Here is a 57,671-nt window from a genome sequence, read left to right on the forward strand (position 1 = left end):
AGATCCATGCACGTGTAGCAGTCCTTAACAGATTTACGGAATTAGGTCGCCCACTTACCCAAGTTACGCCTTAAATTTGGATCAATTAGGGGCGCTTTGCATTTCAAATCTTTGTGCAACAAAGCCCATTTAAATTAATTACATACTTTCCAGAACTATCAAAGAATTTTGCTATTATTGTATTTAATTCAGCCATTTAAAAATCCTCACTTGTATATACATTATTATCATCAAACTCAAGTAAAGCCTCTTCTAATAATTCATCTTTATTATCACCATCTAATCGTTTTTGTTTCAGCGAAACATATGAAGAATCGAAACCTAACGCAATAAAATCATCCGCTTTTGGTGTATAAAATCGTAAAGAACTTATTTTATTTTCATTATCTAATAAATCTTTTTTAGCTTTTAATAAGACATTCTGCTTTTCATTTAAAATAATAATTTCTTTTTCTATTGTGGAATTTTCATTCCAAATGTAATCAACCTGATTACTATAAATTGCTTCTAGCTTTGGCAAACTTACTTTAGGTGTTATTGCAGTTCCGCCTCCCACAAAACTATGCTGCCCCGCCTTACTCTCAAACTTGCCGCCTGTTGTTGTAAATATTCCACTGCTATTAATTTTCAGCTGTGAACCGCCTGCGGTCAGCACGATTTCTTTAGGACTTGTAATTTCAATTTTATCTTCCGTTGAAATGAGCTTAATCACCTTTCGTGCAATTGCTTCAATAGCATCATCTTGGGCTTGTAATTCAACTTTCCCTTTTGCGGCGTAAGCACTCAGGCCCTTTTGAGCCGCAAACAGACTGATTTTGTTTTGTGCATGACTGACAATATTCTTTTGAGCACTGAAATTAATCGAACCTTGCGCACTTTCTGCAATATCCTGCGAGGCTTGTAAAACAATATCTTCCGGTGTAGTGAGTGCAATACCATGAGGTGATGCAAGCAACATCAACGCTTGGCGGAATAATTTGCCTTGTTCTTGTTTTGCCGCTGTATTGGATTTTTCTAAACCTTGCGCATAGCCTTCCATAAAGCCTTGTACTTTTTCTAATGCTTTTATGGGTGTCATCGCTGGTGGCAAACCAAAACCAGCATTATTCAACAAATCATCGGGGTTAAATTTGATGTCTTCGATCAATTTACCCACATCTTTTAATGCTTTTAATGGATCTTCTTTTAGGTTGCTTTTCAGACTTGCGATCCGCCCTTGAATCACATCTTTACCATTTTCTTCAATATGATCTATGACAGACTTTAAGTTATCGAAGGCATCTTCAGCATCATTAAAAAATGCTTTAAATTCTTTTACTGTACTTTTGACATCATGTGCGATTGAGCCCATTTCTTTGACAAAACTTTTGCAGTTTTTTAACGCTGCCAATGGGTCTCGACTTAAATCCTCCTTGAACAAATTTAAAGTCGCTTTGACACCTTCGGCAGTACTTTTGATTTCTAAAGAGTTTATTAACTTCGGCAAACGATTAATCACATTTAATGCATCGGTCTGCTGCTTTACGGCTAAATCGCTCAGCATATTCATGCTCTGATGCCCTTGATTTAAAAGAGACTGAGCTTCAGCAGCAGCAAGATGATCGGCAACGGCTTTATCCTGCGCATAGGTACTAATAAGTAAACCTTTACCTGCACGCATTGCCCCCCAAGCATCCGTTCGCAGCTCAAAACCCTCTCCTCGACCATGGCTACTGTCTTGTTCTTTAGGATGGCTGAGATTACCTAAATTCAGCTGTGTCGCTGCATGACTACTTTGTAATTGGGTACTGATCTGCCCCGTCGTGTCATCAAAGCGCAGTTGGTTAAAGCCTGCTCCCGCAACTTCTTGCGAGCGGATACCACTGAGTTTTTTGGTTTCAGGAAGCTGACCTTTGAGGTCAAACATGGTCTGAGATCGTTCAGCTTCATGTATTCGTCCTACTACAAAGGGACGATCGACATCTCCCTCAAAAAAGTCGATAACCACAATCTCGCCAATACGAGGATGAAAACGTGCGCCATAACCTTCACCTGCCCATGGGGTCAGCACATCAACCCAAGCCGAGTCACTGTCATTATCATTACTCCCTGCTCCACCATCATGACTATGGTCATCGCTGCGGGTGAACGTAAACCGAACTTTGATACGCCCCCAAGCATCGACATATATACTTTCACCTTCTGGACCGACCACTTTAGCCCGCTGTGGAAACGCAGGTGGCCGGTGTAATAAAGGATCATATTCAGGCACCACAGAAATTTGCCGACGGACCACATACAGCTCGTTGGCCTGCCTTTCATCCCCTAAAGATAGCCAACGGCTCGCGGCAAGTAACTTTTCTAATTGAACCAAAATATCTTTGGGTAAATTATTCTGGTTATAAAATGCTTTGCCCAATATGAGAAATTCACGATCTGTCGTTTGATGTTGATCGATTTCAGGATGATTTTCTAATTCAAACCAATACCCAACTTGTGCATCCCTTACGCTACTGCTGGCGGTAAAATATTTGGCTTGTAATTCCTGATATTGATTGAGTTGCCGATTCAACTGATCCAATTGCTGTGTATTTGAAGTGGTCGCCTGATCTGCACCTTTAAGGTCGGTTGTCCAAGCCGAACTCATGGTCCACGCCTGCTCTAAACTTAAGGTTTCATTGTGCTGTTGTTCACTCTGTGCATGGGCGCTTAAGAGTGGATTACTTTGGTCTTGTGCCAATTGTTGAGCTTGCCAACGCTGCGTTTGAATCGTGGTCGATTGTAAAAAACGTTCTGCCACAAAACTGGTGATCGTGTCCAAGCGTTCCGTGGCATGACTCCGATGAAAGCGAATTTTTTTCCGTTCCAAAGCACTATAAGCTTGATTGGTATCAATTAAACGCAGCTGCTGTGCTTGCATTGGTGCAGCCGAAAATGCAACAAATAACTCAGCTTCATCAATTAACCAATTGATCCCTTCACTACGCCACAGTCGAGTCAGAAATTCGTAGTCACTCTCATTGGCTTGCATAGTAAATGGACGCACATCATAAGTACGTGCCAACCCCTCTAAGTTCAGACTTAAACTTGCAGCAAACAAAGCACTTTTTTTCTGCCATTCACTAAAAATAATCTCGGTCATCTCCCCAACCGATTTATTCATAAAGACACGGCTGTTACGACGCTTATGCCAGAGTGCTGTGGCATCCTCAATCACCAGCTTATAAACGGTCAATGCACCATCACTTTGACCTTGGCTTGCCCCGGTAATCACCCCAGTCAGGCGACTGAGTTGTCCCAAATCTGTCACTTGATCGACAGCCACTCGGCCACCGATAAACTGCTTTAAAGCAAGATGAGCATTGGTCGAGAGACAAATAATTTCCGCACGAAAGCCTTGATTGATACGGTGTTGACCTTCAATCCGTTGAATAAAAACTTCAGAATTTAGGTGTTCATTTGAGAAATGAATGTGTAGCGCACGTTTCTGTACGCTAAAGCCAAAGTTTTCCACCATGGCGTGAATATTTTTAAGCATTGTTATTATGTATTTAATTTTTTTAATGACGGCATTTTAGGAAATGATTATTTTTTCGTCTACCCCATTTTGCAAATAATTTGTTGAATTCTTCTTTTTGGCTTTTGCAACACTTTAGTATTCAAGTGAATAGGATCATCAATGCAGGATCAATTTTACGGATCTAACTTTTCGCAGTCGCTGAGATGCTGCTACACTCAAAATGCAACCTATTAAAAATTTTTAAGCTCCATGATCACAATTGAATCCAAACTGCCTGCACAAGGTGTGACTATTTTTAGCGTCATGAGCTCAATGGCGCAGCGTCTAAATGCACTGAATTTATCTCAAGGTTTTCCTGATTTCCCTGCACCTCCTGCACTGTTAAATGCGCTAAGTGATGCGACGCAACAAGGTTTTAACCAATATGCACCCGGCGATGGACTGATACATTTGCGTGAACAATTGGTCCAACTGTTTGCTCATCGAGACCAATTAAATATTGACCCTCACACCGAAGTCACCATTACCCCGGGTGCAACCATTGGTATTTTTAGTGCCATTCAAGCCGTGGTTCATGCGGATGATGAAGTGATTATTTTTGATCCGAGCTACGACAGTTATGCGCCCAGTGTAAAATTGGTTGGGGCTCATCCCATTCATATTGCCTTAGAGACGCCCCATTTTACTGTGGATTGGAATCGTGTTGCCGCTGCGATTAACGACAAAACCCGGATGATTATTGTCAATACACCGCATAATCCAACAGGTGCTATTTGGGATCGTGAGGACTGGCTCAACTTGATCGAACTGATTCAAGATAAAAATATTATTGTGCTATCAGATGAGGTCTATGAGCATTTAATTTTTGATGGTCGTCAGCATCTATCTGCTTTGGCATTTCCTGAGCTGCGTGAACGTAGTTTTGTCGTGGGTTCATTTGGTAAAACTTTTCACGTCACAGGGTGGAAAACTGGTTATTGCATTGCAGCGCCAGCCTTGATGCAAGTGTTTCGCCAAATCTATCAATTTGCCAATTTCTGCGGTGTTACGCCTGTACAAATGGCATTGGCTAACTTTATGGCAGAACATCCTGAGCACATTGCTGAATTGGCCGATTTTTACCAAGCCAAGCGTGACCGTTTCAATGCCGGCTTAAGCCACTCTAGATTTGAGTTGATTCCATCGGCAGGTACCTATTTCCAAAACCTTGATTACAGTGCCATACGCCCAGATTTAAGCGATGTGGAGATGTGTCAGTTGTTGGCAGAGCAACATAAAATCGTGGCGATTCCTGTCTCGGTATTCTATCAAAAACCGCCGGAAAATTTACGATTATTACGTTTCTGTTTTGCCAAACAAGATGCCACCTTAGATCGAGCTGCAGAGATTCTCTCCGCGGTTTAAAGCCGTATCTGCCCAAACGTTTTTTTAAAACAGACATGTAGAAATAATGAAGCCTTGGTTACTCAAAAACTAAGGCTTTTTTGAATGCCAACATGATAGTGTTATCAGTAACTTAAAATCATAAAAAGCCGCGTCTAGGACCTGAGCATGTCAAAACAACAGTCCCTCGTTACTCAGCAAAATTTATGGAAAACGTTTTTAGTTTTTCTGGTGCCTTTGATCGCCACCAATATTTTGCAGAATTTATCTGGGACCATTAACACCGTTTTTGTCGGTCAGATGCTTGGGGTGCATGCCATTGCAGCGGTTGCGGTATTTTTCCCAATCTTGTTCTGTTTAATGGCTTTTGTGATCGGGCTCTCGGCAGGTGCAACCGTGTTGGTGGGGCAAGCTTGGGGCGCGCAAAACCTTGACAAAGTTCGTACCGTCGTGGGTTCAACGCTGTTTATGACCTTGATTGGTGGCAGCATCATTGCCTTTTTAGGGGTGATATTTGCCAAGCCCATTTTATTGGCCTTAGGCACAGCCCCTGACGTGATGCATTTATCTTTGCCATATGTGCAATGGATGCTTGCCGGTAGTCCATTACTCTTTATTTATATTATTTACACCTCGATTTTGCGTGGGGTCGGTGACAGTACAACACCGCTGATTGCATCGGGTATGACCATTGGTTCAGGGCTGATTATTACACCCGTGCTGATTGCCGGAAAATTTGGATTTCCAACATTAGGCATTATTGCCCCTGCCATTGCCAGTCATATCGGCTTTTTAATTGCCTTGGTGTTTTTATATTTCTACTTAAAAAAGAAAGATCATCCGCTCAAACTCGACTTCGAGTTGATTCGTCATATTCGCCATCAACATGATCTCAGCAAAATTATCTTAAAACTAGGCATTCCTACGGGTATACAGATGGTCACGACCTCTGTGGCCGGTCTCGTGATTGTCGGTTTAGTTAACCGCCATGGTGCTGATGCCACTGCTGCATATGGCGCGGTCAATCAGGTTTTGAACTATATCCAATTCCCGGCCTTGTCCATCGCGATTGCAGCTTCTATTTTTGCCGCGCAAGCCATCGGTTCGGGTCAATCTGAACTAATTAATCGCGTGAAACGTACGGCCATCGGGATGAATTTCATTATTACTGGTATTTTGGTGGCATTGGGCTATTTGTTCTCTAAATATTTAATGGCGCTATTTATTACAGATCCTGAAGTTGTGGTTCTCGGTCAAGAATTGCTGTTCATTGTGCTTTGGTCGATTTTATTTTTTGGTGCCAGTGCGATTTTTGCTTCCATTATGCGGGCTAGCGGAACGGTGACCGTGCCGATGATTATTAATATTATGGCGATTATTTGCATTGAAGTGCCGTGTGCCTACCTATTCAGTGAATGGTGGGGCTTAAAAGGCATTTGGTATGCCTATGCCTTGGCCTTTGTCAGCTTATGTATTTTACAAGGGCTGTATTACCAACTGGTATGGAGACGAAAAGCCATCAAAGTATTGCTATAAGGCTCGCTAATAGCGTTCAATGCCAATCCGCAGCTTTGCATCTCAATATGGAAAATCTTGTACGGATCCATGCATAAAGTTTGCCGTTAAACTGCTGTTTATTTTTCAACATTTGGTTTTATATCCTGTTGATTTATCTACACCTAGAACCAATTAAAATTAAAAATTGCATATTTTCAAACAATTACGGTTTGGCATAGATTTTGTTCTTATCCCTTTTATCTTTTAAGAATAATTGGGATGAGAAATTTTTTATGTCTAAACGTCAAATAAAGCTTGGGGCTTTTATTCCAACCACCTCACAGCATGTCGCGGGTTGGCGTCATCCTGAATCTCGCCCACAAGATCATCTCAATATTGATTATGCAATTGAACTGGCAAAAACCGCAGAACGTGGTTTATTCGATGCCTACTTTCTTGCCGATGGTCTGTCTGTCCGTTGGAGTTCTGCTGTCGAAGGTGAGAAAGGTTTGGGCGATAAAGGCGTCGGCTTTGAACCCGTCACATTGTTTGCAGCCCTGTCTGCTGTGACGCAAAATATTGGCTTTATTGCCACAGCGTCCACGACTTATGAAGACCCCTACATTTTGGCGCGAAAATTCGCTTCTTTAGATCATATTTCTAAAGGTCGTGCTGCGTGGAATGTAGTAACGACAGCCTCTGCCGATGCCGCAAAAAACTTTAACATTCAGCAGCACCCTGAACCCAAAGAGCGTTACGAACGTGCCGATGAATTTATTGAGGTGACTCAAAAACTTTGGGACTCATGGGAGGATGATACCTTCCATTACAACAAAGAAACTGGGCAATTTTTTGATGCCCGAAAACAACATCAGCCCAATCATCAGGGCCAATACTATCAGGTACTGGGTGCTCTCAACGTCTCTCGGCCACCGCAAGGCTATCCGGTGATTGTTCAAGCTGGGCAATCTGAAGATGGTCGTGAACTAGCCGGTAAATATGCCGAAGTGATTTTTACAGCACAGCAGAACTTAGCAGATGCGCAAGCCTTTTATCGTGATGTCAAAAACCGCTTAGTGAAATATGGCCGCCATGCAGATGACCTGAAAATTATGCCGGGGGTTTCGATTTTTGTTGCCAAGACAGCACAAGAAGCCCAAGAAAAATATGACTTTTTAAATAGTTTAATTCACCCAGAAGTGGGTTTAAGTTTATTGTCTGCTTTGGCAGGTGGCATTAATCTGGCCAAATTTGATCTAGATGCCCCTTTCCCGAAAATAGAAGATGCAGACATTAATTTCTCAAGTCGTCAGCAGATGATGATTGATATTGCCCGGAAGCACAATTTTAGTATTCGTCAGCTCTATCAATATATCGCTTCAGCCCGTGGACATTGGACCTTGATCGGCACGCCTGAACAAGTCGTAGACCAACTGCAGGAATGGTTTGAGAATGACGCTGCCGATGGTTTTAATGTACTGCCGCCAACAACACCTGCGGGGTTAAATGACTTTGTCGATCTCATCGTTCCTGAACTACAACGTCGCGGTCTATTCCGAACGGCATACGAAGGCACGACTTTACGTGAAAACTTAGGTCTAAAACGCCCTGAAAACCAATATGTTTTAGAAAAAAGACATACCTCCCAAGCCTCATAAACCAACGTTTAATAAAACTGAAAAACAAATGCCCCAACTGGGGCATTTTTATGGACTGATATTAATCCAACTTAAGCGATGATCATACTGACCTATATTTGATAAGCCTAAAAAAAGCCCTGAATTCAGGGCTTTTACATTGTCTAGGTGATGGTCAATTCAGACTTACCATGCAAATTTATAATCGGCAAATCGGTGAGATAAAGGTTCAAGCAACTGATCTTTTACTGGATCACTAAAGTCAGTCAAAATGTCATTTTTAATATTGGTCAGACGGACATCTTCGCGTTTACGCGGATGGGCTAAATGAATATCTACAATACGTTTAATTCGTCCCGGATGCGGCTGCATGACCACTACCCGATCGCCCAAAAATACCGCTTCTTCGACATCATGGGTGACAATAATCATGGTGATTTTTTCACTTTGCCAGATTCGCTGTAATTCATCCTGTAAATTTTGCCGCGTCAATGCATCGAGTGCGCCAAAGGGTTCATCGAGTAATAAAATCTGTGGTCGATTCACCAAACTCCGGGCAATCGCCACACGTTGATTCATCCCACCAGACAACTGCGAAGGATAAGCATCTTTAAATTGGGTTAATTTGACCAACTCTAAATGTTCATCAATCAATACGTCTTCTTCTGCACGGCTAAACTGGCTTTTATGCAGTGCAATCCGTACATTTTCCCGTACCGTCAACCATGGAAACAGGCGATGATCTTGAAACACGATGCCGCGTTCCAAACTCGTGCCCTGTATAGGCTGACCATCAACCAAAATCTGGCCCTGAAACTGACGCTCTAGACCAACCAACAACCGTAATAATGTGGATTTTCCGCAGCCACTACTTCCCACAATACTAATGAACTCACCCGGCTGAATATTCAGGTTAATGTCCTTAAGTACGGTTAAGTCTTCTTGCTTTTGTGTGGGATAATGTTTCGTTAGCTGCTGAATAGAAACCGAACCAGCTTGTTCTACGCTCATATCATTATTCTCTATTTGTGCTGACAAACTTTGCTGGACTAAACCTTAGAGTTTAGCCAGTGACACTTCCGTCGATTTAATTAACACCACCACCTCTGAACCTACTTTTAAATCTAAATCCTTCACTGAACGCGTCGTGATCACGGACGTAAAAAAGCCCGCTTTGGTTTCCACATCAATTTCTGAAACCACAGGACCTTCTACGATTTCATTAATCACGCCTTTGAATTGGTTTCGCACATTTACTGAAGTAATCGCCATTTTAATTATGCCTTTTGTTATTTATAGAGCTTTACTATAAAACAGTTCAATCACTTGCTATATCTTGATTTATCCTTTAGTTATCCCGATTTTATTTATCTTAAAATCAGATAAATAATCCACGCATGAATTTATCGGTGAAACTGATATTTAAATATCGAATTATTATTTATCTTTTATTTTTAAATCTTTCATCATGATCTGCATTTTCAACAACTATAAGAAACGATATGTCTATTTTGACCCACCCTGCAGTGCCCTCTGCACTGAAACATAAACGGGCAACAGCAACGGTCTTTGCAGATCCGTTATCGCAAGCGTTGTTGTCTCGAATTGAACAAATTGCACCAAGTGAGGCCAATGCACTCATCATTGGTGATACAGGCACAGGTAAAGAATTGGTTGCACGCCAAATCCACCAATTGAGCCATCGTGCCAAAGGTCCATTTATCGCAGTGAACTGTGGTGCCTTTACCGAATCATTAGTCGAAAGCGAATTATTTGGACATGAAAAAGGAGCCTTTACAGGGGCAATTAATAGCCGTGTCGGTTGGTTTGAAGCAGCCCATAATGGCACCTTATTTTTAGATGAAATTGGTGACCTGTCCTTGCCTATGCAAGTCAAATTACTCCGTGTTTTACAAGAAAGAGAGATCGTTCGAGTCGGCTCACTCAAATCCATTCCAATTAATGTCCGAATCATAGCCGCAACCAATGTCGATTTAGAGCATGCCGTACAGGACGGGCGTTTCAGGGAAGATTTATTCTACCGCTTACATGTGGCGTTACTACGCATTCCACGTCTCTCAGAGCGTCGTGGTGACATTTTGCCTTTGGTTAAACACTTCATTCAGGTCTATCAAACCAACCCACATGACACACCATTACGCCTCAGCCCATTGGCGCTCAAGAAACTCCATTTACATAGCTGGCCGGGAAATATTCGCGAATTAGAAAATACCATTCAACATGCGATTTTAGTCAGTGAAAAAGGTGTGATTGAACCAGAAGATATTAGTTTTTCGAGTATTCAAAGTGCATCGTCGTTTTCGCGTGCAGAACCTTTTAACTTACAAAATGCCACCTCTGCTGTAGCCAACATCAAAGATATTCAAGATGCTGGACAGTTACTTGAGCAGACCTTTTTACAAATTTTTCAAGCCGCAAATCAACTTAAGCATGACAATATTAATGATCTGATTGAAGAAAAATTTATCCGAAGTGCGTATCAGCACTGTCAATACAATCAAGTGCATACGGCTCGTTTGCTTGGAGTGACAAGGAACGTGATTCGCACTCGCCTAATTAAATATGGCTTATTATAAATAAGTCATATTTTTATTTACTCCACATTAAAATAATAATCCCAAAAACTGATACATAAATATTCATCTACATTATTCTTTATTCATTGCATTATTTTAAATATAAAAAATCAGTAATAAAAAACCTCGGTATAAAGCGAGGTTTTTTATTTATTTTTCTATTTCATTTAGATTATTCCACAGGGTTGCGTTTCCACGCTGTGAAGTATTTTTCTAGTCCAATCAAGAAATAGTTAAAGGATAAACCTACGAGGGTAATGACTAATATGCCTACAAACATTTGTGAAATTTCAAAGCTAAATTGCGAATAAATAATCAGATATCCCAGACCTGCTTTGGCACCAAACATTTCTACTGCAACTAAGGCCAAAATAGAAATTGCCCCTGCTAGACGGATACCGACAAAAATCGTCGGAACCGACGCAGGCAGAATCACTTTTCGGAACAATTGATAGGGTTTTAGGCCCATGGTTCGTGCCGATTTAATCAGTAAAGGATCGACCGTTTGTACGCCTGTAATAGTGTTCAATAAAATCGGCCATGTGCACGCGTAGACCAACAGACTGATTTTTGAGGTTTCACCAATGCCTAAAAATAAGATAAACAGCGGCATTAACGCCAATGCTGTGGTATTTCGAAACAATTCTAACAATGGATTTAAGGTTTCAGCCACGAGCTTGTACCAACCAATGATGAGACCCAAAGGAATTGCGATCGCTAGGGCCAAAATGAAACCAATAATGGAACGCTTTATACTGGCAAAGAAATGGATGCCTAATTGACCGCTTTGATATAGCTGCCATGTGGTTTCCAATACTACAGATAACGGCGGTAAGAAAGCCGGATTGACCACACCACTCCGCGGCAGAATCTCCCACAGCAAGAAAAAAGCCACAATGGCAATGGTGCGTTTAAAGACCGTGTTTAACCAAGTGAATTGTAGTCTGGGTTTAATGTCGTTATACGATTGCGTATAACTGATGGCTTGTTTAGTCGATGACATAAATAAATCCTCTGAATATTTTAGTTATGTGCAAGCTGTTTATGTTTTTCGAGGGCTTGCGCTTTAATCACTTCTTCACTGAGCAATGACCAAATTTTATGGCGAATTCGGCCATATTCAGGCAATGAACGGACATCTTCACTGGAGCTGCGCAGGCTTTGAGGAATTTCAATCACTTCCTTAATCCGACCCGGTCTCGAGGTCATAATCGCCACACGCTGACTCAGATAAATTGCTTCATCAATACTGTGAGTAATAAAAACAATGGTTTTTTTCGAACTTTTCCAGATATTGATCAGCTCGGCTTGTAAGGTTTCTCGGGTTTGCGCATCTAGGGCAGCAAAGGGCTCATCCATTAATAAAATTTCTGGTTCATAAGCCAAACTTCGGGCAATCGCAACCCGCTGTTTCATCCCGCCGGAAAGCTCATTCGGATAATGCTTTTCAAAGCCACTGAGACCCACAAGCTGCAAATAGTATTCGGCTTTTTCACGGCGTTCTTTTTTTGCTACGCCTTTGGCTTCTAGACCAAATTCGATATTTTCCAGTGCGGTTAACCATGGATAGAGCGCATATTGCTGAAACACAATGCCACGGTCTAAACCCGGTTGAGTAATCTGCTTGCCACTCAGTAAAATCTGCCCTGCCGACGGTTTGGTTAAACCCGCAATTAAGTCTAATAATGTAGATTTTCCGCAGCCACTTGGCCCCACGATTGAAACAAATTCACCCGGCTGAATATCCAAAGTAACATTTTCTACAGCAACAAATTCAGGCTTATAGTTTTTACTGCCTACATGGTTCTGTGCAGGAAAAACCTTACGCACGTGATCTAAATGTAATGCACTGGTCATTGTTATGTTCCTTTTGATTTTTGGTCTTTCGCATAGGGATTAAATTCATTGCTATAGATGCGACTGACCTCAATTTGATTCGGTTTTAATTTGTGTTCTTTTTCTAAGGCACTCACCCATGGGGCAAAATCCTGATCTTTTTGCACACCACCCACTTCGTGGACACCTGTGCCTGTGTAATATGGAATCAGTGCTGTATTTTCATTGCGTTGACGTTTTTCGATAATACTTTCCATACGGGCAATGATTTGCTCTTTCGGCGTGTTGTGTAGCCATTCTTGAGCTTTGGCCACGCCACTGACAAAAGTGCGAGCCAACTCGGGATGCGATTGAATAAACTCACCGCGCATCGAAAAACTGCCTGCGGTAAAGGGCCCGTATAAATCAATATCTTTAAAGATGCTACGTACACCACCATGTTTTAAGGCCCGTTTTTCCAAAATGCCTGAGAACACCGCAATATCAATTTGCCCATTCCGTAAAGCTTGTTCTGAGCTCATCGGTGGCAACATAATCAGTTCGACCTGACGGATTTCATCCTCGGTTAATCCATGGCGAGCCAAATAATCTTTCACCACAAAGTCATAATGCGCCCCGTAGGCATTCACTGCGACTTTCTTGCCAATAAAGTCTCGTGGGCCACGAATAGGACTATTTTCTAGCACATAAAAACCCACGTTTTGTTCAGCATCACTGCCATAAGAAGCCACTACGGGAACGACATCTAGACCCGCAGCGATGACTTTCACCACAGCACCATTAAAGGCGCCAGCAAAATCAACATCACCGGCCACCAAAGTGAGTAAATCTTGTGGCCCACCTTGTACCGTGCCGACATAACTGAGTTTAACGTCGCCTAAATAGCCCAAGTCTTGTGCCAATTCAGGTAATGACACCAGTCCCGGATAGCTTTGATAGCGTAGTTCTTTTAAAGCCACTTGCTGAGGTTCATCCACTCGCTGTGTGCTGCAACCAACCAAGGCTGTGCCACCGACCAATGCTGCAAGGAACATATTGCGCCAGAGTTGAGGAATGTTATGGATTGTCATTTTTTTCATTGTTATGTTCTCCTATCCAACCTGCTGCCAAGCTAAAACTTTACGCTCAACCCAAGTCAGTACCGTATTGAGCAACACGCCCACAATGCCTATCAGCAACATGCCAAAAATAATCAGTTCGACATCAAAAGCCTGACGCCCTTGAATCACGATATTGCCTAGACCATTGCCATAGTTCGCCACTAAAAATTCAGAGCCGATGGTGGCAAGCCATGCGAAAATCAGCCCAAGTTGTAAACCGACAAAAATCTGCGCAGAAGCACCGGGTAATATCAATTTACGAAACGCGTATGTCTTGGGAAATTGGTAGACTTCGGCCACTTCACGATATTTATGCGAAATACTGCTCACGCCTTCAAAGGTATGTAGCGCCACGGGGTAAAACACCGACAAAGTAATAAACAGCACTTTGGCGCCATGTCCCTCACCTAAAAAAGTCGAAATGAGTGGCAACCATGCAAACAGTGAAATTTGACGCAATACATGAAAGCTCGGTGCAAATAACCAATTCGAAAGGCGTGAACTCGCGATTAAGATGCCAAATAACACACCTGCTATCGCACCTATGCCATAGCCGATAAAATTTCGCGCCAAACTTTCGCCAAAGCCTGTCAAAAAGCTCGGTTGTTGGAGCACGGTTACTGCTTTTTGCAGCACGAGCCATGGACTAGGAATCAACTTTGGATCAACCCAATTTTGCTGTGAGGCTACTGCCCACAGTGCGATAAATGCCACAGGTAGAACGAGTGCTTTTGCTGCTTTAACTAAGACTTGGCGCGCTGCCCCGTGTAATGAAAGAATGCTCATGAGTTCCCTCCTACTCGGGTTGCGTGAAAGCGCGCAGTTTTTTCTAACCAAGCCAGCAAGGTATCTAAGACATAGCCCGTAATACCAATCAGAATGATCGCCATGAAGATCAAGTCCATCTGCATTAGCTGACGTCCCCACACCATGAGATAACCAATTCCTTCACTACTTGCTAATAACTCGACAAAAACCAATGCCAACCACGCCTGCATAATGCCTTGACGTAAACCACTGATCACACTGGGTAGTGCAGCTGGGAAAATCACTTCTTTGAGTTTCTGCCAATTGCTGTATTGGTAAACCTCTGCCACTTCCATCAAACTATTCGGCACATGAGTAATGCCCTTATAGGTTGCAATCAACAGCGGTGGTAACACAGCCAATGAAATAGCGGCAATCTTCAAAGCCTCATCGATGCCTAAGAAAATCATCAATAATGGAATCCAGCCAACAATCGGAAATTGAGCAACAAGATTCACCGTCGGAAAAATAAAGTCCCGACTACGCTTTGCTAATCCCAACACAGTACCAAGCAAAATCCCGACACTGGCACCAAGCAAGACACTCCATAAAATACGTTTGGCACTGATGGCAAAATGAAAACTCAATTCACCGCTTTGCCATAATTCAACTGTGCTTTGCCACACCAAACTCGGTGCAGGTAAAATTTGCTCTGGCAACCAATGTTTGAGTGTTGCCACATACCACAAACCGAACAATAAAACTGGCATCAGGAGTCCACACGCCACTTGCAAAGTTAGTTTTAAATAGGTCTTAAAAAAATCCAACGCACTTCGGTCACTTTGCAAGGGAACCGAATGTGCAGATACATCCGTAAGGCTCATAATTCTTGTCCTTTTACGCTCTGTTCTGAGACATCAGGTTTTAAAAATTGAATAAATTCCTGATCTTTGCTGATCAAAATAATCAGACCAATAAACACCAGCCCGATTGGTAAAAATAAATTTTGTAGTCCAACCTGTGCGCCAAATACGGCACCTATCAAGCCACCCAACAGTCCACCCGAAGGTCCGACGAGGGCTAAAATTGGAGAAATCTTAGCCATCGCGGTTTGCTCACCCACTCGGGCGAAAGACATAAAATTGGCGATATGCAACATACCGAGTCCAAGTCCAAACATGACCGAAGCAGGCCACATCAACAGCGTGATCTTGGTTAGAGCTAAGATCAGTAATGCCGTTGCCATCAGGCTTAGGCCAATCAAATAAAATTTTTGATAACCCATCAGCTCAGCCAAACCGCCCATGCTAAATAGCGATCCCACAAACACAATGCCTTGTACGGTCAGCAGCATCACCGCCATTGGCTCTGAAAGTGCAAAACTTTGGATAGCAATCACCACAATGAAAAAGCCAAAGTAGTTATTTGCCAAGCTGCTCAAAAATTCCAATATGCAAACAATCCGTAATGAGGCATGGGTTTTGATGAGTGCCAAAGGCGCCACAATATCTCGCCATTGAAAATGCGGGCGATTCGTCACTTGCGGAGTGCTACGTTGAAAGCACCACGGAGCCAACAGCAAGGTACCTAAAAAAAGCAAAGACACCACATAAAAACTTCCGCCATAGCCGAAATGCTTAATCAACAACACGCTCAATGCAGGCGCAATCAGGAAATATCCCATCATGTGCGAACCGCGAAACCAACCCGCACGGGCTGGACCTAAACGTTTTAAGTTGCTCAAAAAAACGGTATTGATCGAAACAAAGCGCATGGGTAAGACAAAACTTACTAAGGCTGTGACTGCAAAGAGATACCATGCACCGGCTTTGAGTGGCGTTAAGCTATACACCACGGCGCCCAACACACTGCCGATGCAAAATATTTTTAAAGATCCAAAGCGCTGTACCAACACACCAATCGGCAATGCCATGATCAAAATGCCAAAATTTTGCGCTGCAGAAATTAGCCCCAATTGCAATTCGGTGGCTTCTAAATGCACGGCATACAAGGAAATTAATACCCGTGCGACACCCACACCCAGTCCAGCCAAAATCGTGAGCAGCACAAAACTGCTCATAAATTTGGTGGTTAATGGACTGGCAATTACATTGCTTTCAATCGGACGACTCATGGCTGCGACTTACTTCGGTTGACCTTGAGCATTAAATTGGCGCCAGTAACCCTCTAACTTCAGCTCTTTCAAGGCATTATTTAGATACTTCGGCTCATACCATGTTTTGGTATCCACATCACGACGGATTAAACGAGCGTCTTTGGCAATTTTTAAAGCACTGTCAATTTGTGAACGATGGAATTCATCGAGTAATGGTGTAGTACGGTCTTTTAAATTCCAGCCATCCCACGTTTTTTGATAATCCACCAACGGAATGCCACTTTGTGCCCAAAGTTTATATTGCGCACTACGATTAGCTTCTTGAGAACTCCACTGCGCTTGTTTAATCAGTGTCGTCACGACACGTTGCACCACCTCTGGATATTGTTTTTCAAAGCTTTCGGTCACCCAAAAGTGCGCAATCGGTGATACTTTCGGATCTTTAATTTCAACTAAAGTTTTCGCCACACCACGTGCTTGCAAACTAAATGGCGAAGTAATCGTGGCATCAATATCTCCCGTCGCTAACGCCGTACGTGCCGAATAGGCATCTTGCGAAATCACTCGTAAATCACGCTCTGTTAAATTGTATTTCGCTAACACACGGTTAAAGACGATCTGACCATTGGTGCCTTTAAAGACGGAGAATTTTTTGCCTTTAAGATCTGCAAAGGATTTGGCATTAGAGCCGGCAGGCACCACCACATAAGTTGGGCCAAAACGCCCTGTCGAGAACAACACTTTGGTTTTTAATCCTGTTGAACGTCCAACCAATGAGGGCAAATCGCCATGCAATGCAAAGTCAACTTTGCCATTAGCTAAAGCTTCGTTAGTTGCAGGTCCAGCCCCGGGGAAGAACAGCCAATTCACCTTAATGCCATCTTTTTTAAATTCTTGTTCAAGCACACCTCTTAAATGTGCTGTAGCTACAAAACTACCGCCCACTTTGGGTTTACCCCCCTCACCCGCGCCTGATACAGAAATACGAATTTCTTTGGGATTGGCAGCATGCAATTGAACACTTAAACCAAGTGCTGAAAGTGCCAAGAATGTAGCTGCGATTTTTTTAGAGATAATTTTCATTTTAAATGTTCCTTAATGGTTTAAATATTTGAATTAAAAGGTGTACTGAACCTGAGCTTGCAGCTCATTGGTGTCTTTTTGATTTGCCGTTTCGACATCAAACAGGTAGTGATTCAGCTGTAATTGGAATTTTGTGGTTTGCGCAAAAAACAGATTTAAGCCCAAAGAGTGAATGTCATATTCACCAATACGACCGCTCGCGGTGTCGAGATAGCTTGCGTTGTTTTTATTCGGGTTATAGCGGTCAAAACGGTAATAGCCTTGGACTGACTTTGGCCAGAAATCATCAAATTTGGCATTGGATTTAATACTGTTGTAGAACTGATCGCCCAAGGTGTAGAAAGCGGTAAAAGTATGCCCTTCCGCTTTGGCTTCTTTGATGTCTTGGGCTACAGTGTCGACATAATCGGTCTTGCCTTGCAGATATTCATAAGTCACGCCAAATGGGGCGTGGTTATAATAAATATCGAAACCCAAACGATCGCGTTTTGCAGCATTATCAGTGATTCCGCCGGCTGAAATTTTCGATTCGCCTTTGATATAAGAGGCCCCAAACTTCAACTCACGTAAAATGCTGGCGTAGTCCACTGGCAAGGTAAAAGCCACACGACCGATATAATCTTTGCCGTTGTTGTCATCCGCCTTATTACTGGCATTCCCATTGGTTACCCCTAAGGCATACTCAAACAGCGGCGCACGGTAGTTCGATGCAAAGTCGACAAAAGGTTTGGCATCACCACGGACGATAAATCCATTTTGACGGTTAAACAGTCCTAAAAAGGTCGAAGCTGCAGCGGTACTAATGGTTGGACGCAAATCTTCAGGAGACTGCACATCTAGACCAAAGGGCAATAACTGCTGACCGAGCGTAAAGTTGAGTTTGGCTGTTTCGGGGCCCGCATTGGTGGCAAAAGCGTTATAGCGAACAAAGGCATCTAGTAAGTTAAAGTTACTGTTATTGGTGCCATCATTGCGTTTGCCATAACCAAAGGACAATTGATAATCGAGGTTTTTGCCTTCGTTATAATCCCGGAATAAATTCCCGCGCACACCAATTAGCGCAGTCCCAATATCAAATGTCGATTTGGTTGCACCCAACACACCCGTTTCATCGAGCGCACTGGCACGTAGTTGAACCGTGCCATACAGGGTTGTGTCACGGGTCGATTTGGTGGTTTGACGTTCATATTGACGTGACTGATCGTACTTATAGTTTTCAATATCTGCACGTAAGCCGTCGATATCTTCGGATGTTGCTGTGGTTACTTCTGCAACCTGCGTTTCACCTTCAACATCAGCGGCGTTGGTCGTATCGTCTGTCGTCACAGCGGCGGTTTCGACGACTTGGCTTTTCGTTGCACCAGATTCCACGGCATTTAAGCGTTTTTGCAAACTCTCAATTTGTTGTTTTAAGCTGCTCAGTTCTTGCTGAAGTGCTTCATCCGATGCAAAACTCAGCTGACTGGTTGCGGATAAAATCAGTCCGACCGCAACGGTTAATGTGGTTTTTTTCATGATTTGGTTTCACTAACATTTTTCCCAAAGCGCAAAATCCCCCAACCCCATGCAAGGTGCATGAAGTGAATGTACTGCGTGGGTTTTTTAAAAATTAATCTGAGTGGTCGTAGGTTTTATTCAACTTATGCACGACCGAAACTCGAAGACAGCTTTTAGAATTTAAGCGCGCATCATCGCGAGTGTCATAGCACAACAACATGCCTGTTGTAGGACACGAAAAGCAGAAAGATATCGATGCGTAAAAGTACTCATAAATGTTCCATACAGTGGTGAGTTTTGTTCACTCTAATATGGCAACAACTGTGCCAACATTTTAAGTATTTATTTTTTAAAGTTTTATTATTTAAACCTGATAAATTCTGTTGGTTTTAACGCCAAAAAACTGTTGGTTATGCAACAGTTGCTTATTTCAAATCATCAGATATCTCCATTTTTATATCTCATTTTATGAAATAAGAAATATGCCTTGGGCTTTCCTTCGGGCATAAAAAAACCCACTGACGTGGGTTCTTTTCAATCGATTGTATGTACCGCTTATTGACCAAATTTAGTCGCCATCGCTGTTAATTTTTGATAACCCGTTGGTAGTAAACGTTGAATTAAATCAATCGCTTTTGCATCATTACCAATCAATAAACGACGCTTATCTTTTTGTACTGCTTCAATGATTTGACGAGCCGCTTCTTCAGGTGGACAACGCAAGAATTTATTAAATGACTGTGCCGATTTTTGCGGGTTCATGCCTAAGCTTTTCAAGCTGTCATTCATTTTTGCGGCATTGGCAATATTGGTACGAATACCGCCCGGATGTACACATAGCGCACTCACGCCACAGTTTTCAATATCCAATTCTTGGCGTAAAGATTCGGTAAAACCACGTACTGCAAATTTAGTGGCATTATATGCCGACTGTGTTGGCTGTGCTGTTAAGCCAAACAAGCTGGAAATATTGATGATATGACCTTCACCACTTTGCTTGATATACGGTAAAAATTCTTTGGTGCCATAAACCACGCCCCAAAAGTTAATATTGACAATCCACTCCAGTTCTTCATAGCTTGCCCCTTCAACGGTCGTACCCAATGCCACCCCCGCATTGTTAAAAATCATATTCACGGAACCATGATCTTTAACGGTCTGTGCTGCCCATGCTTTCATTGCTGCAAGGTCTGACACATCGAGTTTTTGCGTCGTTACACGTACATTGCTGGCTTTAACCAATTCAGCGGTTGCCGCTAGACCCTGTTCATTCACATCGCTTAAAGACAGATGACACCCTTGTTTCGCCAAAAGCACAGCCAATTGCTGACCAATACCTGAACCTGCACCTGTAATGGCAGCCACTTTATTTTTGAAGTTTTTCATTGTGATTCCTTATTCCTTTATGCTGCCGCTTGGCTTTATCACAGCGTGATCTCATTTGCCAATGTGTGCAGTTCGTCAACTTAATATAGTTTTGACAATACATATTGTCAATGTCATCTTAGGACGTGCTAAGCTGTTGAAATCGCCAATGCTTAAACATAGGTTTAAACTGAAATTATTGCTAAAATAAGACAAAATTCTGCTTTAGTTCAGCGTATATTTTCATGACAGATGCAACAAATCACACAGAACAACAACAGGCAAAAAATGTGAAGGAACGTCAATTTAAAGGGCTTTCTCTCAGTGAACGTAAGCAAGCGCGACGTGAAAAACTGATTGAAGCCGGTATAGAAGCCTATGGAACACATGGCTTTTTTTCAGTGACTGTGAAAGATATTTGTTTGGAAGCCAAGCTGACCGAACGCTATTTTTATGAATCATTTAAGAAAAGTGAGCAACTGTTCCAGACCATCTTTTTAAAATTAATCGATGAACTGCAACAAAATGTGATGCAAGCCATCATGCAAGCATCTACCGATTCTAAAAAAATGATTGAAGCGGGTTTAACCGCCCTATTGTTAACTTTAAAAAATAATCCCCGTATGGCGCGCATCATTTACATCGATGCCATGTTGGTACAAGAGCTACATAACCAAGCCACAATTCATGAAACTATGATGCGGTTTGACCGTATGATTCATGCCTTTGTCATGCTGATGATGCCGAATATTGATCGTTCAGAACGCGAAATTTCAATGGTCGCAACAGGTCTCAATGGTTATGTCACCCAAATCGCGATTCGCTGGGTCATGAGTGATTATAAACAACCGATGGACGAAGTTTTATCGTCATGTAGCGTGGTCTTTTTGGCCTTGTTGGATGCTTTTTCTGAAAAACCCAGGAAATAAATTCTGAGCTCAACACTGATCTTTACAATTTTTTGAATGATTTTTTGTGACAACAGCATGATGCAAAGCCCATGTTGTTGAATATTTCAGGATTTAAATTGTCACAATTTCTTTCTAAACCCCAATGAAAGATCATTTTTGCAATGATACTGTCATAATTAATCTTTGTAATAAGCCTGTCATAAATATAAAACGGTCTACCGTTTACATAAAATAGGGTATTGCGCTGTGAAAGATGACTATATTTTAATCGTCGACGACGAACTCCCGATTCGGGAAATGATCCATACTTCACTGGATATGGCTGGTTTTCAATGTCAGCAAGCTGAAGATGCCAAACAAGCGCACCAAATGATTGTGGATCAGCGTCCTGCACTGATTTTATTAGATTGGATGATGCCTGGTGGCGTGAGTGGTGTAGACCTGTGTCGTCGTTTAAAACGCGATGAAAATTTGTCAGAGATTCCAGTCATCATGCTCACTGCACGCGGTGAAGAAGACCATAAAGTCCAAGGTCTAGACGCGGGCGCAGATGACTACATGACCAAACCTTTTTCCACCCGTGAGTTGGTGTCACGGATTAAAGCGGTGCTGCGTCGCTCAAATGCATTGGGTGGTGAAAAAACCATTGATGCCAATGGTTTAATCCTCGATCCAGTCAGCCAACGTGTCAGCTTTGGTAACACCATTTTAGATATGGGACCGACTGAATATCGTCTACTGGCCTTCTTCATGACTCATCCTGAACGTGCCTATACCCGTGCTCAATTATTAGATCAGGTTTGGGGTGGAAACGTGTATATTGAGGACCGTACCATTGACGTGCATATTCGTCGTTTGCGTAAAGTTCTTGAACCTTTCCAAGCCGATCGTTATGTGCAAACTGTTCGTGGTACAGGTTACCGTTTCTCTACCCGTGCAGACGCTGTGATGGGTTAGTCATTTTAGGTCTTTAATTTTCTATGTACGAACCGTATCCCGTCCCTGAACTTGCCAGTGAACATAAAAAATTCCGTTACAGCAGTTTATGGACTTTTGCCAAGCAGGATTTGAGACTGCTGGCATTTTTCCTACTCATTGCTGCACTCATCGGCTTTGGTATCGGGTACTTATGGATCTGCATCTTAATCGCCTTTGCAGTGTTCTTTGCATTGCAAATGCGTTCGCTGTACTTAGTCAACGAATGGATTTCAAACCGGCCCTATGATGTCCCGCCAAATTTAGACGGTATTTGGGGGGCTTTACTCTTTAATGTATACCGTGCGCAGCGTCAAGAACGCATCGTACAAGCTGAAATGGTTGGTCTGATCGACCGCGCTCAATCTTCCTTGGTGGCACTTGCTGAAGCTGTGGTATTGATTGATGAATTACACCAAATCGAATGGTGGAACCCTGCCGCAGAAAAGCTTTTGGGGATTCAACAGCTCGATCAAGGGCGCAATATTTTAAGTATTTTAAGACAGCCTAGTTTTATCGAATACTTTACCAATATCGATTTAGCCCCCGATGGTTTAAAAATGAAATCATCGGTACTTGAAGACCATTATGTGCAAGTCAAATTAACCCGTTTTGGTCGCGAAAGTCGTTTATTGGTGGCTTATGACGTCACGCGCATGCATAACCTTGAGCAAATGCGTAAAGACTTTGTCGATAATATTTCACATGAGCTACGCACACCACTTACGGTTTTAAGTGGCTATATCGAAACCTTTACCGATCAGGAAGATTTAAATCCACGCTGGAAACGCGCATTCGATCAAATGCAGTCTCAAACCCGCCGTATGAATGCTTTGGTTAATGACTTGTTATTATTATCTCGTCTGGAAAATGATAAAAAAGTTGCTAAAAATCAAATCATTGAAATGCCCAGCCTAATGAACCAACTATATGACGATGCACATGCTTACAATGTGGATTATGGACATACACTGAATCTCGAGATTGATAGTCACTGTGACCTGATCGGATCAGATATGGAATTGGCGAGTGCCTTTAGTAACCTCATCACCAATGCAATTAAATACACCCCCAAAGGCGGTACTGTGACCATTGGTTGGCATGATGATGGTACGCATGGTTATTTTACCGTTGAAGATACGGGTATCGGGATTGACCCGAAACACTTACCCCGTTTAACGGAACGGTTTTACCGTGTGGACAGCGCACGTAGTCGCCAAACGGGAGGAACAGGTTTAGGTCTTGCCATCGTGAAACACGTTTTGATGCAACATCAGGCACACCTTGAAATTGAGTCCAAAGAAAACCGCGGTTCGCTGTTTAAAGTCGTCTTCCCTAAAGAACGCTTGTATCATGTGAGCTAAGCAGAATCATCCTGCCGGTCTTGCTGTGTTTCCAACTGTTGTTCTTGTTGTTTGGCACGGCGATATGCAGGACGCTGTTGCATCCGTTGTAAGAAAGCCTGAATTTGTGGATATCGCCCTTGAGTTCTGGTCATGACGGCTTCTAATGGAAACGTCATCTGAATATCCGCAAAGCTAAACGGTCCCGCAAAATATTCATTTTCCGCTAAATGTTTTTCTAAAAACTCGATATGTTCTTTTAAGCGAGGTCGTACAAAACCTTTTTTGACCCCATCACAAATGCGATTAGCTACGGGTTTGATGACCCAAGGTACATGGCGTGGCACATTGCTCATGACCAACTGCATCACCAACAACGGCATTAGAGAACCTTCGGCATAATGCATCCAAAAGCGATATTGTTGTTTTGAATGTTCCGCCTTGGCTGCAAAAAAATCATGCCGATCATACTTCTCTTGTAAATATTCCAAGATCGCTGCAGATTCTACCAAGACCAGTCCATCATCCTGCAATATGGGCGACTTCCCTAAAGGATGGATGGCTTTAAGCTCAGGGGGAGCAGACAAATTTGGCTGGCGCAGATAAAACTGAACCTGATAATCCAGTCCTAATTCCTGCATTGCCCATAAAATACGAAATGAACGAGATTTTTCTAGATGATGTAGCACCCGCATGGGTTCATCTCCTATATGAAGTCTAAAATTTTCTTATTTCTGGCAAGCCATTATTATTTTGAAGTACTTAAATCATAAAAAGTGTCAGATCACTGCTTGGATCTGTATCAAAACTAAATTTTGCACAGTACAGCAGCGACCTGCTTTTAAATTAAACTAGAGTGGTTTTAATGTCTACACTGCGCAATAAAGTTTTTGTCACTGGGGTTTTTTCACAAATGGACAAGATTTTTTGCTCTAACTCTGCATCCAAGGATGTTTGAAAATGCAGGCGTCGCTCAACCCATTCAGCTCCTTCACGGTTCGCACAAAAGTCTGCCTCGACACGAAACTCACCCAATTGGATTTGTTTATGTGCTGCATACATGCGCAAGGTAATCATTGTGCATGAGATTAAGGATGCGCACAGTAAATCATACGGTGCTAAACCTAAATCCCCGCCGCCAAATGATTCGGGCTTATCGGTAATAAGTTGATGTTTTCCACTCTGAATTTCACCTGACCACGGTGCTTCTAAGGTGTTTACTGTTGCCGTTGCGACGATACCCATAATGACTCCCTCATGGTTATGCCGCACCATTTTCACCACAGGTACGGCTGTTCATTTTTATTTTTAAGTTAACGTGATGGACGCATTTTATCAGGGAAAGCAGGTGCTTCTAGTCGTGGACCATCATAGTCTGGAATAGAGCCAAAGCGTTCGTCCTGATTAATCCACTGCTCACGGGCAATATTCAATTCTTCTTGTGTGCGCCCCACAAAATTCCACCACAGCAAAATCGGTGATTCAAAAGGTTCACCTCCTAATAATAAAACACGGCCACCTGCATGTAGGTCAATTTTGACTTGGGTTAAGCCCGGCTCAAGTACCACCATATTGTCTTCATTTAGCTCGTGACCATTGATACTGGCAGTCCCTTCGAGGGCCATAAAGCCATATTCAAATTTTGGATTCAGCGGCAAGACGGTACTTTGGCTTTCCGAACTACGCAGATCGACCCCCAATAATTCACTATGTACTTTTACCGGCGATTTAGTCTGTAAAAATTCACCCACCAAGACCGTCAATTCAATCCCGTCTTGTGTCACCACAGGCAACTCTGGGTAATGGTCAAACTGGGGCGCCATATTGATTTTGTCATCTGGCAATGCAATCCAAAGCTGCGCAGCATGCATTTGCGTTTCAGACTCTGGAGCAACCTCAGTATGCGAAATACCATAACCCGCCGTCATGAGATTGACTTGTTTGGGCTGGATTAACTGATGTGTGCCCAAACTGTCGGTATGCATCATGGTGCCATCAATCATCCATGTAAATGTTTGCAAACCAATATGTGGATGCGGCCCAACATCTAAGCCATCACCTTGAGGGAAATGTACTGGACCGGCATGGTCAAGGAAACACCATGCACCAATCATCCGTTTATGCCGACTCGGTAAAGCACGTTTAATCACTGTGCCTTGACCAATTTCAGCACGGCGCAGTGGAAATTCTTGAATGAACTGATTGACGTATTTTTCACAATCGTCGGAATGAGATATTTCTGTGTAATTGGTATTGGTCATATTCTTACCCTAAATTTGGCTAAGCCGATGCAAGGACTATCGGCTAGAGCTATGCATTTTTTTCCATTATATCTGCATTAACTCAATCTTCTTCAGCTGTCATTAATACGCTGAATCACAGAGATAGGACAATCGTTTTTTTGTTGCCTAATATGACATACAGCATAACAGTTTTCGATGCTTATTTAGACAATATCCAATGCGAAATTAATTGTTCAAATCACGTGAAATGTAAATTTAAGTAACATAAATTAACACTCACTTTTGACCAAACAATACCAAATAACTCTCAAATCATTGAAATTACGTGTTTAATTTTAAATAAAAATGATATAGATTATTTGAGTTACATAAACTTACATACAAGCCATGCTCCCCCATCGGTAATCTTGCATGATCAATGAGTATAAGAAAGAATCACGTGCACTGATCCAAAAAGCCTTGAAAGGAACCGTTGTTCGCGTTCCTGCTCAATTTCGTCAAGAATTTTTCCACTACCATCGTCGTCAACTTTTTAAATTCTTTTTCCAAGTCAACATCGTTGCACAATTGGCCTATCTCTCTTATGCCATAGCGGATTGGTTTATGTTGCCCGATGTGGGCTTGCTCGCGATAGGCTTAAAAACGACCTATACCTTACTGATGATGGGCATCACATGGGGCATTTATACATATAGCAAGAGCATTTTACTCTTTGACTTGATGCTTCCCCTATCGATCGTTGGTGCTTCTGCCCTGTGGTTTAGCCTACTCAATTTATCCAATAGCCCCGATGTGCCGATCTATTTATATGCATCTTTGGTTTTTATTGTGTTAGCCAATTTATGTGTGCAAATCCGCTTTAAGGCTGCTGTGCTCATTTCTCTATGTATCAGTCTAATTTTACTGATTGGGGTGTATTTCGCCATTTCTGGCAATATCCATCAACTGCAACTGTTTATCTTGATCTATTCGCCCGTGTTGTTATTTAGTTTGTATATCAGTTGGAATTCAACGCAAAAATCCAGAATTGTATTTTTACACAGTAAACTCGATCAGTTGAACCGTGAAGCGCTCAATATTATGGCGCATACCGACGTGCTGACCGGCTTAAACAATCGCCGTCAATTTATTCAACTTGCCAATTATCATATTCATCATCAGTCCAAACCGTTACAGCCGCTTTCATTACTGATTTTTGATGTCGACAAATTTAAAAATATTAATGATCAGTTTGGGCACTATATTGGTGATCATGTTTTACAACAAATTGCCGAAACGTGCCGACATACTTTACGTAGCCAAGACATCATTGCCCGCTTCGGTGGTGAAGAATTTATTATTCTTTTACCGCAGACACACTTGCGTCAGGCTCAAGATATTGCGGAACGTCTACGACGGGCAATAGCCGATGATTATTTAGAACTTGATACACTACAAAAACTTAAATTTACCGTTTCAATTGGTGTTGCCGAATTTGGTCAAAAAAACCGAGATTTACAAAGTGTAATTCGCATGGCCGATCAGGCACTTTACCAAGCAAAATCTGCAGGAAGAAATCAAATTTCAACTTATAAAACAGCAAGTTAATAATATATTTTGTAACATTCATCAGACGATTTTTTATCATTCATTCGAAAAATCCCTAGTTTCAGGTAGATATTTTTGTATATTTTTTATTCATAATTTTCCTAAGCCATTTATGGAGAAGGGACATGTCTGTTGATGTACGAATGAGTTCTCGGACTAATTCGTCTGCTCAGGAAGTTCGTAAAAATCATAATCATACTTTGAAACTTTCTGAGTGTGATCTTGCCAATCGTGCCGAGATTGAACAAGCCATTGCAGATCCTTTTGCACGTATTCCTACGCAGTTTAGAAACTATTTTCTACAACATCAGTATGCCCATCAGTTACCTTATTTACGTCAAGTGAATTACATGGCGCAGATTACATTTCTTCTTTATTTCTTTGCTGACATTTTTATTATCCCTGACATGTTCTTTTGGTCAGGTCTTTCTCGAGTGGCCATGATTATTGCTGCCCTATTGGTCAGCTTCTATCTGTTTAAATACAAAAAAGATATTCGTGTGCTCGACATGATCTTACCGATTGGTACGGTCTGTAGCACCGCGATTTGGATTGGCTTATTACTGGCTTCAAATAGCCCAATGGTCTCGTCCTATATCTATGGTGCAGCGATCTTTATCTTGATTGCCAATGTCTGCGTACAAACACAATTTAAGCCAGCCTTGTATTGTTCGGGCCTCATTTCGCTATTGGTGTATTTTGCGGTGAGTCAGCTTTTATCATGGCAAGAAGCTCTGATTTTTGTGGTGGTGTCTATTCCTGTTTGGATGATCAGCCTGCATATGAGTTGGAACAATACACTCAATGCACGTCGTCATTTTTTACGTACCCTACTTGACGACTGGAATATGCATACACTGAAAAATTTAGCGCATACAGATGAGCTCACCCAGTTATACAACCGTCGTCAGTTTGTTCAGTTGGCTGAGCACCGTATCCATGAATGGCCAACGCCTGCAAGTACTTGCTTATTAATGTTTGATGTCGATCATTTTAAACATATTAATGATAATTACGGGCATGATGTTGGTGATCAGGTACTGCAATGTATCGCTGAAACCACCCGCAAAGAAATGCGCCAAAAAGATGTCTTGGCTCGTTTTGGTGGTGAAGAATTTATTGTGCTTCTGTCTGAAACGCAAATACAAGATGCAATGTTGATCGCGGAACGTATTCGTTTAACGCTTCAAAATCAATCTTTGCTGAATGTCGCAAATCACTCGATCCAATTTACCGTTTCCATTGGTGTTTCACAGCTTAAATCACATAAGCAAAATTTAACTGAACTGATTAAGCAAGCGGATATTGCCCTGTATCAGGCAAAAGAAAATGGCCGTAACCGTGTAGAGCGCTATGATTCAAGCATGAAACCCGAACGTAAATCAACGAAGTCTTGGCAAAGCTTTACCCATAAAGCAAAGCCTAAAGCTGAACCGAATAATGAAAGCGATAGTAGTTGGTCAATTGTTTATAAATAGAATGTTGAGATATAAAAAAGGACGCCGAGGCGTCCTTTTTTATTAGAAATATCTAGATTTCCCTAGATCGCCGCGAGCATAGCTCTCGGTGTAATTTAGGCAAGAAACGTTGTTTCTTGAAATGCAAAACTGCCGCGAGCATAGCTCTTGGCGTAATTTAGGCAAGAAGCTTCGCTTCTTGAAATCCCTAAATTACTCCCATTCAATCGTAGCAGGTGGTTTAGACGATACGTCATAAACAACACGAGAAACTTCAGCAATCTCGTTCATGATACGTGTAGAAATCTTGTCTACAAGATCATAAGGAAGGTGTGCAAAACGTGCAGTCATAAAGTCCACAGTTTCTACAGCACGAAGCGCGATTACCCATGCATAACGACGGCCATCACCTACGACACCCACAGATTTCACAGGTTGGAATACGGCAAATGCTTGTGCAGTTTTGTCATACCAGCCGCTTGCGCGAAGTTCTTGCATGAAGATGTCATCTGCTAGACGAAGGATGTCAGCATATTCTTTTTTCACTTCACCAAGGATACGTACACCTAGACCTGGGCCTGGGAATGGATGACGGTAAAGCATTTCAAATGGAAGACCAAGTGTTGTACCTAAACGGCGAACTTCATCTTTGAACAAATCACGGATTGGCTCAACCAATTCGAATGCTAAATCTTCTGGTAAACCACCCACGTTGTGGTGTGATTTAATCACGTGCGCTTTACCTTGTTTGCTTGCCGCAGATTCAATTACGTCTGGGTAAATAGTACCTTGAGCAAGGAAGTTCACACCGTCAAGCTTACGTGCTTCTTCAGCAAAAACTTCAATGAATTCACGACCGATGATTTTACGTTTTTTCTCTGGATCAACTTCACCAGCAAGCGCTGTTAAGAAGCGATTTTCAGCGTCGGCACGAATCACGCGGATACCCATGTTTTTCGCAAACATGTCCATCACTTGCTCGCCTTCGTTCAAACGAAGTAAACCGTTATCTACGAATACACAAGTCAATTGGTCGCCAATCGCACGGTGTAAAAGTGCAGCTACAACAGATGAATCGACGCCGCCTGAAAGACCCAATAGAACTTTTTGATCACCAATTTGCTCACGAAGTTGTTCTACGCGAAGATCGATGATGTTTTCTGAGTTCCACAAGTTACGGCAACCACATACGCCATGTACGAAGTTAGACAATAACTCAGCACCTTTCGCAGTATGAGTTACTTCTGGGTGGAATTGGATACCGTAGAAACGACGTTTTTCATCAGAAACCATCGCTACTGGGCAGCTTGGTGTGCTTGCAGTGATTTGGAAACCTTCAGGAATTTGAGTCACTTTATCGCCATGACTCATCCACACTTTTAATTGGTCTTTGGTATCTTCAAGATCACCAATTAAAGCATCACGGACTTTAATATCAACTTCTGCATAACCAAATTCATGCACAGTACCTGGCTCAACTTTACCGCCAAGCTGTTCTGACATGGTTTGTAGACCATAGCAAATACCTAAAACAGGTACACCAAGTTCAAATACAACTTGTGGTGCGCGCGGACTACCTTCTTCATGAACACTTTCTGGACCACCTGAAAGAATGATCCCGTTTGGGTTAAATGCACGAATGTCTTCTTCAGACATATCAAATGCGTACATTTCTGAATAAACACCAGCTTCACGTACACGACGTGCAATAAGCTGACTATATTGAGAACCGAAATCCAAAATCAGGATACGGTCTTCAGTAATTTGGGTATTGGTAGTCATGGCAAACAACTATGCAGGCAACGAATATAAGCGCCGTATTCTAACATTTTTCTTGGACTTTCGCACACTATTCGGACAGGGGCAAAAATCCCAAGCCAAACGGTGTTTTTTACAACACATTTCAGGACTTTACCCATCCGCTTTCAATCAGCGGTAGACATGAAAAAAGCGGCAGAAGGCCGCTTTGATGGATGCTCGGACTCATGACAACTTTATTTTGATTTTTCAATCCAATGATCAAAACTAAATTGACCAGCACCATGCAGCATGAGAAATAATAAGCCGCCAGACATCGCCAAATTTTTCATAAAGTTAATGCTATCTTCAGCACCACCATGGAATAAAAATGCAGTGATTAAACTAAATACGGTTAGACCCAGTGCCGCAAAACGCGCTTGAAAACCAAACAATAAAGCTAAGCCACCACCCAACTCGACTAAGATAGTAATCGGAAGAAGTCCAGCTGGCACACCCATTGACTCCATATAACCTGCTGTTGCAGTGTAAGCCGTAATTTTCCCCCAACCTGCCACAATAAAAATATAAGCCATTAATATACGTGCAACGAGACTGACTACCGAATTGATTTGCGGCTGTTGACTCAGATTTTTCACCATCAAATTTGGATTAAACATACTGAAACCTATTCTTAATACTGTTCAAAAGATGTGCTTAGATTAGGTCGTTTCTTATTCTCTTTAAATATGCTTTTATAATACTCATCATTCTATATATAGAACGGTTTTACTGATAATTAATTACGTTTTAATACTGACTTTGCTGCCCCAGACTGATAGCATCAGACCACTATTTTACGCATATAAGCCCCATGGAACTGATTGATTTTATACTACATGTTGATGACCATTTACTCGAGTTCATTACCAATTATGGCGTATGGATTTATGCAATTCTGTTCCTGATTATTTTTGTTGAAACCGGTTTAGTCGTCATGCCCTTTTTACCGGGTGACAGTCTTCTGTTTGCAGCAGGCGCGCTCGCTGCGTCAACAGGTGCCATGGATCCATGGGTTTTGGTGATTTTGCTGTTTATCGCGGCAGTCTTGGGCGACACGCTGAACTACCATATTGGTAAATATATTGGCCCACGTGTCTTTGAAATTGAATCACGCTTCATTAACCGTCAACATTTGGTGAATACGCAAAAATTCTTTGAAAAACATGGTGGTAAAACCATTATTTTTGCCCGCTTTATTCCTTTTGCACGAACCTTCGCGCCTTTTGTCGCAGGTGCAGGCAGCATGAACTACAAGTACTTCCTGACTTTTAACATGATTGGTGCGATTTGCTGGGTTGGCTCATTTATCACTTTGGGTTATTTATTTGGCAATATGCCAATCGTGAAAGATAACTTCACCCATCTGATCTTTGGCATCATTATTATTAGTGTTTTACCGGGTGTGATTGGTTTTATTCGAGCAAAATTAAAGAAATAAACCGATGTGGTGAACACCTTTAAGCAAAAAAGCGCAAAACCACAGGGAACATACATAAAATCAGCATCAGGGCCGATCCTTTATACAGAAGATCGGCCTTAATTTTTTGGGTCTTACCGGCCAAAATCGTCCGTCCAAATGACATCCAAAATAACGCAACAGGCAGCAAAACCACACTAAATACAGCGAAAACCAAAATAAAATTTAATGGGCTAGCCCAAGTTTCAATCGGGAAAATACCTGCAGCAAAAAGCAACGCTTTCGGATTTTTTAAGGAGGAAATGAATAATTCACGTGGTTGAATTGAAGGATGTTTTTGATTGTACTGATGTAAATGCGTCGATTTCCACAAATGAAAAGCCAACCATAAAACATAGGCAATACTGAGAAAATGCAGTAAGTGAATTAAATTCGGCCACACTGGAGCGCTTAAATGAATAATCAACGCCCACAAATTTATGGCATAGAAATAGCCCAATAATTCTGCAGGAATCAGCATGCACGTCTTTGCAATGCCTTGTTGATGTGCAGAGCTTGCCATTAGTGCATTGCTAGGTCCCGGCGTCATCATCACCGCAATCATTGCAAATACAAACAGCCAACTCTCAATCATAAATATCCAGACAATGTTTCAAAGCGCACACCTTAGCCGAAATGAATTTAAAAAAACAAGTACGCGCTAGGTCAGTTTTATCCTTGTACAAGTCAATGCACTCACGCTGAATGTTCAAGACCAGTAGGAGGTATTAAAATTTACGAATGATATTTAATTTAATTTTTTCATAGATTTAAATATTTTATTGGCTCTAAATAGTGCAGTTTATTTGACTCAAAAAAAATGCCAGTAGACGCCTCGCCTACTGACAAATTTTATTACACTTTTCTCATAGCACAGGCCTGAGCCCCTGCTCATGATCCGCTTATGATTTTGCTGCGGTAGCCGAATTTGTGCGAACGATAATCGGACAACCTTTAAATTTTGCTGCCTGTACAATCGCTTCTTGCTCACCTAGAACGCGTGAAAGTTCGGTACGTTTGGTATTTGAAGATTGTCCCATATTGACCGAAATACTCGGACCAATGCCCCAACCTCCACGGCTGCCCCAGCCACCACCGAGGCCAACACCCACACCAACGCCTGTGCGCTTCGGTGTTTCTACACCATTTTGAATATAGTCGTGGATTCGGTTGTATTCGCTTTGCAATTGCTGGCAACTCAAAGACTGATACTGTGTAGGTGAAACATAGCTTGGTTTAGGCGTACTTGCACATGCACCCAATACAACAGCAGTGAAAGCAACTAGACCACATTTAAGTGCATTCATACTTTTCTCGATACTACTTTTGCTCAATTTCATTGAACAATGATTGATAGGCTTGCGTCAATTTATGATCTGCAGCCAAATGGATTAAAGGTTGATTTTTATGATGAGATTCTTTCATCAGCACTGAAGGCGGTAACATGCTGTCCAATACAGGAAGACCTTCATCTTTGAGTTGTTGTACAACTTCGCGCGGCAACTTCGCCTGTGCCTGAAATTGATTGACCACAATGCCTTCAATTTCTAAATGATCATTATGATCATCCTGCGTTTCTAACACATTTTCGATCAGGGTCTGTAAGGCACGTTTTGAAAACACATCGCAGTCAAATGGGATCAGCACGCGATCTGCCGCAATCAGCGCAGATAAAGTAAAAAAGTTAAAGGCCGGCGGTGTATCAATAAACACTCGATCATATTGACCGCTCATCTGCTGCAAAGCATCACGCAGTTTGTAAATTTTATGCTTAGATTCTAAGGCATGTGCCAACGCACCCAAATTTGGGCTTGCAGGAATTACATCTAAATTTTTAAACGGTGATTGATGTACATAGCTTTCTAGACCTTTAGTACGATTTTTTAAAATCGAACCAATGGCATTTCCCAACAAACCTTTACTTTGTTGCGTCCCCAAGACTTCTTCAAAATAATTTTCAATATTGGGTTCAAGTGCGGGCTTATCTGCTGAGTACGTCGCATCATCCCCCAACAAATATTGACTTGAATTGGCTTGAGGGTCGAGGTCAATCACCAAAGTTTTTAAACCTTGGTGCGCGCTTATCGCAGCTAAATTGACCGTAATACTCGATTTCCCCACACCACCCTTACTTTTTGGTTAAATACCACACGCGTACGCATTCAAAACCCTCTAATCTTTGTTTTTCTACTCAAGCCTTGAAATCGGCCATGTGGATAAGCCATTTATCCAAAAACTGGTTTGATTATAACCAATGTAATGATGAAAATAAGTGCAACAGCTGCAATAAATAAGCCCGCACGGCGCTGAACCAATAAAACACTGTCATCTTTTTTATACGCTTTAGATAAAGAAGACAGCAAGGCCAAAAACAGTACAACTTTGGCATAGAACCATGGCTGCACGTCAAAGTTCTTCATAAACAATAAAATAATCCCTGTCACAGCAATTAAAGCCATTGAGCCATGTTGCAATGCAACAAAAAACTTACGACCTGCCGGATTGGGTAAATTGCCCTGCGTCCCTTTAAACAGCGTAAAAGCACGAATGAAAATGGCAGCACAGCCTAAAGCCACGCCACACATATGAATGATTTTAATGATTAATTGCGTTTCCATGGCTCACCTTAAGATGACTTTGGTGCATGCGCACATTCAGGGCTAGTGGTGTCTTGACCTTTCCATTCTTCGGGTAAAAACGCATGAATAGCCAAGGCATGAATTTGCCCCGGACTAAGTAAATCACCTGCTGCGGCATAGACTTTTTGATGACGTTGCACCAAACGTAAGCCTGCAAAAGCCTCACTCACAATCACCGCTTTAAAATGCGACTCTTTACCTGGGAAATAACCACCATGACCTGCGGACTCATTCACCACTTCAAGATGTGTAGGCGCTAATGTCTGTAGACGCTCAATTAATTGCTGTTCTAAACTCAAAACGGCTCTCCCAAATTCAAAAAAGGTTCAACTGGTCTTAGTATAGCCTGTATTTGTTCAAGTTCTTGTGTCGCAAAGTTGCTGAAACCAGCTGAATTGCATGATTTCACCAAAATGGAAGCCTTCGACCTGCAAAAATCTTCCAATTTTCAAACAAATTGTTTTTATTTTATGCAAACGATGCACAGATTTTCATAAAGTTATTGACCTGAAAAATCCTTAATGTATTATACGTGGCTATGCGGGAATAGCTCAGTTGGTAGAGCATAACCTTGCCAAGGTTGGGGTCGGGAGTTCGAGTCTCCTTTCCCGCTCCAAATTTTTTCATTCGGTTTTTTATTTAAAAAATTGGATAGACTCCGCGGGAATAGCTCAGTTGGTAGAGCATAACCTTGCCAAGGTTGGGGTCGGGAGTTCGAGTCTCCTTTCCCGCTCCAAATTTTTTTCGATTCAGTTTTTTAGTAAAAAAACAGGATAGACTCCGCGGGAATAGCTCAGTTGGTAGAGCATAACCTTGCCAAGGTTGGGGTCGGGAGTTCGAGTCTCCTTTCCCGCTCCAAATTCAAAAAGCCCTCATCGAAAGATGGGGGCTTTTTTATTGCAGAATGAAAAACATCTGAATCAATTTCCAGCCTTTTTTTAATCTTTGCATAGCTCTATGATATTGAGCATCTATTGGAGTTCAAGCTGATTGACCACCATTAATAAAAAGTATTAAAAAAACAGCTAAGCCCCTGTCTTAGATATATTATTTTTAAAGTTGAATATCTACAAAGTTGCTAACACCAAATTTACATCATCAATCCTCTTGTTGTTTTTCCTACATCTATTGTTTTAAATCAAACACTTATTTTATCTAATTTGCATAATTTTTATGCAGATTAAATGCTAAAAAGACATTTTGCTAAGTTAAGAATAATCCATCATTTAAAAAATCCCGCATTTACGAGTAGCGTTTTGATATCTATTAAAGGTGTCATTATGTCTCATTTAATCTCTGAAAATATTCATGTTATTGAAAATGACTTAGAAGCAATCCATGCAGCGTATCACGTTGCAGATTTTGCTTTGGAAGGTCGAAATGAACGTGATCAGAACCGCCTGCTGCCTTTTGCAGAAATCGACTTATTCAGTCAAAAAGGTTTAGGTGGCATTCGTATTCCCAAAAAATTTGGCGGTGCCTACGTGTCGAACAAGACACTGGCGCAGGTTTTTCGCATTATCAACAAAGCAGATTCTAGCGTGGGCCAAATTCCACAAAACCAAATTGCCTTGCTGTATATGATTGACCTCATGGGAACAGATGAGCAAAAAGCCTTTATTTTTAATGAAATTTTACAGGGAAAACGTTTAGCTAATGGTGGGCCAGAGCGCAACACCAAAGACACTAAAACCTTAAACACAACGCTGCGCATTGAAAATGGAAAGTATGTTGTTAATGGTGAAAAGTTCTATTCGACCGGCAGTAGTTTTGCAGATTGGTTGGCGATTAAAGCCGTTCACCCTGAAGGTCATGTTGTCCTGACCATCATTGATCGACACGCTACAGGCGTAGAAGTGATTGATAACTGGAATGGTTTTGGTCAGCGTACAACGTCTAGTGGCACCGTCAAACTAAACCATGTGGCAGTAGACCCCCTATTAATTTTTGATGAACGTAAGCTTTCTGCAGGGCCAACGTATCGAGGTGCCTTTTCACAATTGATGCAAGTCGCGATCGATGTCGGGATTGCGGAAGCTGCCTTTGCAGACACCCTTTCTGCAGTACAAAAAGCCCGTCCGATTGTGGATGCACAAGTTGAGAAAGCCAGTTTTGAGCCCTACACCCTACAAGAGGTGGGTAAATCTGCAGTTTTATTGGATGCTGCGATTTTACTTTTAGATGAGGCCGCAGATTATCTCGATGAATTAGATCAGCTTGATCAGGTGAGTGAACAACAAGCTGCTCTAGCTTCGATTCGTGTCGCAGAAGCCAAAATCTATGCCAATGATGCAGCCTTACAGATCTCTGAAAAACTCCTTGAGTTAGGCGGCAGCCGTGCAAGTTTGAGTGCCCATAACCTTGATCAACACTGGCGCAATGCCAGAGTACACACCTTACATGATCCTGTGCGCTGGAAGCTGCATACCTTAGGCGACTATTACTTAAATCATAAATTACCTGCACGCCATGCGTGGATTTAAGGAGAATTCTGATGACCTCATTTCCAAATATTAATTCGCTACAGGCCATATCAACAACACCTGCGCATATTATTCAGTCCGATGCAGAAGCACTTGAAATTGCAAAACAATTAGCTGAACAATTTAGAAAAAATGCCGTGCAACGTGATGCCGAACGCATACTGCCGTTTGATGAAATCGAGGCCTATAGTCAATCTGGTCTCTGGGCAATCACGGTTCCCAAGGCATTTGGCGGTGCCGAAGTTTCAAGTTATACCGTGGCGCAAGTGATTGCGCTTATGAGTGGTGTAGATGGCTCAATTGGGCAAATTCCACAAAACCATTTTTATGCATTGGAAGTATTACGAAACACCGGCACAACTGAACAAAAGCAAAAGCTTTATGCCGAAGTGCTTGCTGGCGCTCGTTTTGGCAATGCCTTAGCCGAGTTTAAAACCAAAACCGCTGCGCAAAAACAAACGTCGATTCGCTCTCATGACAATGGTTTTGTGGTGAATGGTGAGAAGTTTTATTGCACCGGCAGTTTATTTGCACATCGTATTCCCACATTGGTCAAAGACCCCGATGGTCGTGAATATTTAGCCTTTATTGCACGTGAAAGTACAGGTTTAGAGCTGATCGATGATTGGACAGGGTTTGGACAGCGCACCACGGGTAGCGGCTCTGTAAAATTTCACCAAGTTGCAGTTCCTGCCATAGATGTCATTCCCTTTGATCGTGCATTTACGGAGCCGACATTGGTTGGGCCATTTGCGCAAATTATGCATGCTGCGATTGAAGTCGGTATAGCGCGCGCAGCCTTTGAAGAAAGTTTGCACCGCGTACACCAAGCACGACCATGGATTGATTCAGGTCTTGATCTTGCAAGCGAAGATCCTTTAACCAAATACGAACTCGGTCGCATTGCCGCAGATGTTCGCGCCAGTGAGGTCTTGCTGAAACAAGCCGCTCGTGCCATCGATGCTGCTCGCCCACAGCCCAATGCTGAAAACATCGCAAAAGCTTCTCTAGATGTCGCGAAAGTGCGTGCGCATAGTACTGAAACCGCACTGAAAGCGGCATCAAAATTGATTGAGCTTGCAGGCAGCCGTGGCAGTCAGCGTGAAGATGGTCTAGATCGATTTTGGCGTAATGCACGTGTCCATACCTTGCATGATGCAGGGCGCTGGAAATATTTCTTCATTGCTAATTACCTCCTAAATGGCGTATTGCCCCCACGTCGAGGGACCTTGTAATGAACCAAACCACCACAGTAGATACCCGATCACATTCAGCCAAGAAAATTTTACTAAATGCCTTCGACATGAACTGTGTCGGCCATATCAATCATGGCTTATGGACCCATCCACGCGATGAGTCACACCGCTTTAATGAACTGAGCTATTGGACGGATCTTGCCAAAACCTTGGAGCAAGGGCTGTTTGACGGGCTATTTATTGCAGATATCACAGGGGTCTATGATGTTTATGAGGGCAATATTGATCTCACACTTAAAGAGTCGATCCAACTGCCGAGCCATGACCCCAGCACCCTGATTTCTGCAATGGCTGCGGTCACTGAAAACTTAGGTTTTGGTGTAACAGTCAATTTGAGCTATGAAACGCCTTATCAATTTGCACGTCGATTTGCCAGCCTAGACCACCTGACCCAAGGTCGAATCGGCTGGAATATCGTGACTGGATATTTAGATAGTGCAGAACGCCTCATTGGGCAAAAAGGCTTGAAAGATCATGACCTACGCTATGAACAAGCTGAAGAGTTTTTGCAGCTTTGCTATAAGTTTTGGGAAGGCTCTTGGGAAAATGATGCGGTTCAAAAAGATAAAGCAAATCGCATCTTTAGCGACCCCAAAAAAGTACATGCCATTCAACACCAAGGCAAGTTCTATCAAAGCCAAGGGGTATTTCAAGTTTCTCCATCGATTCAGCGCACCCCTGTGTTGTATCAGGCCGGTGCTTCACCACGTGGCTTAGCTTTTGCGACGCAACATGCAGAAGGCATGTTTATCGGTGCGGACAGCGCTGAAAAAGTCAAAAATCAGGTACAAAAAATTCGCAGCCAAACCGCAGCGCAAGGTCGTGACCCACAAGCCGTGAAACTCTTTGTTGGCATTACGATAGTAACCGCAGAGACCGATGAGCTCGCCCAAGAGAAATTGGCTGAATACATTCGCTATGCCAATCCTGAAGCGGGACTGGCACACTTTTCCAGTTCGATTGGGATGAACCTCGCCAATTTTGCAGAAGATGAAGCCATTCCGTATCAGCAGACCAATAGCATCGCATCGGTCAATCAAAAATTTAAAGAGCAAAAAATTACGCGCCAAGATTTGCGTGCTCAGCACGTTCTAGGTGGGCGTTATCCGCTCTTTGTCGGGAGTGGCGCCAACGTTGCAAAGCAGTTGATTGATTATTTGGATGAAACTGGCATCGATGGATTTAATCTGACTCGCACCGTTGCACCTGAGTCACATCAAGATTTTATCCGTTTGGTCATTCCTGAATTACAGCAACGTGGTCGCTATAAAACTGCATATGACACCGGTAGTTTACGGCAAAAACTGTTTCAACAAGGTGACCATTTAGCCACGACACATCCTGCTCATTGCTATCGATGTCCCACTTCCGAAACATCTTCTCAGGCAACAATTAAAAACGTTGAAACAGCATAAGCTGCATTTATAAAACAACATGTTAGACAAAAAATTTAATTATTTGGAAATATAGAGGTGTGCCATGGCACAAACAGCAAAATCTAAATTCACACTGATTGGTGTAATCGTGGCCATCTTGGTGATTGGCTTAGTTATTTGGAATCAACAAAAGAAAAGTCATCAAAGTGAATTGGTGATTGGGATTAGCCCATCTTTTGCTAAACCCTTACAAGTCGCTGCAGATGAAGCCAAGCAGCAAGGACTGAACGTGAAATTGGTGGAATTTTCGGACTGGAATACCCCGAATATCACCCTAAACCACGGCGATATTGACGCGAACTTTTTCCAACATCAGCCGTTTCTAGACAATGCAAAAAAAGAAACGGATTTTAAAATCAAAGCCTTTGATGTCGGTGCTGCTACCCATGTCGGACTGTATTCAAAAAAGTATAAAAACTTTGCTGATTTACCCCATAAAGCCAAAGTGGTGATTCCGAATGATCCGGTCAATCAGGGCCGTGCCTTACAACTGCTACAGCAAGCCAAGCTCATTGAACTGAAACAGCCAGATAACTTTTTATCGACTTTAAATGACATTGCAGCGAATCCTAAACAGCTTCAATTTATTGAGGTGGAAGGCCCTCAAACGGCACGTGCAATTGATGATGTCGATCTGGCTTTTGGCTATCCACATTATTTACGTTTAGCAAAAACTGCCGATCCTGAAAATGCATTGTTATTTGACTCCAATACTGACAAGCGTTTTGCCATCTTATTTGCCGTACGTGATGACTATGTAGATCATGATGATAAACTGCGTAAATTTGTCGATATTTATCAAAACTCACCTAAAGTTAAACAAGCATTGGACGCAGATTTTGGTGCAAAACTGTGGTTCCCTGGTTGGAAATAAGGAGTCACTCATGGTGAGTTTCGGTTCATCGGTTGAATTTGCCGTCCCCCATATCCAAATCAAAAATTTAAATAAATTTTATGATGTGCAAGGACAGCAGGTTCATGCCTTAAAAGATATCAATCTGAATATTCCACAAGGCAAAATATTCGGCATTATTGGGAAAAGCGGCGCGGGTAAATCTTCGCTGATTCGAACGCTGAATGGCTTAGAACAAATCAGTGATGGCAGTATTCACATCCATCAACAGGAATTATCTCGCTTAAATCATGCAGAGTTGATAGCCCTGCGTCAGCGTATTGGGATGATTTTTCAGCATTTTAATTTGATGTCTGCCAAAACCGTGTATGACAATATCGCGCTGCCCCTTAAAATCGCCAATTTCAGTCAAGCCGATATCGCTCAGCGAGTGAATGAAGTGCTGAAGTTGGTAGGTCTTGAAAATAAAGCAGCGCACTACCCTTCTCAACTTTCGGGCGGGCAAAAACAACGTGTTGGGATTGCACGAGCGTTAGTTCATCATCCGGAAATTTTACTCTGTGATGAAGCGACTTCTGCACTCGATCCTGAAAGTACTTCTGTTGTGCTGTCTTTGCTTAAAGAAATTAATCAAAAGCTTGGTATCACCATTGTGTTGATTACCCATGAAATGCAGGTCATTCGCGAGATTTGCGATCAAGTTGTGGTGATCGATCAAGGCGAAATTGTAGAAGCAGAACAGGTTTGGAAAGTGTTTTCTACGCCTCAGCAGCAGATCACACAAGAGTTACTCAACCTTGAACAACTTGATTTACCAAGCGACATTCAGCCACAACCGTCAGATTCAAATGATCAAATCATTTTAAAATTACGCTATGAATCGACACTACAACAGTCGCCAGACTTAAAGTTTATTTTTGATCAATTTCAGGCGCCAGTACATTTGTATCAAAGTCATATCGATAGTATTCAAGGGCATTTAATTGGCTCGTTGATTGTTGCTGTAGACCACAGCCATTTAGAGATCAACACCTTATCTGAACAACTTAAACACCATATCGCACAGATTGAGGTACTTGGCTATGCACGACCAACTCATTGATTTACTGATTAGTGGAACCATTGATACTTTACTGATGGTCGGCGTTTCAGCTTTTGTGGCCTTTCTGATCGGCCTGCCTTTAGCAGTCGTATTGGTGTGTAGTGCTGAACACGGGATTTATCCTTCAAAAAGCCTAAACCATACCCTAGGTTGGTTGGTCAATATTACCCGTTCGGTGCCTTTTCTTATTTTAATGGTGGCGCTCATTCCGCTCACGCGCTTTATCGTGGGCACCAGTTATGGCGTTTGGGCTGCCGTCGTTCCTTTAACCCTTGCGGCCACGCCTTTTTTTGCACGCATTGCAGAAGTGAGTTTACGTGAAGTCGATCAAGGTCTGATTGAGGCCGCTCAAGCCATCGGCTGTAATCGCAAACAAATCATTTGGCATGTGCTGCTCCCTGAAGCGCTTCCTGGCATCGTCGCGGGCTTTACTGTGACCTTGGTGACCATGATTAATTCTTCTGCCATTGCAGGGGCTATCGGTGCAGGTGGTTTGGGGGATATTGCTTACCGTTACGGTTATCAACGCTTTGATATGCAAATCATGCTGGCAGTGATAGTGGTCTTGGTCGCGATCGTGATGCTGGTTCAAGCCTGTGGAGATCACATTTCCAACCAATTGGATAAACGCAAAATTTAAATATTTAAAGCGCCCCGCTCGATAATTTTTCGTATTTCTTAAAAAAAATATGCTTCTATACATAAAAAAATACCCTAATCTGGATTAGGGTATTTTTCGATTAGATGCAAAATCGATTCTGTTCAATCAGCATCTTTAGACCAAATTAATAAGTCACACGGACATAATCACGATATTCAGGTTTCCAGAAATTCTCTTCAATGGCCTGTTCTAGTACTTCAATGCTGACATTTGGCGCAACACCATCAGCAATCGCAGCTAATGCCACTTTCAATGCGATTTTCTTCGAAATATCCTGTAAATAATCCAAACTTGGCAATAAATCGGCATTTGGATCTGCCAATTTTGGTGAACAGTCTGCCAACGCCGTACTCGATGCCATCAGCATATTTTCAGTCACACGTTTCGCCCCAGATGCAATCACACCGAGACCAATCCCCGGGAAAATATAGGAGTTATTACACTGTGAAATCTGATGAATCTTGCCATGATAATTCACTGGTGCAAATGGACTGCCAGTCGCAATCAGGGCCTTACCTTTGGTCCACTCGATAATATCTGCAGGCACCGCTTCGACACGCGATGTTGGATTAGACAGTGGCAACACAATAGGCTGTTCACAATTCGCAGCCATCTTTTCAATGACCTCTTGGCTAAACAGTCCCGGTTGTCCCGAAACGCCAATCAATACAGTCGGTTTAGCATGTGTAACTACATCCAATAGCGAAATGACTGAATCTGCATTTGCCCAATGAGCAACGTTATCCGGTGCTTGCGCAAGTTTGCGTTGGAAATCTAAAAGATTCGGCTGATTTTCAGTAATTAAACCAAAACGATCGACCATAAACACCCGCGCACGCGCTTGAGCATCGGTTAAACCTTCCGCCACCATTTGCTTGATGATCTGCTCTGCAATCCCGCAACCTGCTGAACCTGCACCTAAGAATGTGACGATTTGATCTTTGAGCTGCTTGCCTGCTGCACGTGATGCCGCAATTAAACTTCCGACAGACACCGCTGCTGTTCCTTGAATATCATCATTAAAGCAGCAAATTTTATCGCGATATTTTTCCAATAAAGGCATCGCATTTTTTTGTGCAAAGTCTTCAAATTGAATCAGCGCTTTTGGCCAACGTTGTTGAATGGCTTTAATCACGTCATCGACAAATTGATAATATTCTTCACCGCTGATACGAGGCTGACTCCATCCCATATAAATCGGGTCATTCAACAGCTGTTGGTTATTAGTTCCGACATCTAAAGTAATCGGCAATGTATAAGCTGGACTGATCCCACCACATGCGGTGTACAGTGACAACTTACCAATCGGAATCCCCATCCCCCCAATGCCTTGGTCACCAAGACCAAGAATACGTTCACCGTCCGTAATAACGATCACTTTCACGTTCTTTTTATTCACGTTATGAATAATTTGGTCAATATGATCACGGTCAGGATATGAAATAAAGATCCCACGATGACGACGGTAAATGTCTGAGAAGCGCTGACAAGCCTCACCCACTGTTGGTGTATAGATGATCGGCATCATCTCACTGAGGTGGTTTTCAATTAAGTGATAGAACAATGTTTCATTGGTGTCTTGAATATTGCGCAGGTAAATATGCTTATTGATATCACTATTAAATGCACAATATTGCTGATAAGAACGCTGACTTTGCTCTTCAATGCTTTCCGTGACGTGTGGAATTAAACCGTGCAAATTAAAGCTCTTACGTTCATCTTCATTAAACGCAGAGCCTTTATTTAAAAGTGGGAGTTCTAAAAGTGTATTTCCGGCATAAGGAATATATAAAGGACGTTTCGTTTTCAAATTTTCACTAGGCATTATTTAACTCGTTTAATTAATCTTTTGTTTCGCACTGCAAAAAGCGAAATGCACAAAAGTGACTATCTCGTTATTTGTTATAGCCTATCCTGATTCGAGCGCTTTGGGGCATTTAGTAAATTGATAGTAGTTTTAGTTAGATTTTATAATCTGATAACTCGATCATGCATCCAATCATCGCAACGCCTATTTTGGCTTAAATGTATACGACTTTTAGCGAATCTTAGAAAATAACAAAAATAATTAATGATTAAATTTCAATCAATTAAATAAGTTCAATACAAAGCCCTAAATTTGGTAGGTCTTTGGTAGGTGTGAATTTAAAACATCCCTCGCAATACTCAGTTTAGGTGAGTATCACCCATAACAAATGACAATGAATGGTAGAAGGAATCGCACCATGGCTTTTAAAAATATTGCAGATCAAACAAACGGTTTTTACATCCCTTGTGTTTCACTTTTTGGTCCCGGCTGCGCTAAAGAAATTGGCGCAAAGGCGCAAAATCTTGGCGCTAAAAAAGCGCTCATTGTGACCGATGCCGGTCTATACAAATTTGGTGTGGCAGACACCATTGCCGGGTATTTAACTGAAGCTGGCGTAGAAAGTCACATCTTCCCGGGCGCAGAACCCAACCCAACTGACACCAACGTACATAGCGGTGTAGATGCCTACAATGACAATGGCTGTGACTTTATTGTCTCTCTCGGCGGCGGCTCTTCTCATGACTGTGCCAAAGGCATTGGCTTAGTGACTGCGGGTGGTGGCCATATTCGTGACTATGAAGGCATCGATAAAAGTACAGTCCCAATGACTCCACTCATTGCGATTAATACCACCGCAGGTACGGCATCAGAAATGACCCGTTTCTGTATTATTACCAATACCGACACCCACGTTAAAATGGCGATTGTCGATTGGCGTTGTACGCCTCTTATCGCCATTGATGACCCGAAACTAATGATTGCAAAACCTGCGGCGCTCACTGCAGCAACCGGTATGGATGCATTAACGCATGCGGTCGAAGCTTATGTTTCTACAGCAGCTAATCCCATTACCGATGCTTGTGCTGAAAAGGCCATTGCAATGATCAGTGAATGGCTCAGCCCTGCCGTCGCCAATGGCGAAAACCTAGAAGCACGTGATGCGATGAGCTATGCACAGTACTTAGCAGGGATGGCATTTAACAATGCATCTTTAGGTTATGTCCACGCGATGGCGCACCAACTTGGCGGCTTCTACAACTTGCCACATGGCGTATGTAATGCCGTGCTGCTACCACACGTTTGCGAATTTAACCTGATCGCCTGCCCTGACCGCTATGCACGTATCGCACAGCTCATGGGTGTGCCAACCGACGGTTTAACGGTGACTGAAGCGGCTTATGCAGCGATTGCAGCAATCCGTGAACTCTCTGCTTCGATTGGCATTCCATCGAGCCTTTCTGAACTCGGTGTGAAAGAACAAGACCTCAGCATCATGTCTGAAAATGCACAAAAAGATGCCTGTATGCTCACCAACCCACGTAAAGCAACTCATGCTCAAGTGGTTGATATTTTCAAGGCAGCGCTTAAAGCCAATGCCTCTGTGGTCGACTTCAAAGCGGCCGTTTAAGTTAAGCCCTTAAAGGTCTTCATGTTTAAGTGACCTAAGTGCCTACATTACCCTTTGAGTTTAGTGATGTAGGTCAACTGAATCCATTTCACGTTTTATTTCAGGGAAGCGACTATAGATTGGTCGCTTTCATACTGAGGTCACTCTTTTTTAGTCGGTAAAACAGCATCGATTATTCATTTGACAAAAGCTCATGACTCATCAAGGATAAAGCATAATGTCCAATAATATTAATGAGTATAATAATGAGCCATTCACCAATTCAGTATCAGCCTGACATTTTGGGCGCAGGCTATGAACAAGCCACGCTGACCTTCCCGGATGATTATGAAGGCCCAGTGGTTGCCACACTGGTTCGCAAAAAAGCCACGGCTCCTACCTCCAAAGCGGTGCTCTATATCCATGGTTTTATCGATTATTTTTTCCAAACCGAAATGGCGGAACGCTTCAATCAGCACGGTTTCGACTTTTATGCCTTAGATTTAAGAAAATATGGTCGCTCAATCCGCCCGCATCAAAAATACTATAATGTGCATGCACTGTCTGAATACGATGCCGAAATAGATCAAGCCCTAACGATCATTGCTGATGAAGGTCATGATGCCTTGCTGCTCTGTGGTCATTCTACCGGTGGCTTAACCACCACTTTGTATGTGGCGCATCATCAAAATCATCCTTTAATTCAAGCCCTTTGGGTTAACAGCCCATTTTATGATTTCAACATGAATCCAGTGAAACGCGCACTGGGTATTCCACAGCTGAGTAAATTGGCAAAAACCTTTCCCAATTTAAAATTTCCAAGTGAACTGAATAAATGGTATACGGCGAGCCTACATCAAGATTTAAAAGGTGAGTGGGACTTTAATTTAGACTGGAAAAAAACTCGCTACCCAATGGTATATATCAGTTTCGTCCGCAGTATTTATGAAGCTCAAAAGGAAATTCATCAAGGTGTGAAGATTGATGTGCCAGTATTAGTGATGCATTCACATCAAACTAAAAATCCCAAAAAATGGGGTAAAGCAGCGCAGACCAGTGATGTGATTTTGGGTGTAAAAGATATCCAAAAATATGCCAAGAAAATTCAAGGCGATGTCACCATTCAAAGCATTCACAATGGCTTGCATGATTTAGTACTTTCGGAAAAAACCGCGCGAGAACAAGTCTATACCCAGCTCTTTGAATGGCTGGCCAATAAAGGCCTTTAATAGCCTGAATCACATTGCAAATTAATGTTTTAGTTTCAACAAAGTCTGATGTACGGGATGTGATCTCGGCATCAGCTCAATCAGGCGTTCAACCGCATCGATAGCTTCAGGAAAACGCGCGACATGCTTGAGCAGAACATCTGTTTCCTTGGCATTAAAAATCGCTTGGCTCAATCGTGACTCAAGACAATCACGCCATGCCCCTAAAAATGGGCTTTCAGTTTTAGCCAAGAAAACCCCTGAACACAGTTTTAATGCAGAATCGAGATAACCTGCATCTAAAGCTTGCTCGGCTTGCAAAAAATCGGCTTCGACTTGTGCCAATAAACGATAGGGACGTGAGCCTAGCATGCCGCCCAAAATATCGCGTAGCTGCGACATTTCCGCTTTTAAAGTCCCAACACTCACCTTGCGTTCACCATATAAGGCTTGATGCAAAGTATCTAAGGTCATGCCTTGTGGACATAGCGCCAAGATGGTCAAAATTTCTATTTGCCGCGGGGTCAGCACCATCACTTTGCCATTAAATAACACTTGTGGCACAGCAAAGGCCCGAATATACAAATGCTGTTTTTGAAAATCGAGTAAAGCCGATTGAATAATCGAAGCGCAGCGTTCAGCCGCAAGTAGCCCTAAACTATTGTGGTTTTTCCACACGGTAGATAAATCAACCACGCCCAAAATTTGCTGCGTATGTGGATCGATAATTGGTGCTGCATAGCAGACCCATTCATGTACTGATGGCATGTAATGTTCATTTGAAAACACACAACTCGACTGCTGAGTTTTTAAAGACAACGCTAATGCATTGGTGCCGACCAATTCTTCGCGCCATTGCCCACCTGCAATAAAATGCACACTTTCCGCAGCACTTTGCATTTGCCGACTCGACGCACTCCAAATAATCGTGCTACCTACATCGCCCACGGCAAGTACCATCGACGACTGTTCGGCTATGTGTTTTAAATCTTCTGCACAATGTTGTAAGGCATGATGCAATGCCGACTGTTGTTGACTTTGAGGGTTCAAATTCACCAAAGGCGCAGCACTCCGATTTTCCGGAATTTCCGCCTGCGCCGATCGCTGCCAAGAGCTCGCAATGCTCTCATTCAATTGCGAGGTTTGCTGCTTTGACAGACTCATGCCCTGCCTTAACCGTTCGACATTCTGTCGTTTTTCAGATAAATCCTTCTGTATCATCATTCATTATTCTCACAACAATTCATGACTAAAAATCCGTTTCCCGGCTTTTGTTTTTAAGACTGAAAAAAAATATTGTAAACCTTCTTGTCTCCAACCTTTTTCCAACCTTATACAGGCTATGCTAATCAAATAATGTACAAAAGTACCTTATACCAAAGCTGTAGATTGCCACAGATGGGCAGCCCAACAAGATCATAATAAACAAGCAAAGGAAAATTCATATGCGTTATGTCGATCCTAATCAACCCGGTTCAAAAGTTCAGTTTAAAGCTCAGTATGAAAACCTGATTGGTGGCCAATGGGTCGCGCCAGTGAAAGGTGAATACTTTGAAAATATCTCCCCTGTAGACGGTAAAGTTTTTACCAAAGTGCCACGTTCTTCTGCTGAAGATATTGAATTGGCTTTGGATGCAGCGCATAAAGCCAAAGCCCAATGGAACGCCTCTTCCCCAACCACACGCTCAAATATTTTATTAAAAATTGCCGATCGACTTGAAGAAAACCTAGAGCTCCTTGCGGTCGCAGAAACCTGGGACAACGGTAAACCGATTCGTGAAACCTTAGCCGCTGATATTCCACTGTGTATCGATCACTTCCGTTATTTTGCCGGCTGTATCCGTGCCCAAGAAGGCGGCATTTCTGAAATTGATGAAAATACTATTGCTTACCATTTCCATGAACCACTTGGTGTGGTCGGTCAAATTATTCCGTGGAATTTCCCAATCTTGATGGCGGCTTGGAAACTTGCTCCAGCATTGGCTGCGGGAAACTGCATCGTGTTGAAACCTGCGGAGCAAACGCCTGTCAGCATCTTGGTCTTGGCTGAACTCATTCAAGACCTACTCCCACCGGGCGTGCTGAATATTGTGAATGGTTATGGTGTTGAAGTCGGTCGTCCATTGGCGACCAATCCACGCATCTCAAAAATCGCCTTCACAGGTTCAACCGCTGTCGGTCAAATGATCATGCAATATGCGACTGAAAATATCATTCCTGTGACTTTAGAACTTGGTGGAAAATCACCAAATATCTTCTTTGAAGACATCATGGACAAAGACGATGAGTTCTTAGATAAAACACTCGAAGGTTTTGCCATGTTTGCGCTCAACCAAGGTGAAATTTGCACATGTCCATCACGTGCATTGGTACAAGAAAGCATTGCAGATCGATTCTTGGAAATGGCAGTAGAACGTGTCAAACGTATTAAGACGGGTCATCCTTTAGACACCGATACCATGATCGGTGCACAGGCATCGCAAGAGCAGCAAGACAAAATTTTAGGTTGTATCGCTACAGGTAAAAATGAAGGTGCACAGCTCATTACTGGTGGTGATCCACGCAATGAAGTCGGTACAGGTTTCTATATTGAACCAACCATTTTCAAAGGCACCAATGACATGAAGATTTTCCAAGAAGAAATCTTCGGCCCTGTGCTTTCAGTAGCAACCTTTAAAGACTTTGATGATGCGATTAAAATTGCCAATGACACGATTTATGGTCTAGGTGCAGGGGTTTGGTCGCGTTCAGCACATACTTCATATCGTGCGGGTCGTGCCATTCAGGCGGGCCGTGTATGGACCAACTGTTATCACATCTATCCTGCACACGCAGCATTCGGCGGCTACAAAAAATCAGGGATCGGCCGTGAAAATCACAAAATGATGTTGGATCATTACCAACAAACCAAAAACCTATTGGTGAGCTATGACACCAAGCCGATGGGCTTCTTCTAAGTCTTGATTTAAGTTAGATCATAAAAAAGCGAATCGAGGTTCGCTTTTTTCAATTTTTTTAAATGCTCCATACATGTATCACCAAGCGTTACTGCCCTTGTATAGCATCCTCTACAAAATGTAGATGATCTACACCCCAATACAGCTCATCATTCACAAACCAACTTGGCGCCCCAAACACACCCCGTTCAATAGCTTCTTCGGTCACCACTTTCAGCTCAGATTTGACTTTTTCATCATCCAACCACTGTTTCACTTGTTCTGCACCTAGCCCCAGTTCTTGCATGAGTTGCATGAAGGTGGTGAGATCATTTAAATTGCGTGGCTGACCAAACATCGCGTTAAAAATACCCGTCAATACTTTCAGAAACTCTTCAGACTGAAATAACTGGACTGCGGTTATCAAACGCATCAACTGCAAAGTATTGATTGGAAAATACGGATTCATCTGTACGGGTATCTGCCATAGCTTTGCCCAACGTTGAAGATCAATCATGGAATAACGTGCCTTTGCAGGTACCGCCATCGGACTACTGTTGCCAGTAGCTTTAAACACCCCACCCAATAACATCGGTTTCCAGATAATCTCTGCCTGATATTGCTCAGCAATGTGCTGAATACGGTGAAATCCGATGTAGCTATATGGACTGCCAACATCAAAATAAAACTCGATTACTTTCATTTTTTTCGTCCTTTTTTTGCTTGTTTTTCCTAATACTTTTAAATCAGTGCTTACCAGCGTTCCATCCACGGTCGCAGATCTAATTCATGCGTCCATGCATCTCGTGGTTGCTGTGAGAGATGCCAATAATTTTCTGCAATATGTACTGGATTTAAAATACCATCTTGCTCTTTTTTAGCATAAAGATCAGGGAACGTATCTTTAATAAAATCGGTATCAATTGCACCATCAACCACCACATGCGCCACATGAATATTTCTTGGCCCTAGTTCACGTGCCATGCTTTGTGCCAAGGCACGAAGCGCATGTTTTGCTCCAGCAAAAGCGGCAAAGCCAGCCGCACCGCGCACACCTGCTGTTGCGCCAGTAAAAATAATCGTGCCTCGTTCACGTGTCACCATGCGTTTTGCCACTTCCCGACCAGTTAAAAAAGCCGAGAAACATGCCATCTCCCATATTTTGAAATATTTACGTGCGGTTTCTTCCAAAATACTACAAGGGACGTTGGCACCAATATTAAAGACCATGACCTCAATCGGGCCAATGTTTGATTCGATATGCTCGATGAGTTCAATCACTTGCTCTTCTTTTCGAGCATCCGAACCAAAGCCAAAAGCAGTCCCTCCCTGCACTTGAATTTTAGCTATTAAGGGCTGTAATTTGTCTGCATTTCGTCGTGTCATACAAGCAATATAACCCTCCCGGGCAAAACGTTTGGCTATTTCACCACCAGTTGCATCACCTGCACCAATCACTAAAGCGACTTTTGACGAAGTCCGATTGAGTTGTTGCATAGTCTCACTCCATTGCTGTTTTATTTTTATTCCATGCTCATTTTATTTAAGCGTCGGTTTTAAACCACACATTATTAAATAACGATCGTTACTATAACGAATACTATGTTATGGTTAAATTATCGTCAATCTTATTTTCAAGGGGGTTGCAGATGCGCTACAAACCCGAATACAAACAAAAAAAACGCCAAGAACTTTTAACCATCAGCGGACAAATTGCGAAAAAAAATGGCTTTGCTGCAACAGGTGTGGACGGCTTAATGAAAGCTGCAGGTGTAACTAGTGGCGCCTTTTACTCACATTTTTCGTCTAAACAAGAGCTACTTAAAGCCTTAATTGAACATGAGTTACAACACAGTTTTGATATGTGGCAAAACAATCCACATGATAATGCGCAAGATTGGATTGAATTTGAGCTTGACCGCTATTTAACCCCTGCACATGTTCAGCATCCCGAGCAAGGTTGTTCACTCCCCACGCTTGCGAGTGAAATAGCGCGTGCAGATCAGGACACCAAGTTGGTATATGAAACTGAATTACTGCGTGGTCACGCTTTATTTAGTCAGCATCTCGGTAGCGAAGAACTCGCTTGGGCCATGATCTGCCAACTTGCCGGTGCCATTTTAATTGCGCGTGCAGCCGCAGATCCACATTTGCAAAAAACTATTTTAAACGCCAATAAGATGATGATTCGGCAATATTTAGAGAGCCATGTGGCTGCATCAACGTGATTGATTTTTATGTGACAGTTCATGGAGTTAAAGACCGACAGTTTTCCGACAAACTATTCATCTCTTTCATTTGAATTATTTAAAATCTGTATAAACTTATCCATTTTTATGCTTTTCAATCGCTTAAAGATTGGGCATAAATGGCACAATTCAAATAAAGTCCTCTTTTCAAGGTTCTGACGACTGTGTATAACAATGAGCCATTAAAGGAAAATGATAAGCATAGGCAAAGAACGCAAAAAAACGTTAGACTATGCAACAATCAATGCAAGTAAATGTCATTCGAGACAAACAAAAAGGTGAAGATTGATGCCGCTCAATACTGTTGAAGAGCTCGTAGCTGATATTCGTGCAGGTAAAATGGTCATCCTCATGGATGATGAAGATCGTGAAAATGAAGGCGACCTTGTCATCGCTGCGACCCACGTACGCCCTGAAGATATCAACTTCATGATTACGCATGCGCGTGGTCTTGTATGCTTAACCTTAAGTAAAGAGCGTTGCCAGCAGTTAAATTTACCTTTAATGGTCGATGCAAACGGTGCACAGCACGGTACAAACTTCACATTGTCGATTGAAGCAGCAAATGGCATTTCAACAGGTATTTCTCCTGCTGAACGTGCACATACCATTCAAACTGCTGTAGCAGCACATGCAAAACCCGCTGATATTGTGCAGCCAGGCCATATTTTCCCGCTGATGGCGCAGCCAGGTGGTGTACTACACCGTGCAGGTCATACTGAAGCAGGCTGTGACTTATCTCGTTTAGCTGGCCTAGAACCCGCATCTGTGATTTGTGAAATCATCAATGAAGACGGCACTATGGCACGTCGCCCTGATCTTGAAGTATTTGCTGAAAAGCATGGCTTAAAAATGGGGACGATTGCGGACTTAATTCACTACCGCATGACCAATGAGCAAACCGTTGAGCGCATTGATCAACAAACTTTAGATACTGAATATGGTACTTTTGAATTGTTCCGTTACCGTGAAATTGGTAATCCAGACATTCATTTGGCACTGGTTAAAGGCGAACCAAAACAAGGTGTAACCACTGTACGCGTACACGGTTTCAATCCTGTTCGCGACTTACTAAAACTGAATAAACAAGATGGCGCTCCCGCGTGGAATCTCGATAAAGCACTCAAAGAAATCGCATCCAGCGATCGTGGTGTTTTAGTGTGGATTGGTCAGCGTCATTTACAGGACTTAGGTCCTGCTTTAGAAAATTTAACTGCACCGAAAAATGTTAAATCCAATGCAGCACTGTCACAGCAGTATCAAACCATTGGTGTCGGCGCACAAATTTTACGTGATTTAGGCGTGGAAAAAATGAAGCTTCTTAGCTCGCCATTACGTTTTAATGCATTATCAGGTTTTAACTTAGAAGTGGTGGAATACATCACCGCAAATCAAACATCAGAGAAATAATCGAGGTTGCTATGGCAGTTCGCCGTATTGAAGGTATGTTACATCTCGCGAACGAAGACCGTTATGCGATTTTAGTTGGTCGTTTTAATAGCTTTGTTGTTGAACATTTGCTAGAAGGTGCCGTTGATACATTGAAACGTCATGGCGTATCAGAGGATAATATCACTATTGTTCATGCACCGGGTGCTTGGGAACTTCCTGTGGTTGCGAAGAAACTTGCAGCTTCAGATCGTTTCGATGCCATCATCGCGCTTGGCGCAGTGATTCGTGGTAGCACGCCTCACTTCGATTTTGTTGCTGGCGAATGTGCCAAAGGTTTAGGTGTTGTTGGTTTAGACACTGGCTTACCAGTAATTAATGGTGTATTGACTACGGATAGTATTGAACAAGCGATTGAACGCTCGGGTACAAAAGCAGGTAATAAAGGTAGTGAAGCTGCCTTGACTGCTATTGAAATGGTTAACTTGTTAAAGGCTATTTAACGCTATGTCGCAAACACTTCAAGCAACTTATGCAGCAAAACGTAAAGCACGTCGCTTTGCTGTACAAGGAATTTATGAATGGCAAATGAGCCGCAATCCTGTGCATGAGATTGAAGCACGTACGCGTGTGGAAAATGCCATGCACAAGGTAGATCTCGGCTATTACCACGAGTTATTAACCGAGGTTGTTGCCAATCATGAAGCATTGGATGCGCTTTTAATCCCTGTACTCGATCGCGAAGTTGAAGCCTTAGATGGCGTTGAACTTGCAACCCTTCGTTTAGGCTCGTATGAACTCAAAGAACACCTTGAGATTCCTTACCGTGTCGTACTCGATGAAGCGATCGAGTTAGCTAAACATTTTGGCGGTGCAGACAGCCATAAGTACATCAATGGTGTATTGGATCGTTTAGCGACTACATTGCGTGCAGCAGAAAAGCAACAAGCTAATTAATTTATTAAGTAGTACGTTGTATGGCTGAGTTCTCTATCATTGATACCTATTTTAATCGTCACAGCAGTAGTGCTGTCGATTTAGGGGTCGGTGATGACTCAGCCTTGCTCACCCCTCCTCCACAGCAACAATTGGTCATCTGTGCCGATACTCTCGTTGCTGGACGTCACTTCCCTCTCGACACCAACCCACATGCTATTGGCTGGAAATCTGTTGCCGTCAATTTATCTGACATTGCTGCAATGGGTGCCAAACCACACAGTATTTTATTGGCATTGAGCCTACCCCAAATTGATCATGAATGGCTCAAAGGCTTTAGTCAGGGTTTATATGATTGTTGCGATCAATTTGGTGTGAGTTTAATTGGTGGTGATACCACACAAAGTCCTCATCTGACGATTTCAGTTACAGCCCTCGGCTGGGTAGAATCAGGACAAGCTGTCCCACGTTCAGGTGCCCAAGTCGGTGATTATATCTGCGTCAGCGGACAAGTCGGTGATGCTGCATTTGGCTTAAACCATTTAGGTCATCGCTTACAACGCCGTTTAGATTATCCCACACCACGTTGCTTATTGGGCCAACAGCTCAAAGGCATAGCCAACAGTATGATTGATGTCTCTGATGGGCTCGCACAAGATTTAGGACATATCCTCGCTGCTTCACACGTCGGTGCAGAAATTGAATTAGATCAACTTCCTATCGATCACGATGTAAAACAATTACAACAAGAAAAGCAGTGGCAATACGCCCTCGCGGGTGGTGATGACTATGAGTTATGCTTTACAATAAGCCCGCAGAATTATCAAAAACTTCTGCAACTAAAATTAGATGTAAACATTAGTAAAATCGGTCAAATCACCCCAAATTTGGGAATCCGTTATAACAACCACGGTGTGGACCAAGTCATAAAATTTAAGGGATACCAGCATTTTGCATAAGCCAGCCATTAACTTTAAATCCATGTCTTGGTTTAACCGAGTCATCGCCTTTTGTGGCGTGGGATTTGGCTCGGGTCTTGCACCTAAAGCACCGGGCACCTTTGGCTCTGCTTTTGCTTTGTTGTTTATTCCAGGTTGGCTTGCAATCGGCTTTTTCAACTCCATTATAGTCATGATCATCATGTCGATTATTGGGATCTATATTTGCGGTCAAACCGCCAAAGTCATGGGTGTTCATGATGATGGCCGCATCGTATGGGATGAATTTGCCGGTCAGTCCATTACCTTCCTCCCAATTTTATATCTTGGGCAAATGAGCTGGACTTGGGCATTGATTGGTTTTGCTTTATTCCGTTTATTTGATGTCTGGAAACCGTGGCCTATTCGTGTCATTGACCGTCAAGTCGGTGGTGGCTTTGGCATCATGTTTGACGATATTATTGCGGGCCTTTGGGCTGCGCTTTGCATCTGTATTTATTTTTATATTTTGTCTATGTAATAGAAACACCTAGGATTAAACATGTCTACTAGCGTTATTATTCTTGCTGCAGGTAAAGGGACACGTATGCGTTCTCGTTTACCCAAAGTATTACAACCACTCGCAGGACAACCTTTACTCGGCCATGTCATCAACACTGCGAAAAAATTAAATGCAGAAGAAATAATTACCATCTATGGGCATGGCGGTGAATTGGTTCAAAACGCGTTTGCACATGAAAATGTCAAATGGGTTGAACAAGCAGAACAATTGGGTACAGGCCATGCAGTCAAAGTGACTCTCCCTGTCCTAGCAAAAACTGGGATTTCTTTGATTCTCTCAGGTGATGTGCCTTGCATCACTGAAGCAACATTACAAAAATTACTGGATGTTTCGACTCATACTGGCATTGGTTTAGTAACCCTAACGGTTAATGATGCGACAGGTTATGGTCGTATTGTACGTGAAAATGGCAAAATTCAAGCCATTGTTGAACACAAAGATGCCTCTGAAGAACAACGTAAAATCAAAGAATTTAATACCGGTATTTATGCCGTAAGTAATGCTAAATTGCACGAATGGTTGCCAAAATTAAGCAATAATAATGCGCAAGGTGAATATTACCTGACCGATATCGTTGCCATGGCAATTGCTGACGGTCTCGAAGTGGCATCTGTTGAACCAGAACGTGCTTTTGAAGTGGAAGGTGTCAATGACCGCGTACAATTGGCTGCATTAGAGCGTGAATTTCAAAGTTTCCAAGCCAAACAACTGATGCAACAAGGCGTTCACCTGATTGATCCTGCCCGTTTCGACTTACGTGGCACACTGACTGTCGGTCAAGATGTCCGTATCGATATCAACGTAATTATCGAGGGTGATGTTGAACTCGGTGATAACGTTGAAATTGGTGCAGGTTGTATCATTAAAAACTCCAAGATTGCGGCAGGCACTAAAGTTCAACCATATAGCGTTTTTGACAGTGCCATTGTTGGTGAAGACGCTCAAATCGGTCCATTTGCACGTTTACGCCCTGGCGCAAAATTAGCTGCAGAAGTACATATTGGTAACTTTGTTGAAGTTAAAAATACCACTGTCGGGTTAGGCTCAAAAGCCAACCACTTCACCTATTTAGGTGATGCAGAAGTCGGTGCAGGTTCAAACATTGGCGCAGGCACCATTACCTGCAACTATGATGGCGCAAACAAATTTAAAACCATTATCGGTGACTCAGCCTTTATCGGCTCAAATAGCTCATTAGTCGCTCCTGTCACCATTGGTCATGGTGCAACAGTGGGTGCTGGCTCAACCATTACACGTGACGTGGCAGACAATAGCCTTGCGGTAGAACGTTCGAAGCAATTTGCCAAAGAAAACTATCAACGTCCCCAAAAATTGAAGAAATAAGAGGATTAAATTATGTGCGGTATTGTCGGTGGCGTTGCAGAACGTAGTATTACCAATATTTTAATTGAAGGCTTAAAGCGTCTTGAATATCGTGGATATGACTCTGCGGGTTTAGCGCTGATTAATAAAGGCCA

The 57,671-nt window shown here is 42.5% G+C and carries 52 protein-coding genes, 3 tRNA genes and 1 pseudogene (1 of these 56 running past the window's edge); 30 read left to right on the forward strand and 26 right to left on the reverse strand.

The window, feature by feature from the left end:
- Window positions 1-196 precede the first annotated feature (196 nt).
- A complete protein-coding gene (locus FTU22_RS11690) occupies window positions 197-3,517 on the reverse strand; it encodes a type VI secretion system Vgr family protein (protein ID WP_180094569.1) in 3,321 nt (1,106 codons plus the stop codon).
- 231 nt (window positions 3,518-3,748) lie between these two features.
- Between FTU22_RS11690 and FTU22_RS11695 the strand changes: the two genes are divergently transcribed.
- The 3 genes from FTU22_RS11695 to FTU22_RS11705 all read left to right on the forward strand — a co-directional run bounded on the left by FTU22_RS11695 (window position 3,749) and on the right by FTU22_RS11705 (window position 8,037).
- A complete protein-coding gene (locus FTU22_RS11695; protein WP_180094570.1) occupies window positions 3,749-4,903 on the forward strand; it encodes a methionine aminotransferase in 1,155 nt (384 codons plus the stop codon).
- A gap of 147 nt (window positions 4,904-5,050) precedes the next feature.
- A complete protein-coding gene (locus tag FTU22_RS11700; protein ID WP_180094572.1) occupies window positions 5,051-6,418 on the forward strand; it encodes an MATE family efflux transporter in 1,368 nt (455 codons plus the stop codon).
- Window positions 6,419-6,672: 254 nt separating this feature from the next.
- Window positions 6,673-8,037, forward strand: a complete 1,365-nt coding sequence (locus FTU22_RS11705; protein WP_180079008.1) for an LLM class flavin-dependent oxidoreductase — start codon at window positions 6,673-6,675, stop codon at window positions 8,035-8,037.
- Between the two features lie 165 nt (window positions 8,038-8,202).
- Here the strand turns inward: FTU22_RS11705 and FTU22_RS11710 are convergent, their stop codons facing one another.
- Window positions 8,203-9,027, reverse strand: coding sequence for an ABC transporter ATP-binding protein (locus FTU22_RS11710; RefSeq protein WP_078194037.1), 825 nt, complete (start codon window positions 9,025-9,027; stop codon window positions 8,203-8,205).
- Window positions 9,028-9,072: 45 nt separating this feature from the next.
- On the reverse strand, window positions 9,073-9,288 hold the full coding sequence (locus tag FTU22_RS11715) for a molybdopterin-binding protein (protein WP_067765474.1): 216 nt from the start codon (window positions 9,286-9,288) through the stop codon (window positions 9,073-9,075).
- Between the two features lie 230 nt (window positions 9,289-9,518).
- On the opposite strand from FTU22_RS11715, the gene FTU22_RS11720 reads away from it, so the two are divergent.
- Window positions 9,519-10,613, forward strand: coding sequence for a sigma-54-dependent Fis family transcriptional regulator (locus FTU22_RS11720; protein ID WP_180094574.1), 1,095 nt, complete (start codon window positions 9,519-9,521; stop codon window positions 10,611-10,613).
- Between the two features lie 172 nt (window positions 10,614-10,785).
- On the opposite strand, the gene FTU22_RS11725 is transcribed toward FTU22_RS11720, so the two are convergent.
- The 9 genes from FTU22_RS11725 to FTU22_RS11765 form a co-directional block, all read right to left on the reverse strand.
- Window positions 10,786-11,616 (reverse strand): ABC transporter permease, encoded by an 831-nt coding sequence (locus FTU22_RS11725; RefSeq protein ID WP_180094576.1) that lies wholly within the window; start codon window positions 11,614-11,616, stop codon window positions 10,786-10,788.
- Window positions 11,617-11,636: 20 nt separating this feature from the next.
- Window positions 11,637-12,470, reverse strand: a complete 834-nt coding sequence (locus tag FTU22_RS11730) for an ABC transporter ATP-binding protein (RefSeq protein WP_078191496.1) — start codon at window positions 12,468-12,470, stop codon at window positions 11,637-11,639.
- Window positions 12,471-12,472: 2 nt separating this feature from the next.
- Window positions 12,473-13,528 carry an ABC transporter substrate-binding protein gene (locus FTU22_RS11735; protein ID WP_257225925.1) on the reverse strand — a complete coding sequence of 352 codons (1,056 nt, stop codon included), beginning with the start codon at window positions 13,526-13,528 and terminating at the stop codon, window positions 12,473-12,475.
- A gap of 12 nt (window positions 13,529-13,540) precedes the next feature.
- A complete protein-coding gene (locus FTU22_RS11740) occupies window positions 13,541-14,335 on the reverse strand; it encodes an ABC transporter permease (protein ID WP_180094577.1) in 795 nt (264 codons plus the stop codon).
- Window positions 14,332-15,180, reverse strand: coding sequence for an ABC transporter permease (locus FTU22_RS11745; protein WP_180063303.1), 849 nt, complete (start codon window positions 15,178-15,180; stop codon window positions 14,332-14,334). Before FTU22_RS11745 ends, FTU22_RS11740 begins: the two co-directional genes overlap by 4 nt.
- Window positions 15,177-16,430, reverse strand: a complete 1,254-nt coding sequence (locus FTU22_RS11750) for an MFS transporter (RefSeq protein WP_180094579.1) — start codon at window positions 16,428-16,430, stop codon at window positions 15,177-15,179. The genes FTU22_RS11745 and FTU22_RS11750 overlap by 4 nt, the downstream gene beginning before the upstream one ends.
- Window positions 16,431-16,439: 9 nt before the next feature.
- Window positions 16,440-17,495 carry an ABC transporter substrate-binding protein gene (locus tag FTU22_RS11755; RefSeq protein WP_180094581.1) on the reverse strand — a complete coding sequence of 352 codons (1,056 nt, stop codon included), beginning with the start codon at window positions 17,493-17,495 and terminating at the stop codon, window positions 16,440-16,442.
- 33 nt (window positions 17,496-17,528) lie between these two features.
- Window positions 17,529-19,010 carry a carbohydrate porin gene (locus tag FTU22_RS11760; RefSeq protein ID WP_180094582.1) on the reverse strand — a complete coding sequence of 494 codons (1,482 nt, stop codon included), beginning with the start codon at window positions 19,008-19,010 and terminating at the stop codon, window positions 17,529-17,531.
- A gap of 537 nt (window positions 19,011-19,547) precedes the next feature.
- Complete coding sequence (locus FTU22_RS11765; protein ID WP_180094584.1) at window positions 19,548-20,378, reverse strand: SDR family oxidoreductase; 831 nt, start codon at window positions 20,376-20,378, stop codon at window positions 19,548-19,550.
- 224 nt (window positions 20,379-20,602) lie between these two features.
- Between FTU22_RS11765 and FTU22_RS11770 the strand changes: the two genes are divergently transcribed.
- From FTU22_RS11770 to phoR, 3 genes are all read left to right on the forward strand, one after another.
- A complete protein-coding gene (locus FTU22_RS11770) occupies window positions 20,603-21,286 on the forward strand; it encodes a TetR/AcrR family transcriptional regulator (protein ID WP_180007972.1) in 684 nt (227 codons plus the stop codon).
- Window positions 21,287-21,514: 228 nt separating this feature from the next.
- Window positions 21,515-22,225, forward strand: a complete 711-nt coding sequence (gene phoB, locus FTU22_RS11775; RefSeq protein ID WP_078194048.1) for a phosphate regulon transcriptional regulator PhoB — start codon at window positions 21,515-21,517, stop codon at window positions 22,223-22,225.
- 23 nt (window positions 22,226-22,248) lie between these two features.
- Entirely contained in the window at window positions 22,249-23,607 is a 1,359-nt protein-coding gene (phoR, locus tag FTU22_RS11780; RefSeq protein WP_078191505.1) for a phosphate regulon sensor histidine kinase PhoR, read from the forward strand.
- Here the strand turns inward: phoR and FTU22_RS11785 are convergent.
- The 3 genes from FTU22_RS11785 to FTU22_RS11795 form a co-directional block, all read right to left on the reverse strand.
- Window positions 23,604-24,281 (reverse strand): glutathione S-transferase family protein, encoded by a 678-nt coding sequence (locus tag FTU22_RS11785; protein ID WP_180094586.1) that lies wholly within the window; start codon window positions 24,279-24,281, stop codon window positions 23,604-23,606. The genes phoR and FTU22_RS11785 overlap by 4 nt on opposite strands.
- 151 nt (window positions 24,282-24,432) lie before the next feature.
- A complete protein-coding gene (locus FTU22_RS11790; RefSeq protein WP_111885787.1) occupies window positions 24,433-24,831 on the reverse strand; it encodes an OsmC family protein in 399 nt (132 codons plus the stop codon).
- Between the two features lie 68 nt (window positions 24,832-24,899).
- Window positions 24,900-25,847, reverse strand: a complete 948-nt coding sequence (locus FTU22_RS11795) for a pirin family protein (RefSeq protein WP_078194052.1) — start codon at window positions 25,845-25,847, stop codon at window positions 24,900-24,902.
- Window positions 25,848-26,240: 393 nt separating this feature from the next.
- Between FTU22_RS11795 and FTU22_RS11800 the strand changes: the two genes are divergently transcribed.
- Both FTU22_RS11800 and FTU22_RS11805 read left to right on the forward strand, forming a co-directional pair.
- Window positions 26,241-27,416 (forward strand): GGDEF domain-containing protein, encoded by a 1,176-nt coding sequence (locus FTU22_RS11800; RefSeq protein WP_180094588.1) that lies wholly within the window; start codon window positions 26,241-26,243, stop codon window positions 27,414-27,416.
- 143 nt (window positions 27,417-27,559) lie between these two features.
- Window positions 27,560-28,894: a GGDEF domain-containing protein gene (locus tag FTU22_RS11805; protein ID WP_257225931.1), complete on the forward strand. Its 1,335-nt coding sequence runs from the start codon at window positions 27,560-27,562 to the stop codon at window positions 28,892-28,894.
- Between the two features lie 192 nt (window positions 28,895-29,086).
- Here the strand turns inward: FTU22_RS11805 and guaA are convergent, their stop codons facing one another.
- A complete protein-coding gene (gene guaA / locus FTU22_RS11810) occupies window positions 29,087-30,655 on the reverse strand; it encodes a glutamine-hydrolyzing GMP synthase (protein ID WP_078194056.1) in 1,569 nt (522 codons plus the stop codon).
- Between the two features lie 212 nt (window positions 30,656-30,867).
- Window positions 30,868-31,290 (reverse strand): DoxX family protein, encoded by a 423-nt coding sequence (locus tag FTU22_RS11815; protein ID WP_180024725.1) that lies wholly within the window; start codon window positions 31,288-31,290, stop codon window positions 30,868-30,870.
- A gap of 194 nt (window positions 31,291-31,484) precedes the next feature.
- Here FTU22_RS11815 and FTU22_RS11820 point away from each other — a divergent pair, with 194 nt between their 5' ends.
- The gene (locus tag FTU22_RS11820) at window positions 31,485-32,111 is read left to right on the forward strand and encodes a DedA family protein (RefSeq protein ID WP_078191514.1); all 627 of its coding nucleotides are present in this window, start codon (window positions 31,485-31,487) and stop codon (window positions 32,109-32,111) included.
- 19 nt (window positions 32,112-32,130) lie between these two features.
- Here the strand turns inward: FTU22_RS11820 and FTU22_RS11825 are convergent, their stop codons facing one another.
- From FTU22_RS11825 to FTU22_RS11845, 5 genes and pseudogenes are all read right to left on the reverse strand, one after another.
- Window positions 32,131-32,724 carry a LysE family translocator gene (locus FTU22_RS11825; RefSeq protein ID WP_180035118.1) on the reverse strand — a complete coding sequence of 198 codons (594 nt, stop codon included), beginning with the start codon at window positions 32,722-32,724 and terminating at the stop codon, window positions 32,131-32,133.
- Window positions 32,725-33,031: 307 nt separating this feature from the next.
- Window positions 33,032-33,436 (reverse strand): hypothetical protein, encoded by a 405-nt coding sequence (locus FTU22_RS11830; RefSeq protein ID WP_180026158.1) that lies wholly within the window; start codon window positions 33,434-33,436, stop codon window positions 33,032-33,034.
- Between the two features lie 13 nt (window positions 33,437-33,449).
- Window positions 33,450-34,291 (reverse strand): annotated as a pseudogene (locus FTU22_RS11835) (ParA family protein).
- Between the two features lie 63 nt (window positions 34,292-34,354).
- Window positions 34,355-34,747 carry a SirB2 family protein gene (locus FTU22_RS11840; RefSeq protein ID WP_078194060.1) on the reverse strand — a complete coding sequence of 131 codons (393 nt, stop codon included), beginning with the start codon at window positions 34,745-34,747 and terminating at the stop codon, window positions 34,355-34,357.
- Between the two features lie 8 nt (window positions 34,748-34,755).
- Window positions 34,756-35,067 (reverse strand): BolA family transcriptional regulator, encoded by a 312-nt coding sequence (locus FTU22_RS11845; RefSeq protein ID WP_078191519.1) that lies wholly within the window; start codon window positions 35,065-35,067, stop codon window positions 34,756-34,758.
- Between the two features lie 241 nt (window positions 35,068-35,308).
- On the opposite strand from FTU22_RS11845, the gene FTU22_RS11850 reads away from it, so the two are divergent.
- The 9 genes from FTU22_RS11850 (at window position 35,309) to FTU22_RS11890 (ending at window position 42,538) form a co-directional block, all read left to right on the forward strand.
- Window positions 35,309-35,384: transfer RNA gene (locus FTU22_RS11850), tRNA-Gly, on the forward strand.
- A gap of 44 nt (window positions 35,385-35,428) precedes the next feature.
- Window positions 35,429-35,504 (forward strand) — tRNA-Gly (locus FTU22_RS11855).
- Between the two features lie 46 nt (window positions 35,505-35,550).
- A tRNA-Gly gene (locus FTU22_RS11860) sits at window positions 35,551-35,626 on the forward strand.
- 398 nt (window positions 35,627-36,024) lie between these two features.
- Window positions 36,025-37,251, forward strand: coding sequence for an SfnB family sulfur acquisition oxidoreductase (locus tag FTU22_RS11865; protein ID WP_180094594.1), 1,227 nt, complete (start codon window positions 36,025-36,027; stop codon window positions 37,249-37,251).
- An 11-nt stretch (window positions 37,252-37,262) separates the two neighbouring features.
- Window positions 37,263-38,486, forward strand: coding sequence for an SfnB family sulfur acquisition oxidoreductase (locus FTU22_RS11870; protein WP_078194063.1), 1,224 nt, complete (start codon window positions 37,263-37,265; stop codon window positions 38,484-38,486).
- Window positions 38,486-39,922, forward strand: coding sequence for an LLM class flavin-dependent oxidoreductase (locus FTU22_RS11875; protein WP_180094596.1), 1,437 nt, complete (start codon window positions 38,486-38,488; stop codon window positions 39,920-39,922). The genes FTU22_RS11870 and FTU22_RS11875 overlap by 1 nt, the downstream gene beginning before the upstream one ends.
- A 64-nt stretch (window positions 39,923-39,986) precedes the next feature.
- Window positions 39,987-40,817 carry a MetQ/NlpA family ABC transporter substrate-binding protein gene (locus FTU22_RS11880; RefSeq protein WP_078194065.1) on the forward strand — a complete coding sequence of 277 codons (831 nt, stop codon included), beginning with the start codon at window positions 39,987-39,989 and terminating at the stop codon, window positions 40,815-40,817.
- A 10-nt stretch (window positions 40,818-40,827) separates the two neighbouring features.
- Window positions 40,828-41,898, forward strand: coding sequence for a methionine ABC transporter ATP-binding protein (locus FTU22_RS11885; protein WP_180094598.1), 1,071 nt, complete (start codon window positions 40,828-40,830; stop codon window positions 41,896-41,898).
- On the forward strand, window positions 41,879-42,538 hold the full coding sequence (locus tag FTU22_RS11890; RefSeq protein WP_078191524.1) for a methionine ABC transporter permease: 660 nt from the start codon (window positions 41,879-41,881) through the stop codon (window positions 42,536-42,538). The genes FTU22_RS11885 and FTU22_RS11890 overlap by 20 nt, the downstream gene beginning before the upstream one ends.
- 145 nt (window positions 42,539-42,683) lie before the next feature.
- Here FTU22_RS11890 and FTU22_RS11895 read toward each other — a convergent pair whose 3' ends face one another.
- A complete protein-coding gene (locus tag FTU22_RS11895) occupies window positions 42,684-44,384 on the reverse strand; it encodes an NAD-dependent malic enzyme (RefSeq protein ID WP_180078991.1) in 1,701 nt (566 codons plus the stop codon).
- Window positions 44,385-44,784: 400 nt separating this feature from the next.
- Here FTU22_RS11895 and FTU22_RS11900 point away from each other — a divergent pair, with 400 nt between their 5' ends.
- A complete protein-coding gene (locus FTU22_RS11900) occupies window positions 44,785-45,996 on the forward strand; it encodes an iron-containing alcohol dehydrogenase (protein WP_111885501.1) in 1,212 nt (403 codons plus the stop codon).
- A 245-nt stretch (window positions 45,997-46,241) separates the two neighbouring features.
- On the forward strand, window positions 46,242-47,204 hold the full coding sequence (locus tag FTU22_RS11905; RefSeq protein WP_180094600.1) for an alpha/beta hydrolase: 963 nt from the start codon (window positions 46,242-46,244) through the stop codon (window positions 47,202-47,204).
- 21 nt (window positions 47,205-47,225) lie between these two features.
- Here the strand turns inward: FTU22_RS11905 and FTU22_RS11910 are convergent, their stop codons facing one another.
- Window positions 47,226-48,407: a transcriptional regulator gene (locus FTU22_RS11910; RefSeq protein ID WP_180094602.1), complete on the reverse strand. Its 1,182-nt coding sequence runs from the start codon at window positions 48,405-48,407 to the stop codon at window positions 47,226-47,228.
- 221 nt (window positions 48,408-48,628) lie between these two features.
- Between FTU22_RS11910 and FTU22_RS11915 the strand changes: the two genes are divergently transcribed.
- Window positions 48,629-50,140: an aldehyde dehydrogenase family protein gene (locus FTU22_RS11915; RefSeq protein WP_078194071.1), complete on the forward strand. Its 1,512-nt coding sequence runs from the start codon at window positions 48,629-48,631 to the stop codon at window positions 50,138-50,140.
- Window positions 50,141-50,228: 88 nt separating this feature from the next.
- Here FTU22_RS11915 and FTU22_RS11920 read toward each other — a convergent pair whose 3' ends face one another.
- Together FTU22_RS11920 and FTU22_RS11925 are read right to left on the reverse strand one after the other, a co-directional pair.
- Entirely contained in the window at window positions 50,229-50,822 is a 594-nt protein-coding gene (locus FTU22_RS11920) for a 2-hydroxychromene-2-carboxylate isomerase (RefSeq protein ID WP_180094604.1), read from the reverse strand.
- 50 nt (window positions 50,823-50,872) lie between these two features.
- Window positions 50,873-51,616 carry an SDR family oxidoreductase gene (locus FTU22_RS11925; protein WP_180094606.1) on the reverse strand — a complete coding sequence of 248 codons (744 nt, stop codon included), beginning with the start codon at window positions 51,614-51,616 and terminating at the stop codon, window positions 50,873-50,875.
- 152 nt (window positions 51,617-51,768) lie between these two features.
- On the opposite strand from FTU22_RS11925, the gene FTU22_RS11930 reads away from it, so the two are divergent.
- The 8 genes from FTU22_RS11930 to glmS form a co-directional block, all read left to right on the forward strand.
- Window positions 51,769-52,347 carry a TetR/AcrR family transcriptional regulator gene (locus tag FTU22_RS11930; protein WP_180094608.1) on the forward strand — a complete coding sequence of 193 codons (579 nt, stop codon included), beginning with the start codon at window positions 51,769-51,771 and terminating at the stop codon, window positions 52,345-52,347.
- A gap of 309 nt (window positions 52,348-52,656) precedes the next feature.
- Window positions 52,657-53,778 carry a bifunctional 3,4-dihydroxy-2-butanone-4-phosphate synthase/GTP cyclohydrolase II gene (gene ribBA, locus FTU22_RS11935; RefSeq protein ID WP_111885508.1) on the forward strand — a complete coding sequence of 374 codons (1,122 nt, stop codon included), beginning with the start codon at window positions 52,657-52,659 and terminating at the stop codon, window positions 53,776-53,778.
- An 11-nt stretch (window positions 53,779-53,789) separates the two neighbouring features.
- Window positions 53,790-54,260: a 6,7-dimethyl-8-ribityllumazine synthase gene (ribE, locus tag FTU22_RS11940; protein WP_111885509.1), complete on the forward strand. Its 471-nt coding sequence runs from the start codon at window positions 53,790-53,792 to the stop codon at window positions 54,258-54,260.
- A gap of 4 nt (window positions 54,261-54,264) precedes the next feature.
- Window positions 54,265-54,714, forward strand: coding sequence for a transcription antitermination factor NusB (gene nusB, locus FTU22_RS11945; protein ID WP_180024787.1), 450 nt, complete (start codon window positions 54,265-54,267; stop codon window positions 54,712-54,714).
- Window positions 54,715-54,734: 20 nt separating this feature from the next.
- On the forward strand, window positions 54,735-55,652 hold the full coding sequence (thiL, locus tag FTU22_RS11950; protein WP_180094610.1) for a thiamine-phosphate kinase: 918 nt from the start codon (window positions 54,735-54,737) through the stop codon (window positions 55,650-55,652).
- Window positions 55,653-55,674: 22 nt separating this feature from the next.
- On the forward strand, window positions 55,675-56,151 hold the full coding sequence (locus tag FTU22_RS11955) for a phosphatidylglycerophosphatase A (RefSeq protein ID WP_078194116.1): 477 nt from the start codon (window positions 55,675-55,677) through the stop codon (window positions 56,149-56,151).
- A gap of 21 nt (window positions 56,152-56,172) precedes the next feature.
- On the forward strand, window positions 56,173-57,537 hold the full coding sequence (gene glmU / locus FTU22_RS11960; protein ID WP_180094612.1) for a bifunctional UDP-N-acetylglucosamine diphosphorylase/glucosamine-1-phosphate N-acetyltransferase GlmU: 1,365 nt from the start codon (window positions 56,173-56,175) through the stop codon (window positions 57,535-57,537).
- 12 nt (window positions 57,538-57,549) lie between these two features.
- On the forward strand, window positions 57,550-57,671 hold the beginning of the coding sequence (glmS, locus tag FTU22_RS11965) for a glutamine--fructose-6-phosphate transaminase (isomerizing) (protein ID WP_180094614.1). It continues 1,717 nt past the right edge of the window; the window shows 122 of its 1,839 coding nt (coding positions 1-122); it begins with the start codon at window positions 57,550-57,552; its stop codon lies off the right edge, out of view.

The sequence above is a fragment of the Acinetobacter sp. YH12076 genome, assembly GCF_013419525.1.
GTDB classification, from domain to species: domain Bacteria; phylum Pseudomonadota; class Gammaproteobacteria; order Pseudomonadales; family Moraxellaceae; genus Acinetobacter; species Acinetobacter amyesii.

Coding starts and splice junctions, on each gene's coding strand:
- FTU22_RS11690 (WP_180094569.1), bottom strand. CDS start 3,517: ATGCTTAAAAATATTCACGCCATGGTGGAAAACTTTGGCTTTAGCGTA.
- FTU22_RS11695 (WP_180094570.1), top strand. CDS start 3,749: ATGATCACAATTGAATCCAAACTGCCTGCACAAGGTGTGACTATTTTT.
- FTU22_RS11700 (WP_180094572.1), top strand. CDS start 5,051: ATGTCAAAACAACAGTCCCTCGTTACTCAGCAAAATTTATGGAAAACG.
- FTU22_RS11705 (WP_180079008.1), top strand. CDS start 6,673: ATGTCTAAACGTCAAATAAAGCTTGGGGCTTTTATTCCAACCACCTCA.
- FTU22_RS11710 (WP_078194037.1), bottom strand. CDS start 9,027: ATGAGCGTAGAACAAGCTGGTTCGGTTTCTATTCAGCAGCTAACGAAA.
- FTU22_RS11715 (WP_067765474.1), bottom strand. CDS start 9,288: ATGGCGATTACTTCAGTAAATGTGCGAAACCAATTCAAAGGCGTGATT.
- FTU22_RS11720 (WP_180094574.1), top strand. CDS start 9,519: ATGTCTATTTTGACCCACCCTGCAGTGCCCTCTGCACTGAAACATAAA.
- FTU22_RS11725 (WP_180094576.1), bottom strand. CDS start 11,616: ATGTCATCGACTAAACAAGCCATCAGTTATACGCAATCGTATAACGAC.
- FTU22_RS11730 (WP_078191496.1), bottom strand. CDS start 12,470: ATGACCAGTGCATTACATTTAGATCACGTGCGTAAGGTTTTTCCTGCA.
- FTU22_RS11735 (WP_257225925.1), bottom strand. CDS start 13,528: ATGAAAAAAATGACAATCCATAACATTCCTCAACTCTGGCGCAATATG.
- FTU22_RS11740 (WP_180094577.1), bottom strand. CDS start 14,335: ATGAGCATTCTTTCATTACACGGGGCAGCGCGCCAAGTCTTAGTTAAA.
- FTU22_RS11745 (WP_180063303.1), bottom strand. CDS start 15,180: ATGAGCCTTACGGATGTATCTGCACATTCGGTTCCCTTGCAAAGTGAC.
- FTU22_RS11750 (WP_180094579.1), bottom strand. CDS start 16,430: ATGAGTCGTCCGATTGAAAGCAATGTAATTGCCAGTCCATTAACCACC.
- FTU22_RS11755 (WP_180094581.1), bottom strand. CDS start 17,495: ATGAAAATTATCTCTAAAAAAATCGCAGCTACATTCTTGGCACTTTCA.
- FTU22_RS11760 (WP_180094582.1), bottom strand. CDS start 19,010: ATGAAAAAAACCACATTAACCGTTGCGGTCGGACTGATTTTATCCGCA.
- FTU22_RS11765 (WP_180094584.1), bottom strand. CDS start 20,378: ATGAAAAACTTCAAAAATAAAGTGGCTGCCATTACAGGTGCAGGTTCA.
- FTU22_RS11770 (WP_180007972.1), top strand. CDS start 20,603: ATGACAGATGCAACAAATCACACAGAACAACAACAGGCAAAAAATGTG.
- phoR (WP_078191505.1), top strand. CDS start 22,249: ATGTACGAACCGTATCCCGTCCCTGAACTTGCCAGTGAACATAAAAAA.
- FTU22_RS11785 (WP_180094586.1), bottom strand. CDS start 24,281: ATGCGGGTGCTACATCATCTAGAAAAATCTCGTTCATTTCGTATTTTA.
- FTU22_RS11790 (WP_111885787.1), bottom strand. CDS start 24,831: ATGGGTATCGTCGCAACGGCAACAGTAAACACCTTAGAAGCACCGTGG.
- FTU22_RS11795 (WP_078194052.1), bottom strand. CDS start 25,847: ATGACCAATACCAATTACACAGAAATATCTCATTCCGACGATTGTGAA.
- FTU22_RS11800 (WP_180094588.1), top strand. CDS start 26,241: ATGATCAATGAGTATAAGAAAGAATCACGTGCACTGATCCAAAAAGCC.
- FTU22_RS11805 (WP_257225931.1), top strand. CDS start 27,560: ATGAGTTCTCGGACTAATTCGTCTGCTCAGGAAGTTCGTAAAAATCAT.
- guaA (WP_078194056.1), bottom strand. CDS start 30,655: ATGACTACCAATACCCAAATTACTGAAGACCGTATCCTGATTTTGGAT.
- FTU22_RS11815 (WP_180024725.1), bottom strand. CDS start 31,290: ATGTTTAATCCAAATTTGATGGTGAAAAATCTGAGTCAACAGCCGCAA.
- FTU22_RS11820 (WP_078191514.1), top strand. CDS start 31,485: ATGGAACTGATTGATTTTATACTACATGTTGATGACCATTTACTCGAG.
- FTU22_RS11825 (WP_180035118.1), bottom strand. CDS start 32,724: ATGATTGAGAGTTGGCTGTTTGTATTTGCAATGATTGCGGTGATGATG.
- FTU22_RS11830 (WP_180026158.1), bottom strand. CDS start 33,436: ATGAATGCACTTAAATGTGGTCTAGTTGCTTTCACTGCTGTTGTATTG.
- FTU22_RS11840 (WP_078194060.1), bottom strand. CDS start 34,747: ATGGAAACGCAATTAATCATTAAAATCATTCATATGTGTGGCGTGGCT.
- FTU22_RS11870 (WP_078194063.1), top strand. CDS start 37,263: ATGACCTCATTTCCAAATATTAATTCGCTACAGGCCATATCAACAACA.
- FTU22_RS11875 (WP_180094596.1), top strand. CDS start 38,486: ATGAACCAAACCACCACAGTAGATACCCGATCACATTCAGCCAAGAAA.
- FTU22_RS11880 (WP_078194065.1), top strand. CDS start 39,987: ATGGCACAAACAGCAAAATCTAAATTCACACTGATTGGTGTAATCGTG.
- FTU22_RS11885 (WP_180094598.1), top strand. CDS start 40,828: ATGGTGAGTTTCGGTTCATCGGTTGAATTTGCCGTCCCCCATATCCAA.
- FTU22_RS11890 (WP_078191524.1), top strand. CDS start 41,879: ATGCACGACCAACTCATTGATTTACTGATTAGTGGAACCATTGATACT.
- FTU22_RS11895 (WP_180078991.1), bottom strand. CDS start 44,384: ATGCCTAGTGAAAATTTGAAAACGAAACGTCCTTTATATATTCCTTAT.
- FTU22_RS11900 (WP_111885501.1), top strand. CDS start 44,785: ATGGCTTTTAAAAATATTGCAGATCAAACAAACGGTTTTTACATCCCT.
- FTU22_RS11905 (WP_180094600.1), top strand. CDS start 46,242: ATGAGCCATTCACCAATTCAGTATCAGCCTGACATTTTGGGCGCAGGC.
- FTU22_RS11910 (WP_180094602.1), bottom strand. CDS start 48,407: ATGATGATACAGAAGGATTTATCTGAAAAACGACAGAATGTCGAACGG.
- FTU22_RS11915 (WP_078194071.1), top strand. CDS start 48,629: ATGCGTTATGTCGATCCTAATCAACCCGGTTCAAAAGTTCAGTTTAAA.
- FTU22_RS11920 (WP_180094604.1), bottom strand. CDS start 50,822: ATGAAAGTAATCGAGTTTTATTTTGATGTTGGCAGTCCATATAGCTAC.
- FTU22_RS11925 (WP_180094606.1), bottom strand. CDS start 51,616: ATGCAACAACTCAATCGGACTTCGTCAAAAGTCGCTTTAGTGATTGGT.
- FTU22_RS11930 (WP_180094608.1), top strand. CDS start 51,769: ATGCGCTACAAACCCGAATACAAACAAAAAAAACGCCAAGAACTTTTA.
- ribBA (WP_111885508.1), top strand. CDS start 52,657: ATGCCGCTCAATACTGTTGAAGAGCTCGTAGCTGATATTCGTGCAGGT.
- ribE (WP_111885509.1), top strand. CDS start 53,790: ATGGCAGTTCGCCGTATTGAAGGTATGTTACATCTCGCGAACGAAGAC.
- nusB (WP_180024787.1), top strand. CDS start 54,265: ATGTCGCAAACACTTCAAGCAACTTATGCAGCAAAACGTAAAGCACGT.
- thiL (WP_180094610.1), top strand. CDS start 54,735: ATGGCTGAGTTCTCTATCATTGATACCTATTTTAATCGTCACAGCAGT.
- FTU22_RS11955 (WP_078194116.1), top strand. CDS start 55,675: ATGTCTTGGTTTAACCGAGTCATCGCCTTTTGTGGCGTGGGATTTGGC.
- glmU (WP_180094612.1), top strand. CDS start 56,173: ATGTCTACTAGCGTTATTATTCTTGCTGCAGGTAAAGGGACACGTATG.